59 protein-coding genes and 1 tRNA gene (2 of these 60 only partly in view) are annotated in these 55377 nt (G+C 68.7%); 36 read left to right on the plus strand and 24 right to left on the minus strand.

Features of this window, described 5'->3' with window-relative positions; translation table 11 throughout:
• Nucleotides 1-604, plus strand: partial view of an SDR family oxidoreductase gene (locus tag ACV530_RS12305; RefSeq protein ID WP_494332411.1) — the 3' portion only. 152 nt of this gene lie to the left of the window's left edge; 604 of the gene's 756 nt are visible here — the last part of the coding sequence; its start codon lies beyond the left edge, outside the window; the stop codon is at nt 602-604.
• 72 nt (nt 605-676) lie between these two features.
• Entirely contained in the window at nt 677-1219 is a 543-nt protein-coding gene (locus ACV530_RS12310; protein WP_494332412.1) for a Uma2 family endonuclease, read from the plus strand.
• On the opposite strand, the gene ACV530_RS12315 is transcribed toward ACV530_RS12310, so the two are convergent.
• Nucleotides 1188-1739 carry a helix-turn-helix domain-containing protein gene (locus tag ACV530_RS12315; protein ID WP_494332413.1) on the minus strand — a complete coding sequence of 184 codons (552 nt, stop codon included), beginning with the start codon at nt 1737-1739 and terminating at the stop codon, nt 1188-1190. The two genes, ACV530_RS12310 and ACV530_RS12315, sit on opposite strands and share 32 nt — an antisense overlap.
• A 108-nt stretch (nt 1740-1847) precedes the next feature.
• Between ACV530_RS12315 and ACV530_RS12320 the strand changes: the two genes are divergently transcribed.
• The 4 genes from ACV530_RS12320 (at nt 1848) to ACV530_RS12335 (ending at nt 4586) form a co-directional block, all read left to right on the plus strand.
• Nucleotides 1848-2339 carry a YbaK/EbsC family protein gene (locus ACV530_RS12320; RefSeq protein ID WP_494332414.1) on the plus strand — a complete coding sequence of 164 codons (492 nt, stop codon included), beginning with the start codon at nt 1848-1850 and terminating at the stop codon, nt 2337-2339.
• A gap of 37 nt (nt 2340-2376) precedes the next feature.
• Nucleotides 2377-2796, plus strand: a complete 420-nt coding sequence (locus tag ACV530_RS12325; RefSeq protein ID WP_494332415.1) for a DUF2000 domain-containing protein — start codon at nt 2377-2379, stop codon at nt 2794-2796.
• A 194-nt stretch (nt 2797-2990) separates the two neighbouring features.
• The gene (locus ACV530_RS12330; protein WP_494332416.1) at nt 2991-3713 is read left to right on the plus strand and encodes a 3-keto-5-aminohexanoate cleavage protein; all 723 of its coding nucleotides are present in this window, start codon (nt 2991-2993) and stop codon (nt 3711-3713) included.
• 93 nt (nt 3714-3806) lie between these two features.
• Nucleotides 3807-4586, plus strand: coding sequence for a DUF4097 family beta strand repeat-containing protein (locus ACV530_RS12335; RefSeq protein ID WP_494332417.1), 780 nt, complete (start codon nt 3807-3809; stop codon nt 4584-4586).
• 9 nt (nt 4587-4595) lie between these two features.
• On the opposite strand, the gene ACV530_RS12340 is transcribed toward ACV530_RS12335, so the two are convergent.
• Nucleotides 4596-5327, minus strand: a complete 732-nt coding sequence (locus ACV530_RS12340; protein WP_494332418.1) for a tyrosine-protein phosphatase — start codon at nt 5325-5327, stop codon at nt 4596-4598.
• 120 nt (nt 5328-5447) lie between these two features.
• Between ACV530_RS12340 and ACV530_RS12345 the strand changes: the two genes are divergently transcribed.
• The 7 genes from ACV530_RS12345 (at nt 5448) to ACV530_RS12375 (ending at nt 11942) form a co-directional block, all read left to right on the plus strand.
• Nucleotides 5448-6518 carry a questin oxidase family protein gene (locus ACV530_RS12345; protein WP_494332419.1) on the plus strand — a complete coding sequence of 357 codons (1071 nt, stop codon included), beginning with the start codon at nt 5448-5450 and terminating at the stop codon, nt 6516-6518.
• 69 nt (nt 6519-6587) lie between these two features.
• Complete coding sequence (locus tag ACV530_RS12350; protein WP_494332420.1) at nt 6588-6941, plus strand: hypothetical protein; 354 nt, start codon at nt 6588-6590, stop codon at nt 6939-6941.
• Nucleotides 6942-7026: 85 nt separating this feature from the next.
• Nucleotides 7027-9180: an FUSC family protein gene (locus ACV530_RS12355; protein ID WP_494332421.1), complete on the plus strand. Its 2154-nt coding sequence runs from the start codon at nt 7027-7029 to the stop codon at nt 9178-9180.
• A gap of 19 nt (nt 9181-9199) precedes the next feature.
• Nucleotides 9200-9337, plus strand: a complete 138-nt coding sequence (locus ACV530_RS12360; RefSeq protein WP_494332422.1) for a hypothetical protein — start codon at nt 9200-9202, stop codon at nt 9335-9337.
• A 320-nt stretch (nt 9338-9657) separates the two neighbouring features.
• Entirely contained in the window at nt 9658-9780 is a 123-nt protein-coding gene (locus ACV530_RS12365; protein ID WP_494332423.1) for a hypothetical protein, read from the plus strand.
• Nucleotides 9781-10012: 232 nt separating this feature from the next.
• Nucleotides 10013-11197 (plus strand): glycosyltransferase family 4 protein, encoded by a 1185-nt coding sequence (locus tag ACV530_RS12370; RefSeq protein ID WP_494332424.1) that lies wholly within the window; start codon nt 10013-10015, stop codon nt 11195-11197.
• 16 nt (nt 11198-11213) lie between these two features.
• Nucleotides 11214-11942: a hypothetical protein gene (locus ACV530_RS12375; RefSeq protein ID WP_494332425.1), complete on the plus strand. Its 729-nt coding sequence runs from the start codon at nt 11214-11216 to the stop codon at nt 11940-11942.
• A gap of 375 nt (nt 11943-12317) precedes the next feature.
• Here ACV530_RS12375 and ACV530_RS12380 read toward each other — a convergent pair whose 3' ends face one another.
• Nucleotides 12318-12890, minus strand: a complete 573-nt coding sequence (locus ACV530_RS12380) for a class I SAM-dependent methyltransferase (protein WP_494332426.1) — start codon at nt 12888-12890, stop codon at nt 12318-12320.
• Between the two features lie 55 nt (nt 12891-12945).
• On the opposite strand from ACV530_RS12380, the gene ACV530_RS12385 reads away from it, so the two are divergent.
• The gene (locus ACV530_RS12385) at nt 12946-13761 is read left to right on the plus strand and encodes an AraC family transcriptional regulator (RefSeq protein ID WP_494332427.1); all 816 of its coding nucleotides are present in this window, start codon (nt 12946-12948) and stop codon (nt 13759-13761) included.
• A gap of 330 nt (nt 13762-14091) precedes the next feature.
• Here the strand turns inward: ACV530_RS12385 and ACV530_RS12390 are convergent, their stop codons facing one another.
• Entirely contained in the window at nt 14092-14937 is an 846-nt protein-coding gene (locus tag ACV530_RS12390; protein ID WP_494332428.1) for an NAD(P)-dependent oxidoreductase, read from the minus strand.
• Nucleotides 14934-16301 carry an NsdA family TPR-like regulatory protein gene (locus ACV530_RS12395; RefSeq protein WP_494332429.1) on the minus strand — a complete coding sequence of 456 codons (1368 nt, stop codon included), beginning with the start codon at nt 16299-16301 and terminating at the stop codon, nt 14934-14936. Before ACV530_RS12395 ends, ACV530_RS12390 begins: the two co-directional genes overlap by 4 nt.
• A gap of 315 nt (nt 16302-16616) precedes the next feature.
• Between ACV530_RS12395 and ACV530_RS12400 the strand changes: the two genes are divergently transcribed.
• The 3 genes from ACV530_RS12400 (at nt 16617) to ACV530_RS12410 (ending at nt 17870) form a co-directional block, all read left to right on the plus strand.
• Nucleotides 16617-16775: a hypothetical protein gene (locus tag ACV530_RS12400; protein WP_494332430.1), complete on the plus strand. Its 159-nt coding sequence runs from the start codon at nt 16617-16619 to the stop codon at nt 16773-16775.
• 77 nt (nt 16776-16852) lie between these two features.
• Complete coding sequence (locus ACV530_RS12405; RefSeq protein ID WP_494332431.1) at nt 16853-17347, plus strand: hypothetical protein; 495 nt, start codon at nt 16853-16855, stop codon at nt 17345-17347.
• The gene (locus ACV530_RS12410; RefSeq protein WP_494332432.1) at nt 17340-17870 is read left to right on the plus strand and encodes a hypothetical protein; all 531 of its coding nucleotides are present in this window, start codon (nt 17340-17342) and stop codon (nt 17868-17870) included. The genes ACV530_RS12405 and ACV530_RS12410 overlap by 8 nt, the downstream gene beginning before the upstream one ends.
• Before the next feature lie 466 nt (nt 17871-18336).
• Here the strand turns inward: ACV530_RS12410 and ACV530_RS12415 are convergent.
• Nucleotides 18337-18408, minus strand: a tRNA-Val gene (locus ACV530_RS12415).
• A 182-nt stretch (nt 18409-18590) separates the two neighbouring features.
• Between ACV530_RS12415 and ACV530_RS12420 the strand changes: the two genes are divergently transcribed.
• The 3 genes from ACV530_RS12420 to ACV530_RS12430 are packed head-to-tail and all read left to right on the plus strand — an operon-like array spanning nt 18591 to nt 21017.
• Nucleotides 18591-19349 (plus strand): DUF4097 family beta strand repeat-containing protein, encoded by a 759-nt coding sequence (locus tag ACV530_RS12420; protein ID WP_494332433.1) that lies wholly within the window; start codon nt 18591-18593, stop codon nt 19347-19349.
• Between the two features lie 35 nt (nt 19350-19384).
• A complete protein-coding gene (locus tag ACV530_RS12425) occupies nt 19385-20791 on the plus strand; it encodes a hypothetical protein (RefSeq protein WP_494332434.1) in 1407 nt (468 codons plus the stop codon).
• Nucleotides 20792-20813: 22 nt separating this feature from the next.
• Nucleotides 20814-21017, plus strand: coding sequence for an FmdB family zinc ribbon protein (locus tag ACV530_RS12430; protein WP_494332435.1), 204 nt, complete (start codon nt 20814-20816; stop codon nt 21015-21017).
• Nucleotides 21018-21150: 133 nt separating this feature from the next.
• Here the strand turns inward: ACV530_RS12430 and ACV530_RS12435 are convergent, their stop codons facing one another.
• The 4 genes from ACV530_RS12435 to ACV530_RS12450 are packed head-to-tail and all read right to left on the minus strand — an operon-like array spanning nt 21151 to nt 26437.
• The gene (locus ACV530_RS12435) at nt 21151-21810 is read right to left on the minus strand and encodes an O-methyltransferase (protein ID WP_494332436.1); all 660 of its coding nucleotides are present in this window, start codon (nt 21808-21810) and stop codon (nt 21151-21153) included.
• A gap of 39 nt (nt 21811-21849) precedes the next feature.
• Nucleotides 21850-22671, minus strand: a complete 822-nt coding sequence (locus ACV530_RS12440) for an HAD family hydrolase (RefSeq protein WP_494332437.1) — start codon at nt 22669-22671, stop codon at nt 21850-21852.
• Nucleotides 22668-25262 (minus strand): phosphoribosyltransferase, encoded by a 2595-nt coding sequence (locus ACV530_RS12445; RefSeq protein WP_494332610.1) that lies wholly within the window; start codon nt 25260-25262, stop codon nt 22668-22670. Before ACV530_RS12445 ends, ACV530_RS12440 begins: the two co-directional genes overlap by 4 nt.
• On the minus strand, nt 25262-26437 hold the full coding sequence (locus ACV530_RS12450) for an HpcH/HpaI aldolase/citrate lyase family protein (protein ID WP_494332438.1): 1176 nt from the start codon (nt 26435-26437) through the stop codon (nt 25262-25264). Before ACV530_RS12450 ends, ACV530_RS12445 begins: the two co-directional genes overlap by 1 nt.
• 172 nt (nt 26438-26609) lie before the next feature.
• Here ACV530_RS12450 and ACV530_RS12455 point away from each other — a divergent pair, with 172 nt between their 5' ends.
• The gene (locus ACV530_RS12455; RefSeq protein WP_494332439.1) at nt 26610-27530 is read left to right on the plus strand and encodes a TerD family protein; all 921 of its coding nucleotides are present in this window, start codon (nt 26610-26612) and stop codon (nt 27528-27530) included.
• A 16-nt stretch (nt 27531-27546) separates the two neighbouring features.
• Here the strand turns inward: ACV530_RS12455 and ACV530_RS12460 are convergent, their stop codons facing one another.
• From ACV530_RS12460 to ACV530_RS12485, 6 genes are all read right to left on the minus strand, one after another.
• On the minus strand, nt 27547-28287 hold the full coding sequence (locus ACV530_RS12460; protein ID WP_494332440.1) for a TerD family protein: 741 nt from the start codon (nt 28285-28287) through the stop codon (nt 27547-27549).
• A gap of 100 nt (nt 28288-28387) precedes the next feature.
• Entirely contained in the window at nt 28388-29524 is a 1137-nt protein-coding gene (locus tag ACV530_RS12465) for a DUF475 domain-containing protein (RefSeq protein ID WP_494332441.1), read from the minus strand.
• Between the two features lie 48 nt (nt 29525-29572).
• The gene (locus tag ACV530_RS12470; protein ID WP_494332442.1) at nt 29573-30148 is read right to left on the minus strand and encodes a TerD family protein; all 576 of its coding nucleotides are present in this window, start codon (nt 30146-30148) and stop codon (nt 29573-29575) included.
• Between the two features lie 133 nt (nt 30149-30281).
• On the minus strand, nt 30282-30857 hold the full coding sequence (locus tag ACV530_RS12475; protein WP_494332443.1) for a TerD family protein: 576 nt from the start codon (nt 30855-30857) through the stop codon (nt 30282-30284).
• A gap of 168 nt (nt 30858-31025) precedes the next feature.
• Entirely contained in the window at nt 31026-31484 is a 459-nt protein-coding gene (locus ACV530_RS12480; RefSeq protein WP_494332444.1) for a peroxiredoxin, read from the minus strand.
• 130 nt (nt 31485-31614) lie between these two features.
• Nucleotides 31615-32043, minus strand: coding sequence for a DUF3052 domain-containing protein (locus ACV530_RS12485; protein WP_494332445.1), 429 nt, complete (start codon nt 32041-32043; stop codon nt 31615-31617).
• A 474-nt stretch (nt 32044-32517) separates the two neighbouring features.
• Here ACV530_RS12485 and aceE point away from each other — a divergent pair, with 474 nt between their 5' ends.
• Nucleotides 32518-35250, plus strand: a complete 2733-nt coding sequence (gene aceE / locus ACV530_RS12490; RefSeq protein ID WP_494332446.1) for a pyruvate dehydrogenase (acetyl-transferring), homodimeric type — start codon at nt 32518-32520, stop codon at nt 35248-35250.
• A gap of 57 nt (nt 35251-35307) precedes the next feature.
• On the opposite strand, the gene ACV530_RS12495 is transcribed toward aceE, so the two are convergent.
• Nucleotides 35308-36900, minus strand: coding sequence for an MFS transporter (locus tag ACV530_RS12495; protein WP_494332447.1), 1593 nt, complete (start codon nt 36898-36900; stop codon nt 35308-35310).
• 111 nt (nt 36901-37011) lie between these two features.
• On the opposite strand from ACV530_RS12495, the gene ACV530_RS12500 reads away from it, so the two are divergent.
• From ACV530_RS12500 to ACV530_RS12530, 7 genes are all read left to right on the plus strand, one after another.
• A complete protein-coding gene (locus ACV530_RS12500; RefSeq protein ID WP_494332448.1) occupies nt 37012-37710 on the plus strand; it encodes a TetR family transcriptional regulator in 699 nt (232 codons plus the stop codon).
• 117 nt (nt 37711-37827) lie between these two features.
• The gene (locus ACV530_RS12505; RefSeq protein WP_494332449.1) at nt 37828-39060 is read left to right on the plus strand and encodes an alpha/beta hydrolase; all 1233 of its coding nucleotides are present in this window, start codon (nt 37828-37830) and stop codon (nt 39058-39060) included.
• A 66-nt stretch (nt 39061-39126) separates the two neighbouring features.
• Nucleotides 39127-39981 (plus strand): DUF4429 domain-containing protein, encoded by an 855-nt coding sequence (locus ACV530_RS12510; RefSeq protein ID WP_494332450.1) that lies wholly within the window; start codon nt 39127-39129, stop codon nt 39979-39981.
• A 105-nt stretch (nt 39982-40086) separates the two neighbouring features.
• Entirely contained in the window at nt 40087-40425 is a 339-nt protein-coding gene (locus ACV530_RS12515; RefSeq protein ID WP_494332451.1) for a hypothetical protein, read from the plus strand.
• Nucleotides 40422-44717, plus strand: coding sequence for a DUF6531 domain-containing protein (locus tag ACV530_RS12520; protein WP_494332452.1), 4296 nt, complete (start codon nt 40422-40424; stop codon nt 44715-44717). The genes ACV530_RS12515 and ACV530_RS12520 overlap by 4 nt, the downstream gene beginning before the upstream one ends.
• Nucleotides 44714-45199 carry a barstar family protein gene (locus tag ACV530_RS12525; RefSeq protein WP_494332453.1) on the plus strand — a complete coding sequence of 162 codons (486 nt, stop codon included), beginning with the start codon at nt 44714-44716 and terminating at the stop codon, nt 45197-45199. The genes ACV530_RS12520 and ACV530_RS12525 overlap by 4 nt, the downstream gene beginning before the upstream one ends.
• 146 nt (nt 45200-45345) lie before the next feature.
• Entirely contained in the window at nt 45346-45786 is a 441-nt protein-coding gene (locus tag ACV530_RS12530; protein ID WP_494332454.1) for an SMI1/KNR4 family protein, read from the plus strand.
• 190 nt (nt 45787-45976) lie between these two features.
• Here ACV530_RS12530 and ACV530_RS12535 read toward each other — a convergent pair whose 3' ends face one another.
• From ACV530_RS12535 to ACV530_RS12545, 3 genes are all read right to left on the minus strand, one after another.
• The gene (locus tag ACV530_RS12535) at nt 45977-46339 is read right to left on the minus strand and encodes a hypothetical protein (protein ID WP_494332455.1); all 363 of its coding nucleotides are present in this window, start codon (nt 46337-46339) and stop codon (nt 45977-45979) included.
• A 166-nt stretch (nt 46340-46505) separates the two neighbouring features.
• Complete coding sequence (locus ACV530_RS12540; RefSeq protein ID WP_494332611.1) at nt 46506-46715, minus strand: DUF397 domain-containing protein; 210 nt, start codon at nt 46713-46715, stop codon at nt 46506-46508.
• Nucleotides 46716-46741: 26 nt separating this feature from the next.
• A complete protein-coding gene (locus ACV530_RS12545; RefSeq protein WP_494332456.1) occupies nt 46742-47587 on the minus strand; it encodes a helix-turn-helix domain-containing protein in 846 nt (281 codons plus the stop codon).
• 517 nt (nt 47588-48104) lie between these two features.
• On the opposite strand from ACV530_RS12545, the gene ACV530_RS12550 reads away from it, so the two are divergent.
• Both ACV530_RS12550 and ACV530_RS12555 read left to right on the plus strand, forming a co-directional pair.
• On the plus strand, nt 48105-48341 hold the full coding sequence (locus ACV530_RS12550) for a hypothetical protein (RefSeq protein WP_494332457.1): 237 nt from the start codon (nt 48105-48107) through the stop codon (nt 48339-48341).
• The gene (locus ACV530_RS12555) at nt 48338-48574 is read left to right on the plus strand and encodes a DUF7848 domain-containing protein (protein WP_494332458.1); all 237 of its coding nucleotides are present in this window, start codon (nt 48338-48340) and stop codon (nt 48572-48574) included. The genes ACV530_RS12550 and ACV530_RS12555 overlap by 4 nt, the downstream gene beginning before the upstream one ends.
• A 344-nt stretch (nt 48575-48918) precedes the next feature.
• Here ACV530_RS12555 and ACV530_RS12560 read toward each other — a convergent pair whose 3' ends face one another.
• Together ACV530_RS12560 and ACV530_RS12565 are read right to left on the minus strand one after the other, a co-directional pair.
• A complete protein-coding gene (locus tag ACV530_RS12560; protein WP_494332459.1) occupies nt 48919-49356 on the minus strand; it encodes a VOC family protein in 438 nt (145 codons plus the stop codon).
• Nucleotides 49357-49715: 359 nt separating this feature from the next.
• Entirely contained in the window at nt 49716-50351 is a 636-nt protein-coding gene (locus ACV530_RS12565; RefSeq protein ID WP_494332460.1) for a hypothetical protein, read from the minus strand.
• A gap of 202 nt (nt 50352-50553) precedes the next feature.
• Here ACV530_RS12565 and ACV530_RS12570 point away from each other — a divergent pair, with 202 nt between their 5' ends.
• The 4 genes from ACV530_RS12570 to ACV530_RS12585 are packed head-to-tail and all read left to right on the plus strand — an operon-like array spanning nt 50554 to nt 53505.
• Nucleotides 50554-51078, plus strand: coding sequence for a MepB family protein (locus ACV530_RS12570; RefSeq protein WP_494332461.1), 525 nt, complete (start codon nt 50554-50556; stop codon nt 51076-51078).
• A 12-nt stretch (nt 51079-51090) separates the two neighbouring features.
• Nucleotides 51091-51546: a hypothetical protein gene (locus tag ACV530_RS12575; RefSeq protein ID WP_494332462.1), complete on the plus strand. Its 456-nt coding sequence runs from the start codon at nt 51091-51093 to the stop codon at nt 51544-51546.
• A gap of 7 nt (nt 51547-51553) precedes the next feature.
• Complete coding sequence (locus ACV530_RS12580; RefSeq protein ID WP_494332463.1) at nt 51554-52831, plus strand: sensor histidine kinase; 1278 nt, start codon at nt 51554-51556, stop codon at nt 52829-52831.
• A complete protein-coding gene (locus tag ACV530_RS12585; protein ID WP_494332464.1) occupies nt 52828-53505 on the plus strand; it encodes a response regulator in 678 nt (225 codons plus the stop codon). Before ACV530_RS12580 ends, ACV530_RS12585 begins: the two co-directional genes overlap by 4 nt.
• A 27-nt stretch (nt 53506-53532) precedes the next feature.
• Here ACV530_RS12585 and ACV530_RS12590 read toward each other — a convergent pair whose 3' ends face one another.
• Nucleotides 53533-54309 carry an SDR family oxidoreductase gene (locus tag ACV530_RS12590; protein ID WP_494332465.1) on the minus strand — a complete coding sequence of 259 codons (777 nt, stop codon included), beginning with the start codon at nt 54307-54309 and terminating at the stop codon, nt 53533-53535.
• Between the two features lie 111 nt (nt 54310-54420).
• Here ACV530_RS12590 and sigJ point away from each other — a divergent pair, with 111 nt between their 5' ends.
• Complete coding sequence (gene sigJ / locus ACV530_RS12595; RefSeq protein WP_494332612.1) at nt 54421-55371, plus strand: RNA polymerase sigma factor SigJ; 951 nt, start codon at nt 54421-54423, stop codon at nt 55369-55371.
• Here sigJ and ACV530_RS12600 read toward each other — a convergent pair.
• A protein-coding gene (locus ACV530_RS12600; protein ID WP_494332466.1) for an aldo/keto reductase crosses the window boundary here: on the minus strand, nt 55332-55377 show its end. It continues 974 nt past the right edge of the window; the window shows 46 of its 1020 coding nt (coding positions 975-1020); its start codon lies off the right edge, out of view; it ends in the stop codon at nt 55332-55334. The genes sigJ and ACV530_RS12600 overlap by 40 nt on opposite strands.

Raw genomic sequence — 55377 nt, forward strand, 5'->3', positions numbered from 1 at the left:
CGCCGCCGACGTCAAGAAGCTCGGCGGGGACGCCATCACCCACCAGGGCGACCTGACGCGCGTCGCCGAGGTGGAGAAGCTCTTCGACGCCGCCGTCACGGCGTTCGGCAAGGTCGACTGCATGGTCAACACGGCGGGCATGGTCATCAAGAAGCCGATGGCCGAGACCTCCGAGGAGGAGTTCGACAAGATGTTCGCCGTCAACACCAAGGCGGCGTACTTCATGATGCGCGAGGCCGCCAAGCGCCTCGAGGACGACGGCGGGATCGTCACCATCGTGACCTCGCTCCTCGCCGCCTACACCGGCCTCTACTCCGTCTACGCCGGCAGCAAGGCCCCGGTCGAACACTTCACCCGCGCTCTGTCCAAGGAGCTGTTCGGCCGCCGCATCTCCGTCAACAACATCGCCCCGGGCCCGATGGACACCTCGTTCTTCTACCCTGCCGAGACGGACGACTCCGTCACGTACCACAAGTCGTCATCGATGAACGGCGAGTTGACGAAGATCGAGGACATCGCGCCGTACGTGAAGTTCCTCCTCACGGACGGCTGGTGGCTCAACGGCCAGACCGTCTTCATCAACGGCGGCTACACGACGCGCTGAGAGATGGGGGGCGGCGCTCCGACTAACGTGGCCTACGTGTCAACTGCCTCACAAGCACACGCATTCCACTACATGCTGATGCGAGACGCCGTCGAACGTGTACGGGGGGTCGTGCCCGGCAAACTGGAGATCACGAAAGAGGGGATCATCCACGACATGACGTGGCCGGGGGGCCTTCACGAGCTGACGGCGGCACGCATCAGGCGCCGCCTCGAGACGGCGATACCGGGCGACGTGCTGGCTCACACCGGAACGCCCGACGTGGAGGGCATGACCGAAGGTGTGATGCGGCACCCGGACATCATGGTGATCCCGGAAGAGGACATGGAAGTCGAGGGGAGCTTCGATCCGCGTACGCTCATCGCCGCGATCGAAGTCGTGTCCCGCTCCAATCCGGACAACGGCTGGGTGGGCAAGGTGCGGGACTACCCGCTGCTCGGGATCCCCGTCTACGCGATCTTCGACCCCCGCAAGGGCGAGGGCACCGTCCTGTCAGACATCCACCCGACCCCGTCCGGCCCCCAGTACGCGACCCGGAAGAACTTCGTCTACGGCGAGGACGTCACGATCGCCGATTGGACGATCACGACGGAGAACCTCCCGCGTTATCCGTAGCGCGGCCGTACCGCACGAACAGCAGCGCCTCGACGTCACCGTCACCCACCGCCTCGTACACGTGTGGGACATCGGACACCCAACTGGCGTGCCCGCCAGGTCCGATCACGACCGGATCGGACAGCGCGCCGACCCGTACCGTGCCACCGAGGACGACAAGGTGCTCGGTCGTGCCGGGCGTATGCGCGGCGGACTCCTGCAACGCTCCGGCGTGGATGCGCACCCGGTACGTCTCCGTGACGGCCTCGGCGTCCTCGAACCGCTCGGTGAGGACGGCATCCACGGCGCGGCCGGAGATCTCCGCGAAGACGGCGGGCGAGTGCAGCGCGGCACTCAACGGCACCTCGAGCACAGTCGTGAGCGCGTACAGCGTCTCCAGCGTCGGATTGCGCCGTCCGCTCTCGAGCTCGGAGAGCGTCCCCTTCCCCACCTTGGACCTGCGCGCCAGCTCGGACAGCGACAGCCCGCGCTCCACACGCAGCTCCCGCAGACGACTGCCCACGCGCGCGGCCAGCTCCACGTTCGTCCACCCTCCTCCGCCACTTGATCATCAGCCCTCGACGGACCTATCGTTCCACATACGGAACGTTCCGTTTACAGAACGACGGAGAGCTGGACGGAGAACTGCATGGAGACGTCCGAGAGCACACCCCTGCCCGCCCGCAGCCGACAGGTCGCCGACGCCCTGGCCGCGGCCGGCATCCCGGGACAGGTCCGCGTACTGCCGGATTCGGCGCGCACGGCCGCAGAAGCCGCCTCCGCACTGGGCTGCGACGTCGGCGCCATCGCCAACAGCCTCGTCTTCGTCTCGGACGGCGAGCCCGTCCTGGTCCTGACCAGCGGACGCCACAGAGTCGACACGGCCGCACTCGCGGCCCGTTGGGACCGCGGCGTCCTCGAGCGCGCCACAGCGGCGCAGGTGCGCGAGGCCACGGGCCAGGCCATCGGCGGCGTGGCCCCGACCGGCCACCCCCGCCCCCTCCCGACCGTCGTGGACGAGGCCCTCGCCGACTACTCACGCATCTGGGCCGCAGCCGGCACCCCCCACACGGTCTTCCCGACGACCGCAGCCGAACTCGTCCGGCTCACCGGGGGACTTGTCCTCCCCGTCGGCCCGTAACACCTCTCGACTCTCAACCCATCTCACGGAAAGCGTCATGGAGCACGATCTGCGCACCGTCGTGGTGCTGAACAAGAAACTGGACGCAGGGCGCATGCTCAACGTCACCGGCCACCTGGTGCTCGCCCTGGCCTCCGGCATGCCGGACACCAACCGCCTCTGCCCGCAGACATACACGGACGCCGACGGCGGCATCCACCCGGCCATCTCCCATCACCCGCTCATCGTCCTGCAGGCCAAGAACTCGAACCAGCTCCGCCTCCTGCGCAACGGACTGCGCGAACAGGGCATCTTCTGCACGGACTTCACCCACACCATGGCCGACGGCGGCTCCGAGGCCCAGCAGGAAGCGACGCGCAAGGTTCCGGAGGCCGAGCTGGAGTACTACGGCGTGTGCGCGTTCGCCAGCCGCGCAGAACTGGACCCGCTGACGCGGAGGTTCAGCCTGGTGCGATGAGAATGCGGTGAGAAGCGGTCTTCGCCGCTGCGCGGCTCATGCGGCAAGGTGGCGGTCGGCGAGTCGGGTACCGGTTTCCGCGCGAAAACTGCCCTCGGGGGTGGGGGAAACCGGTACCCGGTTCGCTGTTCGGCATCCGGGCCCGGGCCGGGCACCCACCAGCCACTGTCAGACCCCCCTGGCACGATCGACCCATGCTGCAGGTATGTCTGAACGGCGCCCGGACCCGGGCCGAGTGCGACCGTCTCCCCGTCACCCCGGAAGAGCTCGCGGCGGCTGCCCGCGAGGCCGTCGCGGCCGGGGCCGAGGACGTCCACCTCCACCCCAAGGACGCGGACGGCGCGGACACTCTCGAGCCCGCCGACGTCGCCGCCGCGGTAACAGCCGTACGGGCCGCGATCCCGGGGATCCCCGTCGGGGTGACCACGGGCGCATGGACACAACCCGACGCCGCGAAACGCGCCGAACTCATACGCCGCTGGCCGGTGTTGCCGGACCACGCCTCCGTGAACTGGCACGAGGACGGCGCCGAGGTTGTCGCCGCGGCGCTGCTGGAGCGGGGCGTCGGCATCGAGGCCGGGATCTACTCGGGCACGGATGCCGCCTGCCGCTTCCTCGCATGGCCGGAGGCACACCGCGTGCTGCGTGTCCTGGCGGAGGTCACCGACACCGACCCGCGCACCGCGCCGACAGCCGCGGCCGCGCTCCTCGACGAACTCGGCGCAGGCACAAGGCTGCCGGTCCTCCTCCACGGGGAGGACGCCGCGGCCTGGCCCGTCCTGCGCATGGCGGCCGCCCGTGGCCTGGACACGCGCATCGGCCTCGAGGACGTGCTCCATCTGCCGGACGGCACCCCTGCCACGCGCAACGCCGACCTGATACGGGCCGCGCGACCCGGGGGTTATCCCCACCCCTGATCCGGTAGAGGGCAGGATCCCCGACTGCCCTCCCGTCTTCCTAGAGTGAGGATCACCGAGAACCGAGAACGACCGCTACCGACGGAGATCGCCATGCCTCGCCTCACCCGCGCCATCCGCATACCGCTGCTGCTCGGCGGAGTTGCGATTGCCGGTGCCGCCCTCACGGGGTGCGGTACGGCCAACGCGGACGACGCGACGCCGGAGCACAAGACGTTCTCGTTCAGCGGGCAGACGCTCACCATCGACTCGGACAACTCGCAACTCGAGCTGGTCCCGGTGGACAGCAAGGGCGGCAAGGACGTCAAGGTCACCCGCTGGTTCGACGGATGGTCGCTGGGCGGCGACACGAAATCGTCGTGGGAGATGAACGGCAGCACGCTGAAGCTGCGGCAGCACTGCACCGGCATCAGCAATCACTGCGAGTCCAAGCACCGGATCGAGGTGCCACGCGATGTCGCCGTCACGGTGAAGGACGACAACGGCGCCGTGAGGGCCAACGGCTTCACCGAGGCCTTGCGGATCACCTCGGACAACGGCTCGATCGACGTCAAGGACACCAACGTCAAGGGCCGCCTCGACCTGAAGACCTCCAACGGTGAGATCACCGCCACCGGCGTCTCCGCGCCCCAGATCTCCGCGCACACCGACAACGGAGAGATCCGCCTCGACCTCGCCAAGGCACCGGACCTCACCGACACCCGCACCGACAACGGCGGCATCCACATCACGCTGCCGCACTCGGCGTACAAGGTCGACGCCCGCACCAGCCTCGGCGCCGAGCACATCGAGGTCCCGCGCGATGACGCCAGCCGCCACGTGGTGTCGGCCCACAGCGACACCGGCGAGATCAAGGTGACCACGCGCGACTGACCTGCGGCATCACGCCACGGTGAGCAGCCGGTCGCGCAGTCTGCCGACCAGGGCGTCGTCGACGCCGAGTTGAGCGGCGACATAGCCGCGCACGGATCCGTGGCGGGCCTCCAGGTCCGCCAGGAACAGCCGGATGACCTCGGCCGGAGCCCGCCCGTATCCGGGCCACCGCAGCGTGCGGCCGGGCTGGGCGGCATGCCAGTTGGCGACCAGCCGGTCCGTGACGAGCTCGGTCAGGGCGAAGTCGTCGGCGATGTCGTCCTCGCCGACGCCCAGCAGGGACAGCAGAAGGGCGGCCAGCAGCCCGGTGCGGTCCTTGCCCGAGGTGCAGTGGAAGACGAGCGGCCCGTCGGCGGAGGCGATGACGTCCAGTGCCTGCCGCAACTCCTCGACACCGTCATGGGCGACTTCCGCATACCGGTCGGCGAGGAAGCGCCACGGGTCGAGCTCCGGGTCGGTCGCCGCCTGATCGTAAGGCCGGTGCTCGACGCTGAGGTTGACGTACGTCAGCCCGTCCTGGTGCGGCACCCGTCCGTCCCTCTCGATCTCCCACGGATACCGCAGATCGATCACCGTACGCACGCCGAGTGCGCGGAAGCGGTCCAGGTCCTCGCCCGCGAGCTTGGCGAGCAAGGCGGATCGGTAGAGCAGACCCCACCGCACCGTACCGCCCGCATGGGCGGAATATCCGCCCAAGTCACGGAAGTTCAACACCTGTTCGAACGCGATGTGTCGTGTCACACCGCGCCACTCTAGCCCTACGCCCAACGCCCTAGCACTCATGCCGGACCTACTCCCGTCCGCACGACGTACGCCCAAGGACCGTTACCCCCACGTGCACTCCGCACCTACCGTTCCCTCATGAGCGAAACCAAGGCCTCCGCGACAGCCAACAGCACGCTCGACGAAGCCCTGACCCGACTCCACCGCACCGGCCCCGAACACCTTGGCTGGCTCTCCAACCACGCCCCCATGGCCGTCGAATCACTCGTGCACCACGGGCACGCGCCTGTCGTCCACGACTGGATCGACGGCTACCGGGACAAGCTCGAGGAAATGCCCGCACGCACCGACCTCAGGCTGACCGAGCAGAATTGGCACGATGCCTTGGGGGACCCGCACCACCTCGCCGACTGGATCGCCTATTTCACCGACCAGTTGGCAGACCAGCCCTGGCGGGACGTACTCGCCGCCTGGTGGCCGCGCCTCCTGCCCGGCATCCTGGCAGGAGCCACGCACCCGGCGATCCGGGTGGGCCACGCGGTACGGGCCCTCCTCGCGGACGACGGCAACGCATCGCGCGCCGCCGAACTCGGGCACGCACTCGGCTACTGGGCGGCACGCCACCTGCCACTGGCCACGGCCGTCGTCCCCGCCGGCACCGTACGCGCCGCCGAGGCGCTGGCAGCCGTACCGAGGGTGCCCGACCAGGAGGGCGGCGTCCTGGAACGCGTCACCCAACTCCCCTACACCGCAGGCTGGTCCACGGCATCAGTGGCCCTCCAGGCACCAACCGGCCCGGACAACGCCCGCGAACTCCTCGCCGAGCTGGTACGGGAGTCGACCTACCGGTACGCGGACCACGCCCACGGCAACGCCATCATGCTCGTCCACGCGGCCACCGCCCCCAACGCCGTCCTGCGCACGCTCCCCGCGCTCCCCCGCGACCTGTGGGTGCCCAGCTACGCGGCGGCCTGGCAGGCCACCGCCGTGGTCACGGCCGCGTACGCCCCCGCCTCCCCGCTCACGCCCACCGCATCCGCACCACCCACGGCCGAGGAAGCCTTCGAACGCGCCGCGGCACACGGCAACGAGCACGTCATCAAGTTCGCGGACACCGCGATGGACGTCGTGGCCGCCGATCCCGACCGCGCCGCCGAGGCCCTGGCCGCCGTGGGCCGCGCCTGCGAACTGATCGACACGGAGGACTGAGTCCCCTGAGGCGGTGGTGTCCGCTACCGTCATGCAGAACCACGGCCGTACAAGGCAGGGAGGACCACCATGGCCGACCCGGTGTGGAAACACGACCCCGAGGACCACGACTTCCCGGCGGCAGCCGACTACCTCGACCTGCTCCTGCCGGCCGACGAGGTCGAGGGCCTCATCAAGCGGTTGAAGCACGCCAAGACGACGGTGAAGAAGGCCAAGGACATCCTCCGGGCCTCGGAGCTGCCCCTGCTGGCCCCGGACAACATCCACGTACGCCGCGACCTCGACAAGGTCGACGCCGGGGAGAAGCTGTCACCGGTCCTGCTGATCCGCGGCCGACCGCTGATCATCGCGGACGGTTACCACCGGGTCTGTGCCATTCACTTCCTGAGCGAGGACCTGGAAGTCCCCTGCCGCCTGGCCTGAGCGTCTCACCCGGACGGCCCCGCGCAATTGCCCGGCACCTCCGGAGGCGGGACCCTGAAGATCGCCTCTGAGCTCCGGAGGAGACATGCGACTGGGCCGGCTGCTGCGGCACGAGGGGGGAGCGGACGCCCTGCGTCGCGCCGTCTGGCTGGTCCTTGCCGGATGTACCGGCTTCTACGCCCTGGCCTACGGCTTCCACCAGCCCGTGATGGCCCTGTACGCCATCTTCGGTGCGCTGCCCCTGATCCTGTTCAGCAAACTGCCCGGTCCGGCGCGGAGCCGGGCCGGGACGCTGCTGCTGGTCCTGCCGGCGGCGTGGATCCTGGTCACGGCGGGCACCCTGCTCGCCGTCGACGACTGGGCTGCCGCGCTGGGGCTGCTGGTGGTGGGGTTCGTCATCTCTTTCATGGGAGCCGGGGGCCTGCGGCCCTCCGTGCTGGCCGCCGCGCTCCAGCTGTACTACGTGCTGCCGTGCTTCCCCCCGTACGAGCCGGCCCAACTTCCGTACCGGCTGGGCGGAATCACGGTCGGCATCCTGCTCACCGTCGTGGTGGACCTGCTGCTGTGGCACGATCCACCGCCGGTTCCCTACCGGCTCCGGCTGGCCGAAGCATTCGAGGCGCTGGCCGCGTACTGCGCCGCGGCCGGACGGATGCTCGCCGACCCGAGGGGTTCCGCGGACGCCGATGCCGAACGGCGGCACGCCGGAGAGGCGTTGAGGACAACGCTGCTCTCCCAGGTTCCCCCGGCGTCGAGGCCCACCTCGGTCTCATTGCACGACCGCGGCCTCAACCACACGCGCATCGCGGCCGCATACCTCCGAGGACGCCTCGACGACGTCCTGGAAGACACCCGCACACCCGATGCGGACGCGGCCCGGCTACTCGAAGGCGGGGCGGCGCGCCTGGAACAGACCGCACACAACCTGAGCTCTGGAGCGCTCGCCCCCGCACCCGCCGAACAGGCCGCGGAACTCCGCGCTTTCGACAACCGGCGCATGCGCGCCCTGGAGCACGGATCATCGCCGGACGACCTGCGGCAGTCCGCTGTGGTGCGGGCAGCGGCCGAGGCGGTGCTGGTGGCCGACCAGGCCGCGCAGATCGCACTCGGCGCCCGCCCCGGCCCCCGGTGGGACCCGCGCTCCGGCCCGTTCGCCTACGCCACCGTCTCCGCCCCCGCCTGGTGGTGCCGCCGGCTCCGGCTGCACCTGAGCACCCACTCGGTGCTGCTGCAGAACGCCATCCGCATCTCCGTCGCCCTCGCCGCCGCCCGGGTGATCGCGGGAGCCCTGAGCCTGCCCCACGGGTTCTGGGTCCTGCTGACCGTCCTCGGCCTGATGCGCACCTCCGCGGCCGACACCCGGACCGCCCTCGTGCCGGCCTTCACCGGCACGGTCGTCGGCGCCGCGTTCTCCACCGCGCTGCTCATCGCCGTGGGAGACCGCCCTGTGTTCTACGCGGCCGTGACCCCTGTGGCGTTTCTGATCGGCTTCACCATCTGCCCGCTCCTCAAGCCCTGGTGGTCGCAGGCCATGGTGACCCTCGCCATGGTGCTGCTGTTCGGCCAGATCACCGCCACCTCCTGGGGACTTCCCGCGCTGCGCGTCGTCAATGTGATCGTGGGCGGCATGATCGGTGCGGTCGCCGCCCTGCTGGCTTGGCCCCGTGGAGCGCACGGCCAACTCCAGCACACCGTCGCCGACTTCCTCGACCGCAGCGGCGATGCCTGCCGCATCGTGACGGACCAGCTGTGCCGTCTCGCCGACCACAGCCAAGATCCCCTGCGCCCGGCCCGGAGCGCCCTGCTCCTCGCCCAGACGACCCATCTCCAGTACCGCACCGAGCGGGCCTCCCAGCACCTGGGAGACCCGCCGTGGGGCGCCTATATGCTCGCCGGCTACGACGCCATCACCGGAGGCTCACTGCTGCTGGCCCGACAGGAGCGCGACCGCCACTCCCCTCCTCCGCCGGCCGCCATCGGTGAACTGGCCGCACTGGCCGCCGCGGTACGGGAAGCGTGCCGGCGCGCCGCGGAGACCCTGCGCAGCACCGGCACCTCGGGAGCCTCAGCACTGGTGCGGTACGCCCAACTGCCCACAGGGTCACTGCTCTTCGCCGAACAGACAGCCGGGGAGGTTCCGGCAGCCGACACCCTGCTGATCGCCGACACCGAGGCCTGGCTCACCGCGGTGGCCCGCGACACGGCACGCGCCGAACTCATCGGGCGAGCCGCGGAGTGAGTCACATAGGCTCAAACGCATGCACAACACCCTGACGGAGCAGGCCCGGTGCCTGTTCGGCGACGCCGCGCCGACGGCCACGGCCTCGGCGGCCACCGAGAACTCGTTGACGCGGTGGGCGATTTCGACGTCAGATGCCAGTCCTCGCCCCATGTGAGTGAACTCGTCTCGGTCGTTCCGGGCGGCTTCGGGCGGAAAGTCGCACAGACGGGAGAGGCGCCCGGCGTTGGACGGGGCCGGCGGGAGGATGATGTCGGCCGTCGATGTGCATGTCGGCGTCAAGTGCCTTCAGTTGATGCGTAGGCGGAGAAGCGTTCCGACGGCGCGAAAACGCCTTCCGGCCACCGTGCACACATGGGACATCTTCCCCAAACGTATGGACACCCCTCAGGATGAGACAGTCCGGAACCTGCGCTGTATATGCCTCGGTCCTACGAACGGGCATTGTCGTCGCCAATGCGGTGCTGCGGGACGCGAGTGGGGAGGAGCCCGTGGTTCGTCACCGAGGGCAGTTGCCAGTACCAACTGGCCGTCGAAAGCACAGGGAAGAAGTACATCGGCATTTTGTCGGGCGACGAGACCCTCACGTTCCGGGAGTGACCCGGGACCGGGGAGAGGCCGTGGCACCGCGACGCGAGGACGGGCGGGCGGGGCGCGAGGTGTCCACCCCATGCCACGTCGTCCACTGCCTCCACCGAGCAGGCGCGCACTACCCGGCCCCTCGCCCCATCGGGATCTTCACGCGCCTGGGGGGCTGATGGGGACGCGGGGCATCTCTCTGGCAGCCAGGGTGTACGGGTACCCGCCGGAGCACAACGCGGGATCGGAGTGGATGCTGCACTCGATGCTGCGCCCCTTGGCCGAGCGCGGCCATCGGGTGACAGTGTGGCTGTCCCATCCGGGGAAAGTGAGGGAGAGCTACGACATCGACGGGGTGCGGGTCATCCCGTTCCAGCGGGGCATCAGCTTCGCGGCCGAAGTCCGGCAGGCGGACGTGCTGCTGTCCCATTTCGAGAATGTCCCCATCATGTCGGGCCTGTCCAATGCCTATCGGAAACCAGTGATCGTGATCTGCCACGACAACTTCGCCACAAGCTTCCACAACGCGGCGGGAGCGGACCTTGTCGTGTACAACAGCGAATGGATCCGGCGGGACGCTGAGATCTTCTACGCGAAGTACCCGGATGAGTTCCTGCCCAGGCACAGCATCGTGGTCCGTCCTCCTGTGATCGCGGAGCACTACCGCACCCGGCCAGGCGCCTGCGTGACCTTGGTCAATCTGAACTCCGACAAGGGCGGCGACCTCTTCTGGCAACTCGCGGCATGGACACCGCAGTGGAGGTTCCTGGGTGTGCGCGGTGCCTACGGAGAGCAGCGCACACCACCGGCGCACCTGTCCAACTGCGAGGTGATCGACAGCATTGCCGGAGACCAGATGCGCACCCACGTCTACGCCCGTTCCCGCGTCATCCTCATGCCCAGCCTCTACGAATCCTGGGGACGCGTGGCAGTGGAAGCGTTCGCCTCCGGCATCCCCGTCATCGCCCACCCCACGCCCGGCCTGGTCGAAGCCCTCGGCGGAGCGGGAATCTTCGCCTACCGCGACGACCCGAAAGCATGGCTCCACACCCTGGACTCACTGCGGGACCCGATGAACTGGGAACGGGCCTCCCGCCGGGCACGGCAACGTTCCGACGAGCTCAGCGCGAACACCGCCCTTGGTCTCTGGTGCGACACCGTGGAATCGCTGCCCGACGGACGGCGGCGGACCAGCACATACCGCCGCCTCAACGCACTGAACCTCAGCCTGCCCACAGCCTGGCCGGGCCCCATCCCTGCGGGTCCGGCGCACCCGGCGCCCGGTCATGCGGGTCCGCGAACGGACAAGGCATTCAAAACGGCAGTCGACGCACCGCTCAACCGTGTGGAGTTGCTCGTACGCAAACCGAGTCACCCGCCCGAGAGGGAAGAGCGCGCCGGAGTTGCCACTGGCGCCGACCCCTGCGGCGAAGCATGAAGAGCGCCGCTGTCCAATGAAGGTCATCGTTACCATCCCCTGGCGACCCGGGCCCGGCCGCGAGTACGCCCACCGCATCACGGTCGCCCACTGGCATCGCCTGCTCCCCGGCATCGACGTGGTCGACATCGATACAGGCGACGAGCCATTCGGCACTGCATCCTGCCGCAACGCCGGCGTCCGTCTCGCCGAGCGGGTCGGAGCCGATGTCGTGGTCGTGGCAGACGCAGACACCCTCGCCGAGGAGACGCCGGTACGGGCCGCGGTCAAGGGCGCCGCAACGAGCGGCAGAGTCCACCTGCCCTACACCGAATGCCGCTCCCTGTGGACCGAAGGCAGCGCGCAGTTCCTCGCGGGAGTGCCACTGCCCGCCTGCAACGCCTTCATCATCGACGCGGCATGCGGGGGCGTCTACGTGACCGCACCTGCCACCTGGTGGACTCACGGAGGGCAGGACGAGCGCTTCCGCGGATGGGGCTTCGAGGACGCGTCGTGGGAGATCGCCTACGGCACGCTCATGGGCGCACCGCCGGTCCGCCATGAAGGCCGCATCTACATCCTGTATCACCCCCAGGCGCTCAAGAAGGGGGCGCAGTACGAAGCGAATCTGGCCCTGTGCGGGCGCTACCACCAGGCCGCGGGCAACCGTGGAGCGATGCAGGCCCTCATTGATGAACACGCGGGCGGGCGCTGGTCACCGCCCGCCCCCTGGCCACATCCGGACGACGCCGATCCGTCCTTATGACGGACCCATGACCGCCGACCTGCCGTCGTACTCCAGGAGCAAGGCCCGTAGGCGAAATTGGATCGCGGGGTGCTGGTGGGATGTGGGCTCTGATCATGAACGAGCCCCCAAGCCTTGATCGCGCTGGGGGGCCGAAGCCGCTGTCTGCCTGCGGCTGTTCAGATGTGGGCACAGCTGGGATCGAACCAGCGGCATCTGCTTTGTAAGCACGTTCAAGGTGCTGCTGCCACCAGCGAGAACGGTGGCAGCAGCTTCCTCATCACCCTTTTCCGACGGTCCGGATCCATAAGGCCATCGAGGCCGTACGAGAGACGCGCCCCGGCCGCCGTACTCCATGGCTACCCGGCCGTGGAGCCCGTAAAGGCGAGAGTGCCGTCAGTCGGCCGCCCTGTGCGCCACGAAGCGGAAGCTGCCCTCTCCGACGGTGACGGTGCAGTCCTCGAAACCGGCCATGCGCAGGCGCGCCTCCAGGGTCTCGGGCGGTACGGGCACACACGTGTCGCCGAGGTGGATGAGGCGGAAGCCCCAGTTGTCCAGGGCGTCGCAGCCGGCGAAGAGGCCGCCGGGGCGGAGGACGCGGTGGGCCTCGGCGAAGAGGCGGTCCTGGGCGGCGATCGACGGCACGTGGTGGAGCATCGTGAAGCAGACGACGGAGTCGAACCTCCCGTCGGGCAGCGGGAGATCGGCCCCGTCCCCGTGGACGACGTCGACGCGGTCGCCGAAGAGCAGGCGCAGCCGGACGGTGGAGGAGGGGTCGGCCTCGACGGCGGTGAGCCGCTCGGTCCGGCGCACCAGCACGCTGGTGGTGGCGCCGTAACCTGGCCCGATCTCCAGGGTGTCGGGGCCGAGCGGGACGTCCTCCAGGGCCCAGGGCAGGAGCTGGTCGCGCATCGCGCGGGCCCAGCGGTCGGAGGAGCAGATACGGCGGTGAAGGAGGTTCATCGGCATGCTCCGAGGCTAGGAATGGGGGGGCGGTGTCGTATACGGCCCAGGAGGTCAACCCATGTCGTCAAACGGACAGCCGCGGCGGCTTCGCACGCCGGCGCCCCGGCTGGTCAACCCGCCCGGCGGCGCCGTCGCTGTCGCGAGCTTCCCGCTGGACCGGGGCGAGTGGTTCGGGCGCCACGAGCACGGCGCGCACCAACTGGCGTGGGCGCCGGAGGGGGTGCTGGCCGTACGGACCCGCGGCCGTACGTGGGTGCTGCCGTCGACCGTCGCCCTGTGGATCCCGGCGGGCGTCCCGCACTCCACCGGGTCGTCGGGGCCGGCCCTGCTGCGGAGCCTGTACTTCTGGCCGGACAGCTGTCCGGTGGACTGGTCCGAGCCCCAAGTCGTGCCCGTCTCCGGGCTGTTGCGCGAGCTGATCGGGCACCTAGCCCAGGGCGAGAAGGAACTCGGCCCAGCGGAGCGGGAGCGCGCGGAGCGCGTCGTCCTCGACCTGCTGCGGCCGGTCGAGGTGACGACCGTACGGGCCCCGATGCCGGCGGACCCGCGGGCCCGTCGGGTCGCGGAGGCGCTCCGCGCCGACCCGACGGACGACCGGACCCTCGCGGAGTGGGGCACAGTGGTGGGCGCGAGCGCGCGGACCCTGGCGCGCGCCTTCGTCGCGGACACGGGCATGTCGTACGGGCGCTGGCGGACCCAGCTGCGGCTGCAGGCGGCGATGCCGCTGCTCGCAGCGGGCTCGACGGTCTCCTCGGTGGCACGGCGGGTCGGCTACGGATCGCCGAGCGCGTTCGTGGCGGCATTCCGGCGCGGGGTGGGCGTGCCGCCGGGCGCGTACTTCACGCCACGCGCCCGCGAGGCGAGCCGTACCTAGCAGGAGCGGTGCTGTCTCGTTACATGAGGGGCAGGCCAGGGTCTGGCCCAGTTCCGTCGTGAGCTCGTCTGACGGTCAAGTTTTCTACCACCAGCTGCACTACTCCGGACACGTTCACCGACTCCCTGATCGTTACCGTTGGCAGGGTCATCCCACCTCTGGGAAGCGCTGGTTGTCACTACCCCATGGGCTACCGTGCCCCGAAGTTGGTGTGATTCACACGGCTGTTCACCTCGCTTTCCTGCTCGGGAAGCAGCATCAGCATCGACGCAGCGGGCCAGCATGGGGCCAGCCGGACAACGTCGTCTCCAGAACCTGCTGGAACTGGTCCTAACCTCGCCTCTTAATGTCCGTGTCCTTCAGATGCTGGAGAACGTCAGCAAGCGGTAGGTCAAACTGGTCCTTGTCACCATCCCACTGCCTCATCACGGAAGCGGCGGCATGGGCCAACTCCGTTGGCAGGCCAGCCTCGCGCAGCGATTCGGCGACCTCGGTCATCTCAGGCGCCCACCGCCAGGCGCGTGCTGCGACACTGGGCAGGTAGCCCGGGTTGGAGAGGAAGTCCGACGCCATGCTGCTCGCTTCGGCCGCGAGGAGATCAGCCACGCCGTGGTCATCAGCGAGGGCATGGGCAACTCCGGCAAGGGTGCGGGCTGCCTTCTGGAAGCTAACGAACGCCATTTTCAGGGCGGAGGCCGATCCAATGGAGCCGCCCGTGTTGCGCACGTGGACAGAGGTGCCCTTGAAGAGGGCATTGAGCTGTTCGACGGCAGGATCGTCGCCTGCGGTGTAGAGGCGAACTGTCTTCTCGGCGTTCGGTGGTGGCCCGAAGAGCGCGCCGTCGAGCGTGATGCGTCCCGGTGAGTCTGCTGCGATGCGTTCCATCCGCTGAGGGCTGATCGCGTTGGCATCCACATAGAGGCCGTTGAATCGGTAGGGAGCGACGGCGTTCGCCACGTCTTCGGCGATGTGGGGCGGGCAGATCGAGAGCACGATGTCACTGGCTTCCAGCGCTTCGCTCAGCGACATGCACGGAGTCAGCCCGGCCGCTTCAGCACGGTTGCGGGTCGCTGAGCTTCGGCCTTCGGGCAGCCAGAGGACCTGATGCCCTGCTGCCACGGCTTGCGCGGCGACGGCTGCACCCATGGTGCCTGGGTGCAGGACAGTCACGATCACAGAGGTTCTCCTGGGGGCAGTTCGGTTCGGGTGTGTCCCTGATGGGCGGCGATCGCCATCGTGAGCCCGATGGCAACGGGTGTGCCAGCAGCGGGGTGGCGCGTAAGGCTGTTGCTGAACTGGTTGATACGCCGTCGGACGCTTTCTGTGCGGCGGCGGGCATTGTCGCCGATCACCGCATAGACCTGATCGGCAGCCCCGTCGACTTCGCCGCGGGCCAGCCGGGCTGTCGCCAGGTCCATGCGCGCCAGAGCCAGCTCCCCGAGACGCCGGTGCTCGGGTGCGGCCTGCTCGAACAGCTCGACGGCTTCCTGCGCACGGGCCTCGGCGTCGGGTAGGTGCCGGCCTCCTACGAGCCAGAGGTGCGTACTGCTGGCATAGAAGAGTTGTTTCTCGAGAGGGAAGGCCATCATGCCCCCGGGAAGATCGTCGTCGCCGGTCAGGTTCTCGCGCATGGCGTCTGCGGCATGCAGCTCGGCGAGGGCCTCGCTCGAGCAGTTGAGTTGGCCAAGTGCGCGCGCCTTGATGCTGGCCAGCCGGATGTCTGCGGTGCCGCGGTGTGGCGTGAATCGGCTCCCCGAGTCGGCCAAGTGCACGGCGTCGCCGGGGCGCCCGTCCCAGTATGCGATCAGGGCCTGGAGGCCGCGGACCCAGGCGCGCAGCCCGTTGTGCCCGGCGAGTTCGCCGCACAGGAAGGCAGTGCGCGCCTGAGTTTCGGCGGCGTCGTACTGCCCGAGATCGAAGGAGGCATTCGCCAGGACTCCGCACAGCACACCCGCGGCTGTGTACAGGTCGCGGGTGAAGTCGGGGGGCTGGCGCCCCTCGAGCAGGCTGAACGCCTGGTTCCGCAGGGCACGCACCTCGTAGAACATCGCCTTTACGGGGCGGTTGGGGTACGTGCGCACTATGCGCCGGATGTCGGCGGCCAGTTGATCTAGCGTGTGAGGGCCGACGTTGCTGGTCTCCGCGCGGGCAGCAAACCGCGCGGATTCATGAGCCGCTGCCATGACCTCATCCTCGACAACGTGTTCAAACTTCCCCGCCGAGTGTTGACCATCCAAGGTTAGGTTAGCCTCGGCACCGCTGACCCCATGAGAAGGGACAAAAAGCTGCTCGACCGTGTACCCCGGAAACATGGCACCCAGGATCTGGCGCGCCTCGACCGAGCGAGGCGCCGTCACCCCGCCGGCACTCCATCGCCGAAACGTACGCACCAGGATCGTTGCTGACGCGAGCGAGGGACTTCGTTGCTCGCGGGCCAGCCGCCGTGCTGTCTCCTCGTACTGCTTCTTGAAGACCGGGTATTCCTTCCATCCCAATCGCACGATGAGGATCCGGAAGAGCGGCGGACGCGACTGTTCCATGCTCACTTCCCCTACCCAAGCGCTGCTTCTGATTCCACGCTAGGGCATCAACTCCCCCGCCACGCACCCCGTTTGAACAGGTGAGACTCTTCGCGGGCGATGCGGCACCGTCGTGTCCGCGAGTGGCACCTAGTGGCACTCATGTGACACTCGCTATGGCCTGCCCAGGGGGCCAGGCTACGGCCCGTGCGTAACAGGGCTGACTCAAAACGATCGCAGGCCATCGCAGTTGACTTTGGCGACCACGCTCCTGCGCCCGCCAGTGACGGCCCGGTACCTCCTTGGCTGAGGCTGTGGATTCAGGTTCTCGACACCGTGTGCGGCGAGATCGGGGTGGTGACCGGCATCGGCAAGCCGTACGGCATGGACGAGGAACCCACGGTGGTCTACCTGCGGCCGGTGCGCGGCGGCACCGAGTGGCAGTGCGACATCGCCGACTTGCAGCCCGCACCGCCTACTCAGCGCCAGGGCTGACAAACCGCCCTCGTGCTGCCCACCAGTGGCAACTCCGCCAGCCCATCGCGCCACCGGCCCACGACGAAAGTAATCACATGACCTACTCGTCCGTCCCTGAAGCCCTCACGCGGCTCGGAGCAACAGCCTGGCTCGTGTCACGGGAACTACGCCCGATGGACGCCTACGAGGCGTGGGCACGAGGAACGACCGCCACGCTCCGCGTAGGCATCCACTTCGACGCCATCCACCTACCTGCCACCCTCGTGGAACGCGGCATCCAAGGCATCAAAGACAGGACCGCCATCAAGCGCCACTTCCGCAAGGCCGGCATCACCAGCGCGGTCATCGTCTCCCGTGCTCAGGACCGGTACAGCGTGCTCGTACCGCATGACACGGCCTGGAACTGGGCCGTACCGGGGACCGAGTACATCGGCAGTGATCACCGCATCAACTACCTGGCGGTTCCCCTCATCGTGCGCACAGAGCCACCAGGTGCCTTCTGGCTGCTCCCGGCACCGAGCAACAGGGGCGAGCTGGCCCAGCCTGACGACGTGCGGGCCCTGCTTGCCCAGGGTTCTCCCGGTGCGTAGCGAAAGTGCCTGGCAGCGAGACCAGGAGGCCATCCGCTCCTTCCTGCGGGAATCACCTGCTGCCGAATGGCTCGTCGCAGGCCTGACGCATCCCAAGTTCGCCGTGTACGAGTGGATGCGCTGGGATAAGGCGGAACTCGAGGTAGGAACGCGCTTCTCGGTCGTGCAAGTGCCGGCAGCGCTCGTCGAGTACGGAATCCCGCATCCCGGCGATCGGGCCTCGGTCCATGCCCGCTTCCGTGCTGTCGGCATCACCAGCGCGGTCTTTCACTCGCCCCACATGGATCGGTACACCGCACTCGTGTCCGTCGCCGCTGGCAAAGACTGGGAGGAGCCGGGCACCGAAAGCCGCCCCAGGCACTGCCGCACGATCTCCTTGACGGTCCCGTCCCCGTACCGGCGCCTTCCTCAGGCCTCCCATTGGCTGCTGCCGGCGCCGGACAGTGAGCGCATGCTCTGCGACCCGGCACAGTTGCGGCTGTTGCTCGGCAAAGCCCGACATCACAAAGGCTTCACACGGTGAATATCTGGCACGGATAGAGGGAATGGTGAGCGCCGGTGCTGCGCCTTCCTCGGCGTGCATACGGCACATCAGCGTCCGGGCGTTCACGTGCCCGCCCGGATCGCTGGCGACGCCGGCTCAAGGCGTCCCGCCCCGTACCCGCAAGGGTGCAGGGCGGTCTACTTTGGGTGTGCAGGAAACCCCTGTCGACAAGCGCGGCAGGGGCTTCCTCCTGTGGGCCGGCCTCCCCGCCGGGGGCCACAGGATGGGGAGGGCACGTGCCGGTGTGTGTGGGGAGCCGCACCGTCCCCCTCCGTGCGCGGCACTCCACGCCAGCACGACGCAGGATCAAGGGCTTTTACGATCACCCTGCACATGCCACTCCGTGGGGATGTGGACTCTATGTGGACTCTGATCATGAAAGAGCCCCCCGGCCCTGATCGGACTGGGGGGCAAATACCGCCTCTGATCTGGCGGTTACTTGTTGTGGGCACAGCTGGGATCGAACCAGCGACATCTGCTTTGTAAGAGCAGCGCTCTACCGCTGAGCTATGCACCCGAATGAAACGACAGCCTACATCCCCCGGCCCGCCTCCCCGCAAACGCGGACCCCGATGCGGTAGCTGGCTACACCCCCGAATCGGTAGCAAGAGGGATACCGCCCGGCGTGATCGTCTCCGTAGAGTCTGTTCCGGCCCCAGGCCCGTACCGAGCACACACCCGACCGACACGGAGATCACCATGCCCCGCCCCGCCCGCGCCGTCCGCATACCGCTCATGCTCGGCGGGATCGTGATCGCCGGCGTGACGCTGGCGGGGTGTGCCAGTGCCGATGACGCGACGCCCGAGCACAAGACGTTCTCGCTCGGCGGGCGGACCGCGCTCACCGTGGATGCGGACGACTCGGCGCTCGAGCTGGTGCCGGTGGACGGGAAGGACGTGAAGGTCACCCGGTGGTTCGACGGATGGTCGGTGGGCGGCGACACGAGCACGTCGTGGGAGATGGAAGGGGGCACGCTCAAGCTGCGGCAGAAGTGCAGCGGGATGAGCGAATGCGAGTCCAAGCACCGGATCGAGGTGCCGCGCGGGGTGGCCGTGACGGTCGAGACCGCGAACGGGGCCGTGAAGGCGAACGGGTTCGACCACGGTCTGCGGGTGAGCTCCGACAACGGCGCGATCGACGTCAAGGACGTCAAGGGCCGGCTCGATCTCAAGACGTCGAACGGTGCCATCACCGCCACCGGGGTCGACGCACCGCAGGTGTCCGCGCACTCCAGCAACGGGGAGATCCGGCTCACCCTCGACAAGGCACCGGACCTGACGAAGGCGGTGTCCGGGAACGGGGCGGTCAAGGTCGTCCTGCCGCAGGGGAAGTACAAGGTCGAAGCCGACAGTGCCAATGGCGGCCAGACCATCGAGGTCCCGCGTGACGACGACAGCCGGCACGTGGTGTCGGTGCACAGCGGCAACGGGGAGATCAAGGTGCTCACTCGCGACTGACCGTCCTCGGGGGCCCGGCCGGGGCGGATGGGAGAATGGTCGTCCGGCCTGGGGAAAGCCTGGGGCGATCGACGGGGAGAGGGCACGTGAGCGTAAGAGCCGCACGAGCAGCGGTCCGGGACACCCTCGCGCTCGTTCTGCTGCCGCTGCCCCTGCTGGCTCCGCTGGTGGCGGCCGCTCCGGCCGCCTTCGCGGGCGGGGGCACCCGCCGCTGGGGGTGGGGGCGCGGCGAGGGGCAGCGGGCCGAGGCGCAGGCGGCCAAGGACGCGGCAGCGGCGGCGTTCTACGAGCTGGACACGGCGCAGCGCGATCTGCGGATCTCCGTCGAGACGATCACGGCGGCCGATGCGTCGCCCGCCGCGCGCAAGGCGGCGGCGGACTTCGCGGCGTTCGGGCAGCGGGTCGACGAGGTGTCGACCGCGTACATCACAGCTGTGGATGCGCATGATCTTGATCGGGAGGATCTTGACGCGTCGGCGGCCTCGCGGGCTCGGGCGGATCTGTCCCGGGCCAGGGACGAGCTGATACGGGTCAAGGGAGAGCTCGAGCGGTTCGGGCAGGGGCTGGCTCCGCTGCTGGCCGCGGCGGAGCAGGAGGTCGCGCGGCTGGCGCCGGTCGTGGAGCGGGCCCGGCAGGGGCTGCTCGCGGCGAGTGGTGCGCTGGATGCTGCTCGCTCCCAAGGGCTGCGGGCCGACGACCTGGCGGCGCGGCTTGCCGCGCTGGGGCCCGAGCTGACCAGGCTCAACCAGGGCGCGGCACAGCACGGGGTGCGCGAGACGCTCGCCCGCGCCGAGCAGATGCTGCGCGAGGCCGAGGCGATCCGCGGCGAGGCGGAGCAACTGCCTCAGAAGGCCGCGGAGATCGACAAGCGGCTCGTCTCTCTGCGTACGCGCGCGCAGGCGATCACCACGCGGGCGGCCGGGGTGGAGCCGGTGCTCAGCGAGCTGCGGCGGCGGTACAGCGCCGCGTGCTGGCAGGACCTCCAGCAGGTGCCCGAGCAGGCGGCGCGCGCCGTCGGGCAGGCGGAGGCGAAGCTGCGCGAGGCGCGTACGGCGCGGGACGAGCAGCGGTGGCCCGATGCGACGTCCCTGCTGGCGACGGCGCGGGCGCTGCTGACCTCGACGGACGAGGCGGTGTCGGCGGCCGGTGACCGGCTGCGGCGGCTGGACGCGGTGTCGGCGGACCGGCAGCAGGAGGTCGAGCGGACGCGGTTCGCGATCCGTGATGCGCAGCGGCTGGCGATGGCGGGGCGCAGCACGCCGGATCCGCGCCATGCGGGTCCGCTCGACGAGGCGGTGGGGCGGCTCGACCGGGCGGTCGCGGGGCTGGAGGGGCGGCATCCCGACTGGTGGCGGTTCCTGACCGAGCTGGAGGCGGTGCGGGAGTCGGTCGCCGCGGTGGTGCGGGGGATTCGTGAGGAGCGCGGCAGCGGCAACCGGTAGGTCCGCTCGTTATGCTGCGCGCATGCCCCGTTACGAGTATCGCTGCAAGGCGTGTGGTGACACGTTCGAGCTGAACCGGCCGATGGCGGAGTCCTCGGCACCCGCGACGTGCCCCGAAGGGCACGCGGACACCGTGAAGTTGCTGTCGACGGTCGCGGTGACCGGCACAACGGCCGCTCCCCGCAGCAGTGGTGGCGGGTGCTGCGGGGGCGGCTGCTGCGGCTGAGCGGACTTGTCGAAGTCCGGTGCGGTCCCGCGCCCCCAAGGGGCGCGGGACGGCTGCGTTGTGCGGCTCCGCCGCGCGGGCGCGACCGGCCACGGACGGCCCGCGGTGGCATGCCCTCGCTTTCAGCGGAGCGCTAGCGCTTCCGCGCGAGGGTCAGTCCGTCGGCGACGGTCAGCATGACGGACTCCACGCGTGCGTCGGCGCGTGCGTGCGCGTTGAACGCCCTGATGTCCGCGCCGGCCCCGCTGGTGACGGTGGGGTCGGCGGGCTGGCCGGAGAAGAGGACGTTGTCCACGGCGATCAGCCCGCCGGGGCGCATCCGGGGCACGAGCTCCTCCCAGTAGCCGATGTAGCCGTCCTTGTTCGCGTCGATGAACGCGAAGTCGATGTGCGGCTCGTCGGGAAGGACGCGCAGGGAGTCGAGGGCGGGCGCGATGCGCAGGTCGATACGGTCGGCGACCCCGGCCTTGGCCCAGGCCTCGTGGGCGGGGGCGGTCCACTCCTCCGAGATGTCCAGGGTGATCAACGTGCCGTCGGCGGGCAGCGCCTGGGCCATGGACAGGGCGGACAGCCCGGTGAAGGTGCCGACCTCGACGATGTGCCGGGCGCCGGTGAGGCGTACGAGGAAGGCCAGCAACGGGCCTTGTTCCGCGGGTATCTGCTTGCCGGCGACGTCCGGCAGCAGGGCGCGGGTGGTGTCGACCAGGGCGCGCTGCACCGGGTCGAGCGGCGGGTTGTGGGCCAGCACGTAGGCGTAGAGCTCGGGGGTCAGCCAGTGGCTCTTGGGGGACATGCGCCCTCCTCGGTCATTGAGGTTGTCAATGAGGTCGTGTCATACGGAGGTTACGGAGATGAGGGCCTCCCGTGTGAACGCCTCCAGGATTTCCTGGCCCGCCATGACGCCCTTCGTGGTCAGTGCGGTGACGTGCGGTGCGCTCCACCGCGTCTCGGCCAGCTCGCCGTGCCCGGGCCGCCAGGCCCGGTCGGCGGCGAGGAGCAGGTCGGCGTCGAGGAGGGAGTCGCCCGCGGCGAGTACGCGGCCGGCGCCGGTACGGCGGACGATCTCGGCCACGGCGGCGCTCTTGGTGAGCGGCCGGGGCACGGCGTAGATCTTGCGGCCCTGGAAGGACACCGTCCAGCCGCGCTCCCCCGCCCAGTCGGCCAGGTCCTCGGTCCACGCGCCGGGTACCTTCTCGCGGTCGACGACCAGATAGGCGAAAAGGCCGTCCGCAGTGCGCTCCTTGAGCAGCCAGGCGGGGTCGGCGGTGCGCAGGAGGTGGGCGCGTACGTCCGCCAGCGGGGCGCACTCGGCGTCCAGTGCGCGGCGTACGTGCGCCCGCCAGCCGAGGTCGGGCTCGCCGCGGACGAGGATCTCCCCGCCGTTGGCGCAGACCGCGAACTCCGGTGCGGGACCGGGCAGTCGGATGCGGCCGTACTGGGCACGGGTGCGGGTGGTGGTGGGGACGAGCACGGCGGTACGGGCCAGGCCGGCCAGTACCGCGGCGGCGTCCTCGGTCAGGTAGGAGAGCGGCTTGTGCTCGTACGTCTCGACGCAGAGCAGGCGGGGCGCCTGCGGGTCGGGCATCGTCAGCCCGAGCGCGGCAGCCGAGTAGATGAGGGTGCGGTCGAGGTCGCTGGCAACGAGAACGCTCACCGGGACCGCACCGCCGTCCTGCCGTCGGCGCCGGTCGCGCCCCGGGTGTAGCGGGGGTGGATCAGGCCGACGCAGCTGTACGGGAGGCCGTCGGCCTCCTCGACCGGCACACCGCGCTGTTCGGCGAGGAGGCGTACGTGGTCGAGATCGACGCCCGCGCCGCGCCGGGCGAGGATCCGCCAGGGGACGCGGCGCAGCAGGACCCGGGTGGTCTCGCCGACGCCGGGCTTGACGAGGTTGGTGTCGTGGATGCCGTACTCCTCGCTGATCCGCTCGACGGCGCACCGGCCCTGCCAGGTGGGGGTGCGGTCGGCGGCGGCCAGTTCCTTGGCGTCGCGGAGGGCGTCGTCCCAGGCCTCGGTGAAGCGGGACTCGACGGTGTCGAGGAAGGAGCGGGAGACGTCGGCGCCGGCGAGCTCGCGGTAGTACTTCGCGCCGTGGAAGTCGCCGGGCCCGACGAGGTCGGGCCGCAGGACGGTACGCGAAATCAGGCCGGAGACGGTGGAGTTGAGGCAGGCGGAGGGGATGAGGAAGTCGTCGCGCGTGCCGTAGGTCTCCACGCAGGAGCCGGGGTCGGCGAGCACGGCGAGGCGCGGGTCGAACGGTGTGTCCCGTACGGCGGCGGCCAGTTCGCGGGTGATGGCGCCCTTGCCCGTCCAGCCGTCGACGAAGACGACGTCGGCCGGGTCGTGATGCTCGGCGAGCCAGCGCAGGGCGGCGGTGTCGATGCCCTTGCCGCGGACGATGGACACGGCGTAGTGCGGCAGGTCCAGCCCGTGCGCGTGCCGGGCCCAGCGGCGCATCAGGACGCCGACGGGGGTGCCGGCGCGGGCGAGCGAGACGAGGACGGGGCGTGGGGACCTCTCCGCGAGCACGGTCTCCGTGACCGCGCCGACGGCGCGCGCGATGCGGGTGGCGGAGGCGTCGAGGGCGGTGCGGTAGAGCACCTGGTAGCGCTCGCTGGGCTGGTACTCGACGGGCAGCGACTCGGCGTAGTGCGCGCCGCCGCTCTGGACCGCCTCCTCGCGCTCCTCCGTGGGCGCCTCGAGGGCCACGGAGGAGAGGTCCTGGAGGAGCCAGCCGACGTCCTCGGGGTCGTAGGACGAGAACGCCGGGCCGCGCAAGGGCTCGCCCGGGGCGCGGTGCGAGGGGATCACTGCCGGCAGCACCTTTCGGGTGTGTGCGGCGAGCCGGTCCAGCAGGCCGCCGGGGGCGTGCAGTTCGGGGGTGTCGCCGGTCGAGTCGACGACGGCGACGATGGCGTCGAAGCGGTTGTTCGCGATGTTGTACGCGAACCGGTCGCCGGGGCCGTCGGCCGGGTTGCCGTCCGCCGGGTTGTCGTCCGCCGGGTTGTCGTGCGCGGGGAAGCGGATGCGGGTGCGGATGGCGTAGCCGGGGTCGTCGACGGGGAGGACGGGGGAACGGGTGGTGGTGGAGAAGCGGATGTCCCTGTCGGGGAGGTGGTGCTCCAGTGCGGTGGCGATCCGGAGCGGGGCGTACATCAACTCCTCGTTGCCGAGGACGAGTACGCGCTTCGCAGTCGGCGGCAGGGCTGCCGCGATGCGCTCGGCGAGGCCCGGCAGGGCGGCTTCGAGGCGTGCGCGGTGCGCGGGGGTGAAGCCGTGGCGGCCGCCGTCGGGGAGGCCGGTGGGCCAGCTGAGGTTCAGACGGGTGTATTCCCCCACCCCGCCCCTTCCCGAAACCGGGGGCAAGCCCCCGGACCCCAGCAACGCGGCGGAGCCGCGTTGGTCCTCAATCGCCGGCCGGGCTGGATTTTCGCCCGGCCCGGCACAATCCAGCCCGGCCGGCGTTTGAGGCCGAGCGGCGAAGCCGCGACAAGCGGGGTCTGGGGCGGAGCCCCAGGAGACGGGGAGAGGGTGGGACCGGGGCTCCTCCTGCTCGTGCGCGGCCACCAGCTCCCGCCCCCGCTCCAACACCCCATCCGGCAGCACCACTTCACCCGCCGCCAGCGCGACGACGTCAACCGTCACCCCCAGCGACACCGCGAACTCCTCCAGAGCGGCGCGGTCACCCGCACCCCGCACGTCAACAAGCGCCACAATCACATACCGCTCGCGCGGATGACGGCTATGGAGCGCCGCAATCGTGTTCAGAACCGTGCGCCCCGTCGAGAGCTCGTCATCGACAAGGACCAACGGACCCCCGCCCCCCAGCAGCGCCGGATCCTCCGGCAACAGCAGATGCGACGTCGCATGACTGTGCTCCTCCTCGAAGCCGCCGACCGGCGACACACCCCGCACCGGCCGCCGCGTGGAGTGGAGGTACGGCGCGAGGGCGAGGCCGTCGGCGACGGAATGGCCGAGGCCCGTGGCGGTCTCGGCGTAGCCGAGGACGACCGCGCGGGCCGCCGCCTCGTCGCCGAGCAACTCCCTGACGCGGCGGCCGAGATCGACCCCCGCCCCGTACACCACGCGCGGCGAAGCCGGAACGTGCTTGCCCAGCACATGCGAGACGAGGAGATGCGCCCGCTTGGGATTGCGCCGCAGGGCGAGGCCCAGCAGCTCCGGCAGACGGGCGTCGCCCTCCAGCCGTACCCCGAGCCGGTCCGCGACCCACTGACCCGACCACATCAACGCGCCACTCCCTCGCACACACTCGCCGCCAGCAGGTCCACGAAGCCGACTTCCTCCCGTGCCACGCCGAACACCTCGGCGCGCAGCAGGGTGCGTTCGGCCCAGGCCCGGTGCGGCTTGGCCTCGTTCATCTTGTTCGTGTAGGCGGAACGCGACACTCCGCCGCCGTCGCGCATCGAGCGCAGGATGTCCCGGGCATCGCTGAACTCCTCGTGGCTGACGACCGAGAGCGCGTGCACGGGCGCGACGTGCGAAGGATGGATGCAGGTCTTGCCCATCAGGCCGTTCGCACGGTCGAGTTCGATCTCCCGCAGGAGGCCGTCCATGTCGTGGGCGATCAGCGCGGTGCGCAGTTCCTCCGCCGGGCCGGCGAACGGAGTGCGGCGCAGCTGCGGCTTGAACATCCGCTCGTGCTGGCGGAAGTACTCCCACACCGGGCCGGTGACGGTAAAGCCGCTGCCGTCGGCGCGGCCGAGGACGTTGACGACGTCGGCGATGACGGAGGCGACGATCCGGACGTCGTACGCGGTCATGTCGGGCGCCCGGCGCAGCCCGTAGGCGGAGCAGAAGTCGGTGACGCCGAGCCGCAGGGCGAGCACGCGGTCACGGTATTTCGCCACCGTGCGGGCGATTCCGGCGAGGGCCTCGGCGCGGGTCTCGAGGTGGAGCAGTTCGGGGGACTCGAGTACGGGCATGGCGAACAGCCGCTGCCCGTGGGCCTCCTCGGCCTCGGTGAGGGCCTCGAGGAACGGCAGGCCGCGGTCCTCGGTGAACTTCGGCAGGACGAATCCGGACACCAGCGCACGAGCGGGGCCGAGCCGGTGCATGAGTCCGGGGATCTGGCCGGGTTCCCGGACCCGTACGAACAACAACGGCACAAGCGGCACGGAGGCGCCGCTCAACTCCGTGAGGTGGCGGACGAGGTTGTCCTCCGCGGCCCGCACCTCGCCGTCACCGATGGAGTCCTCGAGGCACAGCACCATGGACACGACACCGCGACCGGCCTGCCGGACGATGTCGCGGGCGAGCGTGGGCCGGGTGGCGGGGCTGTAGAGCGTGGCACCGAGGGCGATCGCGAGCGTACGGGCCGGGGAACCGGCGTCGAACTCACCCGGCTCCCGGTGGAACAGTCCGTTCCGCACCTCGGGCGCAAGGTGTCCAAAATGTCGCATCGTTCTCCCCGTCTGCCGCACGTGGCCGATCATCGTACGCTCGACATGGGGTCAAGAGTTCCCCAACTCCTCGAAAAACTCCTCTCACCACAGCAGTACTTCCTGTATTCAGCAGTCCCGATGACCTTCCCCGCGTTGTCCATGGCCCGCGCGAGAGGGCAGGATTGCGGGCATGACGCACGCGATGTCCAAGGGGTCGAACATCCCGCTGGAGGCCCGGGCCGTACGGGCCGTACTGCGCTGGGCCCCGGGACCGGGCGTCCCGGACGTGGATGTCTCCGCACTCCTCCTGGGCGACGACGGACGCGTGCGCTCCGACGAGGACTTCGTCTTCTACAACCAGCCGCGCCACCCCTCGGGGCTGGTCCGTCATCTGTCCAAGCAGCGGCTGTCCGAGGGCATGGCGGACTCGGTCGAGGCCGAACTGACCGCGCTGGACCCCTCGGTGCAGCGCATCGTGCTCGCCGCGTCGGCGGACGGCGGCGCCTTCGGGCGCGTCGAAGGCCTGTGCGTCGTACTGCACGACAGCGCGCACGGCACCCTCGCCGCCGAACCCATAGCGCGCTTCGACATGCAGCCGGAGACCGGCGAGGAGACCGCCATGATCTGCGGCGAGCTCTACCGGCGGGGCGAGGGCTGGAAGTTCCGCGCGCTCGGGCAGGGTTACGCCTCGGGGCTGGTGGGCCTGGCCACGGAGTTCGGCATCTCGGTGGACGACTCCGAGGCCCAAGCCGAGACCGGAGCCGGACCCGAGACCCGAGCCAAGTCCGAAACCGAAACCAAGCCCGAAACCGAGGCCAAGGCCGAGACCGCCCCGCCGCCGATACCGGCGCCCGCCGCACCGGAAGCGGCGAACGGCACGGCCTATCCCCCGCCCCCGTCCGTACCGCCGGTGATCCCGCCGCAGCCGCAGACGGCTCCGGCAGCCGCCTACGGCTACCCGCAGTTCCCGGCGGCACGGCCCTCCTACGGCTATCCCCAGCAGCCGCAGCCCGCGCAGCCGTCGTACGGCTACCCGCAGCAGCGGGCCGCGGCCGCCGACCCGGCCTTCCGGCTGCCGCCGCAGGGCCCGCAGTTCCAGCCGGGCGGCTAGCCACTCACCAGTCGGGTCAGACCTTGGACTTGTAGCCCCGCCCCCACTGGAGTCCCCAGCCGTAGAGCCGGTCCAGCTCCGCCTGGAAGCCGTACACGTACTTCATCTCGCGCCGGACGATGATCTCCTTCTTGTTGTTCTCGATCATCACCACCGCGCACGACCGCGCCTCCCGCGCCCTCTCGTGGAGCTCGATCTCCAGGCGCGGACCGTTGCCCGGGTAGAGCGTCACGGTCGCGTGGGTACGGTCGAAGGCGGGGGTGCCGTCGTAGATGTAGACGAAGATCAGCAGTCGCTTGATCTCGTCGCGGTGGTCGAGGTTGATGTAGATGTCCTCACCCGCGCCGGAGCCGAACCGGTCGTCCCCGCTGAGCTTGACGTACGGCGGGGCGTTGATGCTGCCCAGTATGTTCCCGAGGGGCTGCACTACGCCTTTGGACCCGTCCCAGAGCTCGTACATGCAGGCGAGGTCGAGGTCCACGGAGACCATGGCGGTGCCCTGGGCCTGCACCACGTCCGGGGTGAACTTGCGGAACTTGTTCCGCTTACCGCCGCCGCGGTGCATCTCGTCGAAGTCGGAACTCCGCATCCGCCATGACAGGTTCACCCTCATGTTGCCGACCGCCGCCCCCTGCTTGGTCAGCGAATACAGCGGGTTTCGCTTGGTCAGCTCCACGGCGCCCGTCCCGTGATGGACGTTGTCGAACTGCCGCGCCGCGCTCCCCCAGTTGCCGAAGAGCTTGTCCCATACGGTCATGGTGTGACCCCCCTCTGGTCATGGCCCGAACTGCCACGGGGCGGTGGCAAGGTGAGCCTCACCACCGCCCCGATCAGAGGGTTCCGCAAATGTGCCGGGGTCACACCCCGGAGGTGACCTCTTGCTTGGCCGACGCGTCGCCCGCGCCCGCCGCCGCCTCCCTCCGGTTGCGGCGCACCGAGGACATGAACGACAGGCCGATCAGCACCACGCCGACGAGGCCGGTGACGACCTCGTTGACCTCGTACTTGATGGTGACGAGCAGGATGACGGCGAGCGCACCGATGGCGTAGTGCGCGCCGTGCTCGAGGTAGACGTAGTCGTCAAGGGTGCCCTTGCGGACGAGGAAGACCGTCAGCGAGCGGATGTACATCGCGCCGATACCCAGGCCCAGGGCCATGACAAAGATGTCGTTGGTGATCGCGAACGCGCCGATGACACCGTCGAAGGAGAACGAGGCGTCGATCACCTCGAGGTAGAGGAACATGAAGAAGGCGGCCTTGCCCGCGAGGCCAATGGCCGAGCCGGCACCCTTCTTCGCGGGCTCCTCACGCTCTTCGTCCTCCTCGTCGTCCTCGAGGCGGTCCTCGAAGAAGCCGGAGATGCCGCCGACGATCAGATAGGTGACCAGTCCGGCGATGCCCGCCAGCAGCACCGTCGCGGCCTTGTCGACCGTGCCGTCACCGCCGTGCACCGGCACCGCGGTGGCGACGGTGGTGGCGGCGACGAGCAGCAGCACCAGCGAGACGACCACGGAGAGGCTCTCGACCCTGCCGAGCCTGGCCAGCGGGCGCTCCAGCCGGCCGAGCCACTGTATTTCCCGCTCCTCGAAGAGGAAGTCGAGGAAGATCATGAGCAGGAACATGCCACCGAATGCGGCGATGGCCGGGTGAGCGCTGGTGACCAACTGCTCGTACTGATCATGGTGGTTGATCGCGACCTTGACCGCCTCGATCGGCCCCAGTTTGGCGGTGATGGCCACGATGACCACCGGGAACACCAGCCTCATGCCGAAGACGGCGATGAGGATGCCCAGGGTCAGGAACATCTTCTGCCAGAAGGGGTTCATCTTCCGCAGGATTCCCGCGTTGATGACCGCATTGTCGAACGAGAGCGAGATCTCGAGGACGGACAGGATCGCGACGATCGCCAGGCCCTGCCATCCCCAGAGCAGACCGGCCGCGGCCAGGCCGGCCGCGGTCACGGCGAACGACCAACCAAAGGTTTTCAGGAGCACTGGCCACCCATTCCTTCTGTCGGGTATTACCCCGCGCAGTACACGGCTTTACGAAACGTTGACCCCGAAGTCTAGAGCGATGCCGCGCAGGCCGGACGCATACCCCTGGCCGACGGCCCGGAACTTCCATTCGCCGCCATAGCGGTAGACCTCGCCGAAGATCATCGCGGTTTCGCCCGACGCGTCCTCGCTCAGGTCGTAACGGGCCAGCTCGGAGCCGTCCGCCTGGTTCACCACGCGGATGTACGCATTGCGCACCTGGCCGAAGTTCTGGCCGCGGATGTCGGCCTCGTGAATCGAGACCGGGAAGACGATTTTGTCGCAGACGGCCGGCACCTTTGTGAGGTCGATCAAGATCGTCTCGTCGTCGCCCTCGCCCTCGCCCGTGAGGTTGTCTCCCGTGTGCTCCACGGAACCCTCAGGGCTCTTGAGGTTGTTGTAGAAGACGAAGTACTGGTCGCCCATCACCCGGCCCGAGGCGCACAGCAGCGCGCTCGCGTCCAGGTCGTAATCGGCGCCGGTCGTGGTGCGCGCGTCCCAGCCGAGACCGACGACGATCGCGGTCAGATTCGGCGCGGACTTGGAGAGGGAGACATTGCCCCCCTTGGCGAGCGTGACACCCATGATCCTGTTTCCTCCCCGGAGTTGAACAAGTGCCGCGTTGAACAAGTGCCGCAGCGCGCGTCCGGCGCCGCACATGGGTGTACGGCGCCGGACGCGGGCTGCTGCGGGCCGAAGGAAGCGACCCGCAGTTCTGTCAGACGTTGACGCCGAAGTCCTGCGCGATGCCGCGCAGGCCCGAGGCGTAACCCTGGCCGATGGCGCGGAACTTCCACTCGCCACCGTTGCGGTAGAGCTCGCCGAAGACCATGGCGGTCTCGGTCGAGGCGTCCTCGCTGAGGTCGTAGCGCGCCAGCTCGGAGCCGTCCGCCTGGTTCACCACGCGGATGTAGGCGTTGCGCACCTGGCCGAAGTTCTGCTGGCGGGTCTCCGCGTCGTAGATCGAGACCGGGAAGACGATCTTCGCGACCTCGGCCGGGACCGCGGCCAGGTTGACCTTGATGACCTCGTCGTCGCCCTCACCGTCGCCGGTGAGGTTGTCACCGGTGTGCTCGACGGAGCCCTCGGGGCTCTTGAGGTTGTTGAAGAAGACGAAGTGCTGGTCGGAGACGACCTTGCCCTGATCACTCGTCAGCAGAGCGCTGGCGTCCAGGTCGAAGTCCGCACCGGTCGTGGTGCGGGCGTCCCAGCCGAGAGCGACTATGACGGCGGTCAGGTTCGGGGCGCTCTTGGTCAGCGAGACGTTGCCGCCCTTGCTGAGGCTGACTCCCACAGGTCCTCCACTGGTTCGAAGAGGGCGGACGGGAACCGTGCCCCCTGTTGTTGCGATGGCACCCGATCAACGTCTGGATCCTAGGGACCGGTTCCCGTCCGTGGACAGAGTCCTGCTTCCGGGGAACACCGGATCGCCTCCGGTGCCCCGGACCGCTCCGGCGCGCGCTCAGAGCGCGGCGAGCGCCTTGACGTAGTCCTCGAGGTCACGTGCGTCCGGCAGGCCGTTGACGACCGTCCAGCGCACGACGCCGTCCTTGTCGATGATGAAGGTGCCGCGCACCGCGCAGCCCTTCTCCTCGTCGAAGACGCCGTAGGCGCGGCTGACGTCGCCGTGCGGCCAGAAGTCCGACAGCAGCGGGTACTCGAGGTTCTCCTGCTCGGCGAAGACGCGCAGCGAGAAAGGCGCGTCGTTGGAGACGGCGAGCAGCTGGACGTCGTCGTTGACGAACTTCGGCAGCTCGTCGCGCAGCGCGCACAGCTCGCCGGTGCAGACACCGGTGAAGGCGAAGGGGTAGAAGAGCAGCACGACGGCCTTCTCCCCGCGGAAGTCGGACAGCCGGACGGTCTCGCCGTGCTGGTTCTTCAGCGCGAAGTCCGGAGCCTTGGTGCCGACGTCGATCGCCATGGTTCGCTTCCCTCTTCCTGGCCGGTTACGGGTCGTAGGCGGCCAGTGTGTCACTGCGCCCCGGGCGCGACGCACGGCGCCCCCGGCAGCGGAAGGCTGCCGGGGGCGCCGCGGTGCTCGGGGGCGGGCCCTAGCGCTTGGACTTGGGCGCGCTCAGGCGCGTGCCGCTCCAGTCCTTGGCCACGCTGATGCTCTTGGTCTGGGAGAGCCCGGCGGTCTGGGAGGCGTCCTGGATGTCACTCGGCTCGATGTAGCCGTCCCGGCCGGTCTTGGGCGTCAGCAACCAGATGTCGCCGCCCTCGTCGAGCAGGCCGATGGCATCCACCAGCGCGTCCGTGAGGTCGCCGTCCTCGTCCCGGAACCACAGCAGGACGACGTCGGCCACGTCGTCGTAGTCCTCGTCGACCAGTTCCTGGCCGATGAGCGACTCGATACCTTCACGGAGATCCTGGTCGACGTCGTCGTCGTAACCGATCTCCTGGACCACCTGTCCGGGCTCGAACCCCAGCCGTGTGGCGGGATTGGTCCGCTCCTCCGCGTGGTCCGCGGTCGCGCTCACTGAGTGCCTCCTGTCATTTTTCGAGAAATCGTCGATCCATGCTCGCGTACGCGAAGCATTGGGCGTAGTCCACACGTGACGGACGGATCGCGCAAGTACCCGCTCAGCGATCCCTCCCAAACGTTGACGTCTCGTGGCAACTCCAACCATGAGACCGGGTCTATCCGTGATTCGCGACACAGCGTTTGCCGGGTTTGTGAAGTTACTCCCTGCGATTACCGGACCCGAGGCCGAACGGCCGTACGCAAGGGACCCCCATAGGGGGCGTAAGGTTGCGATTTGGCCGCCGCGAGACGGCCGACCTCCGACACTTCATCTCAGGGTGGCGGTTACCGCCCAGTAGAGATGACGTTTGCGTCGCCGCGGTCCACGATGGGAGCCGAGCGACCATCGCGGAGACCAGTATTTGACCGCGTCGCGCTCAGCATCCATCGCGTGCCGAGCACGACACGACCCGAACAGCGAAGGAACAGCGTGGCTTCCGGATCCGATCGCAACCCGATCATCATTGGCGGCCTTCCCAGCCAGGTCCCGGACTTCGATCCCGAAGAGACCCGGGAATGGCTCGACTCGCTCGACGCAGCCGTCGACGAGCGAGGCCGGGAACGCGCCCGCTACCTCATGCTTCGCCTGATCGAGCGGGCCCGCGAGAAGAACGTGGCCGTGCCCGAGATGCGCAGCACGGACTACGTCAACACCATCGCGACCAAGGACGAGCCGTTCTTCCCCGGCAACGAGGAGATCGAGCGCAAGGTCCTCAACGCGACCCGGTGGAACGCGGCCGTGATGGTTTCGCGCGCGCAGCGCCCGGGCATCGGCGTCGGCGGCCACATCGCCACCTTCGCATCCTCCGCCTCGCTGTACGACGTGGGCTTCAACCACTTCTTCCGTGGCAAGGACGGCGGCGACGGCGGCGACCAGATCTTCTTCCAGGGCCACGCCTCGCCGGGCGTCTACGCCCGTGCCTTCCTGCTGGACCGACTGTCCGAGCAGCAGCTCGACGCGTTCCGCCAGGAGAAGTCGAAGGCTCCGTACGGTCTGTCCAGCTACCCGCACCCGCGGCTGATGCCGGACTTCTGGGAGTTCCCGACCGTCTCGATGGGCCTCGGCCCCCTCGGCGCGATCTACCAGGCGCGGATGAACCGCTACATGGAGGCGCGCGGCATCGCCGACACCTCCAAGTCCCACGTGTGGGCGTTCCTGGGCGACGGCGAGATGGACGAGCCGGAGTCGCTCGGCCAGCTGTCCCTGGCCGCCCGTGAGGGCCTGGACAACCTGACCTTCGTCGTCAACTGCAACCTGCAGCGCCTCGACGGTCCGGTGCGTGGCAACGGCAAGATCATGCAGGAGCTGGAGTCGCAGTTCCGCGGCGCCGGCTGGAACGTGATCAAGCTGGTGTGGGACCGCTCCTGGGACCCGCTGCTGGCCCAGGACACCGACGGCATCCTGGTCAACAAGCTCAACAGCACCCCGGACGGCCAGTTCCAGACGTACGCCACCGAGACCGGTGCGTACATCCGTCAGCACTTCTTCGGCGACGACCACCGTCTCCGCAAGATGGTCGACGGCATGACCGACGACCAGATCCTGCACCTGGGCCGTGGCGGTCACGACCACAAGAAGATCTTCGCGGCGTACGCGGCGGCCAAGTCCCACAAGGGCCAGCCGACCGTGATCCTGGCGCAGACGGTCAAGGGCTGGACGCTCGGCCCGAACTTCGAGGGCCGCAACGCGACCCACCAGATGAAGAAGCTGACGGTCGAGGACCTCAAGCGCTTCCGTGACCGTCTGCACATCCCGGTCTCGGACAAGGAGCTGGAGTCCGGCCTGCCGCCGTACTACCACCCGGGCAAGGACTCGGAAGAGATCCAGTACATGCACGACCGGCGCACCGCGCTGGGCGGCTACGTACCGACTCGTGTGGACCGCTCGAAGCCGCTCGTCCTGCCGGGTGACAAGGCCTACGCCCCCACCAGGAAGGGCTCCGGCCAGCAGTCGATCGCCACCACCATGGCGTTCGTCCGCCTGCTCAAGGACCTCATGCGGGACAAGGAGATCGGCAAGCGCTTCGTGCCGATCGCGCCCGACGAGTACCGCACCTTCGGCATGGACTCGCTGTTCCCGTCGGCGAAGATCTACAACCCGCTGGGCCAGCAGTACGAGGCCGTGGACCGCGAGCTGCTGCTCGCGTACAAGGAGTCCCCGACCGGCCAGATGCTGCACGACGGCATCTCGGAGGCGGGCTGCACCGCCTCGCTGATCGCCGCGGGCTCCGCCTACGCGACGCACGGCGAGCCGCTGATCCCGATCTACGTCTTCTACTCGATGTTCGGGTTCCAGCGCACCGGTGACCAGTTCTGGCAGATGGCCGACCAGCTGGCGCGCGGTTTCGTCCTGGGCGCGACCGCCGGCCGTACGACCCTGACGGGCGAGGGCCTGCAGCACGCGGACGGCCACTCGCACCTGCTGGCCTCGACCAACCCGGGTGTCGTCGCGTACGACCCGGCGTTCGGCTTCGAGATCGCGCACATCGTCAAGGACGGTCTGCGGCGGATGTACGGCGAGAACGCCGAGAACGTCTTCTACTACATGACCGTCTACAACGAGCCGATCCAGCACCCGGCCGAGCCGGAGAACGTGGACGCCGAGGGCATCCTCAAGGGTCTGTACCGGTTCAAGTCGGGCGAGAAGGGCGCCATCCCGGCGCAGATCCTCGCCTCCGGTGTGGCGGTGCCGTGGGCGATCGAGGCCCAGCGCATCCTCGCCGAGGAGTGGAACGTCAAGGCGGACGTCTGGTCGGCGACCTCCTGGAACGAGCTGCGCAACGAGGCCATCAAGGTGGAGGAGCACAACCTCCTGCACCCGGAGGAGGAGCAGCGCGTCCCGTACGTGACGCAGAAGCTCGCCGGCGCCGAGGGCCCGAAGGTGGCCGTGTCCGACTGGATGCGGGCGGTTCCGGACCAGATCTCGCGCTGGGTGCCCGGCACGTACCAGTCGCTGGGTGCGGACGGCTTCGGCTTCGCGGACACCCGCGGTGCGGCCCGTCGCTTCTTCCACATCGACGCGCAGTCGATCGTCCTCGGCGTGCTCACCGAGCTCGCCAAGGAGGGCAAGATCGACCGCTCGGCGCTGAAGCAGGCGATCGACCGCTACGAGCTGCTCGACGTGGCGGCTGCCCACCCGGGCGCCGCGGGCGGCGACGCGTAAGCGGCAAGAGCTAAGACTTGGGCCCGGACGGCAACTGCCGTCCGGGCCCAAGTGTTTTCAGATGTGCATTCCACACTGTGAGGAGTCCGCGTTCGCGCCGCGCTTGGTGAAGAGTGCGGCGACGGCCGCCACCGCGGCGACGCAGCCGGAGACGACGAACGCCGTGCTCATGCCCGACACGAACGTGCCGTGGACGACGTCGCCGACCTTCGCGGCGATCTCCGGCGGGGTCTTCGGCGGCGCCCGGAAGACACCGAGCTCGGCCCCGCGGGCCACCAGGTCCATCTGTTCCTTCGGGCTCGGCGGCAGCCCGGCCCCGGACCACCGCCCGGGCAGCAGGTGGTGGACGCGGGAGGCCACGATCGCGCCGAGCACGGCCGTACCGAGCGATCCGCCCACCTGCATGGCGCTCTGCTGGAGGCCGCCGGCCAGGCCCGCGTGCTCCAGCGGGGCATTGCCGACGATCACATCGGTCGCGCCGACCATGACCGGTGCCAGGCCCAGGCCGAGCAGGGCGAACCAGAGCGACATCAGGCCGGTGCCGGTGTCCGTCTTGAGCGCGGCCATGCCGAAGCAGGCGACGCATGTGCAGACCATGCCGACGACCAGGGGTATCCGCGGTCCGAACCGGGTGATCGCGGCGCCGGCGGCGGGTGCGCTGAAGATCATCATCCCGGTGAGCGGCAGCAGATGGAGCCCCGCGTTCACCGGTGTCATCCCGTGTACGTTCTGCAGATAGAAGGTGACGTAGAACAGTCCGCCCATGAACGCGAAGGCCATCAGGACCATCAGGATCGTGGCGGCGGACAGCGGTACGGAGCGGAACAGGCGCAGGGGCAGCAGCGGTTCGCGGACCCTGGTCTGCCACACGGCGAAGAGGACGAAGCCCACCAGTGCCGCCGCGAGGAAGCCCAGCGTCCGGGCGTCACCCCAGCTCCAGTCCGTCACCTTGATGAGTGACCAGATGAGGCAGAACATCGCGCCGGACAGCAGGACGATGCCGAGGATGTCGAACGACCTCGGCGCGTTCTCGGCGCGGTGGTCCTTGAGGGTGATCAGGCCGAGGACGAGCGCGAGCGCGCCCACCGGCACATTGATGAAGAAGACGGACTGCCAGTTGACGTGCTCGACGAGCAGTCCGCCGAGGATCGGGCCGGCGGCGGTCGAGGCGCCGATGACCATGCCCCATACGCCGATGGCCATGTTGAGCTTCGCGGCCGGGAAGGCCGCGCGCAGCAGGCCGAGCGCGGATGGCATCAGCAGCGCACCGCACAGCCCCTGGACCGCCCGGAGGGTGACGACCATCGACACGCTGCCGGACAGCGCGATGAGTCCCGAGGAGGCGGCGAAACCGGTGGTACCGATAAGGAAGATCAGACGGTGCCCGAAGCGGTCGCCCAGTTTGCCCGCGGTGATCAGGGCGACGGCGAGGGCGAGGAGATAGGCGTTGGTGATCCATTGGACGTCGGCGAGCGAGGCTCCCAGATCGTCCCGGATGGCGGGGTTGGCGATGGCGACGATCGTGCCGTCCAGCGCGACCATCATCACGCCCACCGCGACGGAGAAGAGTGTCAGCCAGGGATGGCCCCGGAGGCCGCTCCGGGGCGCCGTGTCCGTAGTCGCCTCGGCGACGGTGGTCTCAGGCGTCATGGCCCGAGATTATTGGCAGCGGCTGACAACTGACAATCAAAATCATGCGGCATCTGCTGACAGCTCGCTCACAACTATTCTGAGCAGCGGAAACACATCGAGAAGAGGCACATGATCATGGCGATCGGCGATACGGCGGAGCCCGGCGCGCTCCCCGGACTGCGCGAGCGCAAGAAGCTGCGCACCCGGAACGCCCTCATCCGCTCGGCCCTGGAGCTGTTCGCGAGCAAGGGGTACGAGGGGACCACCGTCGACGAGATCGCCGCCGCGGCCGATGTCTCGCAGCGCACCTTCTTCCGCTACTTCGCGAACAAGGAGGAGGCCGCCCTCGCCCTCCAGGAGGTGGAGGAGACGTACGCCTTCGCCTCCCTGGCCGCCCGCCCGGCCGACGAGCCGCCGCTCACCGCGATCCGCAACGCGGCCATGTCCTCGTGGGGCGACATCTGCGAGGCCATCGCCGTCGTCGTCCCGCTGCCGCTGCACCTGCGCACCCAGCGGATGGTCGTGTCGACCCCGCAGCTGCTCGCCGCCCGGCTGCGCCGCCTCGCCGCCATGGAGGACCGGCTGGCCACCGAGATCGCCCGCCGCGAGGGCCTGGATCCGGCGGCCGACCCCCGGCCCCGGGTCCTGGTCGCGGCGTGCAGCGGGGTGATGCAGGCCGCGTCCCGGGTCTGGAGCGAGGACGAGGACGCGGGCCTCGACGAGCTCCTGGAGATCGTCGCCCGCTACCTGGACCAGATCGGACCGGCGCTGGCGGCGACGTGGAGTGCGTCACGCCCGGATATCCCAAAGGCCGATAAAAGCCTATAACACCCAATAAAACCCGGCCACATGGGGCGCACTGGTGTACAGCGCGGCCTTCCTTCAAACGTGATGTGGGTCACCGACTTGGCAGACGCGCCCGGATTTCTCCTAGGGTGTTCGGCGGTGACTTCCTTCCCGGAGCTCGGCTCCCCCTCCCCCCTGCCGTGGTCGAACACGGCCGCGGTATGGCGCGCACTGCTCGCGCTCTCCGTGGTCTTCGTCATGCTCGCCACGACCGGCTGGACGGCCGTACGGGGGCACAAGGGCGCCCCCGACCCACGGGCCGCCGCGGTCAGCGCCTGGATGCACGGCAGCATCGCCGGCCACCCGCTGCCCCCGCTGCACTCGGGCTCCGGCGTCTTCAAGAGCTTCTTCTCCTCCCTGTCCGATGCCGGGCGGAGAGAGCTGGCGCAGCGCTACCCGCTGGTCGTCGGCAACCTCAACGGCGCCCCCGCCGATCTGCGCTACCGCGCCAACCGGATCGCCCTCGTCCAGGCCCGGACGACCGAGGAGCGCCGCACCCACGACAACGGGCTCACCCCTGCGGGCCGCTACGACGCGAGCCGCCGTATGCACCGCTTCGACTCGCTGCTCGCCGACGACCGGCAGATCCTCGCCTTCGACCCCTCCGGGGACGGGCGGGTCGCCGAGGTCTTCGGCGACCTCGACCGGGCGAGCCGGGTCTCCGTCGTGGTGCCGGGCGTCGACACCAACGTCCTCACGTTCGAGAAGACCAGCCGCGCCTACAGCGCTCCGGTGGGCATGGCGGAGTCGCTCTACGACGCCGAACGGAAGGCGAAGCCCGACGGCCGCACGGCCGTCATCGCCTGGGCCGACTACACCTCGCCGGCCGGCGTCGGCCTCGACGCGGCCACCGGCAAGCTCGCCGCCGAGGGTGCGCTGCGGCTGCGCGCCCTGGTGCGGGCGCTGCCCGGCGACTCGTCCGTCGCGCTGTTCTGCCACAGCTACGGCTCGGTGGTGTGCGGCGTCGCCGCCCGCGAGCTCGATCCGCGCGTCACCGACATCGCCGTGGCCGGCAGCCCCGGCATGCGGGCCGACAGCGTCTCCGACCTGCACACCACCGCCCGGATATGGGCGATGCGCGATCCCGGCGACTGGATCCACACCGTGCCGCACCTGGAGCTCGGCGGCCTCGGCCACGGCGCCGACCCGGTCTCGTCGGGCTTCGGGGCGCGGGTGCTGTCCGCCGCCGGGGCCGACGGTCACGCCGGCTACTTCCAGCCCGGCACCACCAGCCTCGCCAACTTCGCGGGCATCGGGGCCGGTGACATCTCGGGGATCCGCTGCGCCGAGGCCGACAGCGCCTGCGCGGACAACACGACCCCGGTCGCTTGAAGCCGTTGACGCGCGTAGCGCCCCGAGGGGGGACGTGCGGGCAGACCGCCGCATACGATGAACCGCATGGGTGATGTGCTGGCCGGTTATCACGCCGTCTGGGAGTTCGACACCGACTCCGTGCTCATCCGCTTCGAACGGGGGATCCGCACACCGAAGCTCCTTCAGGCGCTCGGTGAACGGCGCATCCCCTACGAGGCGCTGGCAGCCGTCGAACACGTCCCGGGCAGGCGAGGCACGGTGGTGCTGCGCGTCGTGCCCAGACCCGGCGCCGACCCCCTGGCGGACGCGGCGGACGGACAACTGCGGCCCGGCCTCGACCCGTACCGGCTGGTCCTGCCCGCCGAGCGCGAGGCCCTCGCCGAGTACTACGCCGAGCAGATACGCGCGTCGCTGGGCCCCCGGGCCACGGAGCCGGCCGAACGCCATCTGGTCGCGGCCCCCGAACCCCCGCTGTCCTTCAAGGCCTATGACGGCAAGGCCTCGTTCGACGGCACGACCGTTTCCTTCCGCTGGTTCTGGACCGGCGCCTCCTCCGCCAAGTGGAAGGCCGGCGACCAACGTTTCCCCATCGCTGACCTGGCGGGCGTCGAGTGGCGCTCCCCGGAGATCGCCGGCGGCTACCTGCGGCTCGTCCCCCGCGGCGACCTGCCCCGCCCGGGCGAGGTCGACCAGGACCCGGCCGCGGTCGTCTTCGGCATGGGCTACGGCCTCGTCCACGAGTCCCTGCCCTTCGCGGCGGCGGTCCTCGCGGCCGTACGCACCGCCTCGCCTGCCGTGCCGGCGGCCTCGGCCGCCGTACGCCCGGACCCCGGTGCGGTTGCCGACCGCATCCGCCACCTCGGCGACCTGCACTCCGCGGGGCTGCTCACGGACGACGAGTTCAGCGCGAAGAAGGCGGAGTTGCTGGCGGAGTTGTAGCTTCCTGGTTGCTTTGCCGGGAGATTACCTTCTGCGGGCGTGTTGTGACCGTCAAGTGCCTAGTCTTGACCGCTGCGTTACTTGACGTGTCCGGGGAGGCAGAGGGTGGGCGGCAGCGGCGACCAGGTGCTGGGGATCAACACGGCCGACATCAAGTCGGTGGCCCCGGTGTTCGGCAAGCAGAGCAAGAAGCTGAGTGATGCGCTGACCACCTTGGTCAAGACCCTTGACGGCCTTGGCAAGCCATGGGGTCATGACGCGCCGGGCAAGGATTTCGAGGGCAAGTACAGCCCGCAGCAGAAGGCGATCGAAAGCGCCACCGGCACTCTGGTACTGGGTCTGGTCAGCATCCACGAGGCGATGGACGACATGGCCGACGGCCATGTAGACAACGACCAGCTGATAGCCGGGATGTTCACCAAGACCGCGCGGGACGCCCGTTGAGCATCAAGGACGAGGCCAAGAAGATCCTGCTCGATCTGGGCATGTGGTGGCCTGATGCGAATTCCGGCACGCTGCGTCATGCGGCCGATGCCTGGCGGAAGTTCGCCGAGTCGGTCAAGGACGTCCACTCGGCCACCGGCAAGGCGGCCGGTTCGCTGATCCACAACAACAAGGGCGAGGCCATCGAGGCCTTCGACGCCTTCTGGGGCCGCTACTCCAAGGGCGAGGACGCGGGCTGGCTGCACGACATCGCCAAGGCGGCCGAGAACATGGCCAAGGCGCTGGACCAGTTCGCCGACAAGGTCGACGACGCGATCGACGACCTGTGGGAGAAGATCACCGTGAACGCGGCGGTCATCACGGTCGGCGTGCTGCTGACTCCTTTCACCGGCGGCGGGTCCGACGGGATCGCCGCGGAGATCGTCGCCACGTCGGCCGGCCTCGGTATCGCCGTCTCCGAGGAAGTGGCGGCCATTGCCGCGGAGATGCTGGCCGGTGCGGTCTTCGCGAGCGTCACCTCGGTGACCGTCGACGCGGCCGTGGCCCAGCCGCTGAAGATCGCACTGGGGCAGCAGAAGAGCTTCAGCCTCGACGAGGTCGCCAAAGCCGCCGACGAGGGGATGATCTGGGGCGCGGTCACCGGCGGCGCGAACATGTTCGTGAAACAGGGCGTCCAGGCAGACGGTCTGGGAAACCTGCTCAAGGGCGCCCGCCCCAACCTGATCGAGCTGCCGGCTGCCTCCCGCGCCGCTGACGACCTGAAGTGCGTGCAGGACCCGATCGACGTCGTCACCGGCGCGATGCTGCTGCCGCAGACGGACATCACGCTGCCCGGCGCACTCCCCCTGGTCTTCGAGCGCACGCATGTCTCCTCCTACCACGCGGGGTGCTGGTTCGGCCCGACGTGGGCGTCCACGCTGGACGAGCGAGTCCAACTCGACGCCGAGGGCGCGGTGTTCGTCGCGGCAGACGGCATGCGCCTGTGCTACCCGATACCCAGGCCTGGAGAGCCGGTGCTGCCGCTCAAGGGCCCGCGCTGGCCCCTGTCCTGGGACGGCACGCCGGATGGCGCCATCACCGTCACCAACCCGTACACGGGGGTCGTGAAAACCTTCGGCCACCCGCTACCGACCGACACCCCCGGAGCCGTCCAACTCCCGCTCGAAAGCTCGCAGGACCGCAACGGCATACGCATCGACATCGACCGCACGGCGAACGGCACGCCAACCGCGATCCGGCACTCAGGCGGCTACTACCTGGTGGTCGACACCGAGGGCTCGCGCGTCACCGCCCTGCGCCTGCTGGACAAGGCCCCCTCGGTCTACGACTCCCCGCAAACCACCCGAGGCGGCACGGTCATCATCCGCTACGGCTACGACAAGGCGGGCAACCTCACCGAGGTCACCAACTCCAGCGGCAAGCCACTGCGCTTCACCTACGACGCCGAGCACCGCATCACGTCCTGGGCCGACCGCAACGGCACCTCGTACCACTACACCTACGACCCGCGCGGACGCGTCATCCGCACGGATGGCAGCGACGGCTTCCTCTCCGGCACCCTCACGTACGACGACACGACCTGCACCACGACACTCGTCGACTCGCTCGGCCAGCGCAGCACGTATCGCTATAACGCCAACAGCCAGGTAATCGAGCAAACCGACCCACTGGGCAGCACCACCCTGACGGAGTGGAACGCCAGGGGCGACAAACGCCTCTCGGTCACCGAGCCGCTGGGCCGCACCACGTGCTACGTCTATGACGAGACCGGCAACCTGACGCAGATCACCTTGCCGGACGGCACCACGAGGACGGCCGAATACAACGCCCTGTGCCAGCCGGTCCAGGTGACGGAGCCGGACGGCACGATATGGCGGCACGCCTACGACGATGCGGGCAACCTCCTCACCACCACGGACCCCGCCGGGGCCGAAATCCACTACACCTACGATGAGTCGGGGCGTCTGACAGCCATAACGGACGCCCTCGGCCACACAAGCCGCATCACCTGCAATGCCGCCGGTCTGCCAGTCTCGGTCAACGACCCGCTCGGGCGCGAGACGGTCGTACGCCGTGACAGTTTCGGCCGCATCACCGAGGCCAACGATCCGCTGGGCCACACCACCCGCATGTCCTGGACGATCGAGGGGAGGCCAGCTCGGCGCGAACACCCCGACGGCACGGCCGAAACCTGGACCTGGGACGGCGAAGGCAACCTTCTCTCCCACATCGACCAGGCCGGCAACACCACCCGCCACACGGCCACGCACTTCGACCTCCCCGCCTCCCGAACCGACCCCGATGGGACGACGTACGCCTTCGTGTACGACACCCAACTCCGGCTGACAGGCGTCACCAACCCACAGGGCCTTACGTGGACATACACCTACGACGGTGCCGGTCGCCTCACCTCCGAGACCGACTTCAACGGCCGGACGCTGGCGTACACCCATGACGCGGCGGGCGATCTCGCTTCCCGCACGAACGGGGCAGGAGAGACCCTCCACTTCACCCGCGACACGCTCGGCCGCATCACCGAGCAGCGGACGGACACCGGCGACGTCACCACGTTCTCCTATGACCCCCGGGGCCGCCTGACCCGGACAGCCAACGCGGACGCCAAGGTGGTTTACGAACGTGACGCTCTGGGCCGCCCGCTGTCGGAAACCGTCAACGGCCGCACGATGCAGTACGCGTACGACGAGGTGGGCCGCTGCCTCCAGCGCACGACCCCATCAGGCCTGGCCTCCACCTGGACCTACGACGCCGCCGGCCAGCCCACCGAACTCCGCACCGATGCAGGCTCGCTCTCCTTCGCCTATGACGCGGCGGGCCGGCAGACCGAGCGCAGGCTCGGTGAAGGCACCACCCTCACCCAGACCTGGGACACGGTGGATCGCCTCACGTCCCAGACCATCACCCGGCAAGGCACACGCGCTGAGGCAGACCGCCTCCTCCAACACCGCACCTACGCCTACCGCGCGGACGGCTACCTCACCGAGATCCGTGAACTCACCTCCGGAACAAGCCGCTTCGACCTCAACCCCACGGGCCGTGTCACCGCCGTCAACGCCTACGGCTGGACAGAAACCTACGCCTACGATTCCACAGGCAGCCTCACCCACGCCAGCGCCCCGGCCCTCGAATCACCGGGCAACCGCGACTTCGAGGGCACGCTGATCTGCCGTGCGGGCCGGACGACGTACGAGCACGACGCGCAGGGACGCCTCATACGCAAGACTCGCAAACTGCTCAACGGTCAGACGCGGACATGGACGTTCACTTGGAACGCCGAGGACCGCCTGATCCAGGCGGTCACCCCGGAGGGCGAGCGCTGGGGCTACGCGTACGATCCACTCGGCCGCCGAATATCCAAGCAGCGCCTTGCTGATGATGGTTCGGCGGCAGAGGAGACTCGCTTCTCTTGGGACGGCACACACCTCGCGGAACAGACCACGCTGGATGAGAGGGTCACGACTTGGGATTATGCACCGGGTACGCATCGCCCGATTGCTCAACTTGAGCACCGGCCGCAGAGGCGTGCCGAGGGCGAGTCTCTGATCTCGAGGTTCGCCCAAGATGACCAGCTGGCCCGGACCCGGTTCTACAGCATCGTCACAGACCTGGTCGGCGCTCCCATGGAGTTGGTATCGCCTGACGGTAACTTGGTCTGGCAGTGCCGAAGCACACTATGGGGCATCCGACTCCCCGCTCCAACGGGTACAGAGGTCGACTGTCCACTGCGTTTTCCGGGTCAGTACCACGACTCGGAGACAGGGCTCAGCTACAACTATTTCCGGTATTACGCCCCGGAGGTTGCAAGGTATTGCTCCCAGGACCCTCTGGGGCTTGCCCCCGCGCCTCACCCGAACGCTTACATCCATGCTCCGCTGACGTGGTGTGATCCTCTGGGATTGGGGCCGTGCAAGCCAGGCGAAGTCTTGGGTGACACATCTCGACTAAAGGGGTGGATTCCCAAGGAGGTCCCTGCAGAGTCCCGTCTGGTACTGAAGGACATAAGAGAAGTCGGCTTCGAGGCCCAAGGGGCGGGCCCTCAAAAAATGGGACCCTCACTCCCCCAGCGTTTCGAAAACAGCGGGAAGGGTGGCGCATACCAGCTTCCAACGCACGACAGCACCGGGAAGCCGATCAAGTATCTCGAATGGGGAACTGTACAGTCTGTCGAGAATCCGAAATGGGGTGGCGAGAGAATCGTCACCGGCTCGGATGGATCCGCATATTACACACCAACCCACTATCAAACATATATAGTTATGGAGCCGGGGCGATGAGTGAAGATCCTCAACTGTGGGGCACCGAAGAGGCATGGCTGCACGTCCTAGCCAAAACGGAATCCAGAGCGATCCTGGACGTCATCCCTCCGTCAGGGATTACCCATGTAGCTCGAATGAACGCGCTCAATATGGCAGATTCAGATGGCGTGTTCGAGCAATTTTGGGATAAGTTCAAGTTCCCCGACTACTTCGGCTGGAATTGGCCAGCTCTATTTGATTGCCTTCGCGATCTCCACTGGCTGTCGGCCGATCGGTACGTGGTCGTCATCGAAAATTCGAGTGCGCTGCTCTCCGGGGTCCCAGAGGAGCTGGAGTTGTTCTTTCGCACCTTGGCCAGGACGGCGAAGGAATGGGCAAACCCTCACAAAAATCCGGGAGGGACTGGAGCGCCTTTCAAAGTTCTGCTCTTCTGCGAGCCGGATGAGGTAGAAGGAGTCCTTGCCGACGTTTCAGCTTCCCAAATGGGGCTCGAGAGCTGAGAGGATTTTCCAAATCCGGTTCCTCAGGCATGGCCCCCTGTGTCACCGCAGCATGTGCTCTTACACCATCGGACACAGCCAAGATCATGAACCATCCTTGCTCCCTCAACAGGGTTGCAGATCAAATCTCTTCTTGGAGGAGAGGCATGTGGCGCGAGCTGGTCGTGGGCTTGGGGGTGGATGTTGAGCTCACGAATCCCGCGCTCGAGGCTCACGTGAAGGTCGTTGCCGAACGTCTGGGGCAATCTGTTCCTGCAACCTTGAAAGCCCTGCTGCTGGAGACAGACGGATTGGTCGATCAGTACGGAACGGATGTTGTCTGGTCTGTTCAACGGATCCTCAAGGGCAATGAGGCACTCCGCAGCAACTCCGACCTTGCCGGCCTCTACGAGCCGTTCTCGTCCCTGATGTTCTTCGGCGACAACGGAGGTGGGGACCAATTTGCCTTCGTATGCGATCCCGGCAACACCACCTCAGCAGTGTCCGTCTGGGACCACGAGACGGATGAACGTCGTGTAGTCGCTGAGTCGCTTGAACAGTATCTGATCAGAACTCTGGAGAGTGACGGCGAGGACTGGTACCGATAGATGAGTCTTCGGGCTCAGTACGGCACCGAAGCTGTCCGGCTCGCAAGGGATTTGACCATGTCTTCTCCACCCGGAGCATGCCGCACTCGGCGAGCTTCAACGGTGCGCCGGACACTGAACTCGAACTCGTTGTGTCGGTCGGATCGTTATGGCGTGCAGGTTGGAGACGCCGGACGCCAGCTGTTTGGGATCAAGAGCATATCTGCAGCCAGTGACGCGCGGCGGCCAACGTCACCTCGATGTCGTCGCTCCATGAACAGACTTCCAGCCATGACAGGTAGCCGCCCTGCGCGAAAACCAGGACCTCACCAGGGAACTCGCCAGCCTCGGTCACGAGTCGCGCTTCGGCCGCCACGACAGTTCTGGGGCCGGTGGGCGCGGGCTCGACCTCGCTGGTATCGAGTTCGAAGTAGGCGGTACCGCACCCGCATGTGCAGCGCGCTCGCACGCTGAGGTGGGGAACCTGCCTTCGAAGTGCGACATGAACCGGATCGTCCGCGTTCAGGACTGCCGCAAGCACACCGGCTACGTCGGCAGGCAGGCTCTCGGTCATCCTGTCACCGTATCTGACCAGTGTCTTTGGACTCCGACCGCGCCCTAACTATCACTGTTCGGCCGACCAGCTCACGCGTCCACGGCGAAGAGGGTTCCGACGGCCCCAGGGTACGAGTCAGCCCCGACGCGGGAACCGGGCCGGGACTGACGTGGTTCCGCCAAGGCTAAGCGGCAGCCGAGAAGAGTTCGGCCTTTATGCCTGATATGAACTCGCTCCATGCTCTTGTGGCGATGTACAGGGACAGGCCATGCGGGTCTTTCGAGTCGTGGACCGGTACCACGCCGGGAAAGCCATCAGCTACCTCGATGCAATCCCCTGTGTCACCACAGTATGTGCTTTTACGCCATCGGACGCAGTCAAGATCGTGAACCATCCTTGCTCCCTCAACGGTGTTACAGATCAAAGCTCTTCCTTGATGCGGGTGATCAGGTCGAGACTCCCGGAGGGGCTCAAGGCGGCTGACCGGAGTGAGTCGAACGTGAGCGTGTACACGTCTGTCTCCTCCGGGGTCTCCATATACAGGGTCCCCGTGCGGTGCTCGACGCACACGACGTCTGAAAACGCGGGAGTGGGGAAGCTGAACAGGACGAACGAGCCCATCACACCTGCATGGGCGCCCGCGCTGAACGGGAGTACCTGGAGTTCGACGATCTCCGACATCCTCTGCAGATGTTCCAGCTGTGCCCGCATGACCTTGGGCCCGCCCACTTGACCACGTAGGGCACCCTCGCCCTCGATCACGCACACCCGAGGGGCGTTTTCGCCGGTTAGCACTTCCTGTCGCTGCATGCGAACGGTCACAAGCTCATCAACTCGATGAGGTGGCATCCTCACTGGGGAGGCGCGAAAGAGTTCGCGCGCATAGTCGGCAGTCTGCAAGAGCCCGGCAACCAGCATGGGTTGGTAAGAACGGATGTAGTTGGCCGTCTGCTCGTAGTCGATGTAATCGGCGTAGGACGGGAGGGCGAGGCCCAAGCGTTGCACCCATCCCCGTTCGGCCCCACGCCGCACCAGGCCGGCCACTTCCTCCACGTAGTAAGGATCGTCGATCCCGTAGAAGGCCAGGAGGTCTCGGAGCTCCCCGAGCGAGACACCCAGTCGCGCGTTCTCCATGCGACTGATCTTGGAGCGACTGCAGCCGATACGGTCAGCCGCCTCCTCCGGCGTCTTACCCGCGTCCTCCCGCAGTCGTACAAGGAGCGCGGCGAGCCTGCGGCGGCGGACAGACGGGCGTGGTTCGGGCACGAGTTCAACTCCCTATGCCAGCAAGCAAACTGGCCCTCAGGCTACAGCCGCCCCCGAACCCGAACATGTTCCGGAACAGTTGCGAGTGATCTAGGACTCAGAGCACACTACGCGGAGCGTTCCGCTCTGATTGCTTTCGGTGATCTCGGCGGGACCTACAGGGCGCCCGTGTGCCCGAATCCCTGCTGCGACAAAACCCCGGCGACCGTCCGACCGGTCCCGGGGCGTGGCCAACCTGAAGGGACAGGTCGACAATGGTCAACCTTATCGTCCACTGCCTCGAATGGATGAGGGCGTTGCTCACGCCCAAGGCTCCTGGTACGGAGCCCGGTGGCTACCACCCCACTCATGTGCTCCCCGCTCCACACCCTGTGGTGCCCGCACCCCCAATGAGGAGGATCCCCCGTATCCCCAACTGGCCCATGGACAGCGGCCACGAGCCCGAGTACATGCTGTGGGTGACAGCGCACGGGATCGACATCCGTCGTCGTCAGCATCGCGCTGGGGAGGCGTGTCGATGAGCGCCGACCGCAACGCGCTGCCCGAGACGGGATCGTTCGTAGTAGATGTGACCCGGGACGCGATCGGGCAAGTGATGGACTACGACCCGCGCACCAAGGCTATCCAACTCCGGTCATCCAAGGGTGGGTTGGACTGGGAAGCCTGCTCGGAAGACGTGCGTCCCGCAACCGTCAGGGAGCAGCTGAGCGCCAAGGTCGAGGCGATCAACCACCGCCCGGGGTGGGCACGGTGAGCGCACACACCGTGATCCGGTTCGCCAACTGGGCGATCGGCCCCGAGACGGCGCCGGAGGCTCCGCCGATCCTCCACGAGTTGGAGTGCACGACGTGCAACGCCGCGTCGGAGGCGTCGGAGGATTTCGAGGACGCCCGCAACTGGGCCTTCGGGCACTCCGGCCGTAACCCGTCCCACACCGGTTACCGGGAGACCGTCACCCGGTTCTGGCGCGCTACCCTCCTGGGCTGATCGCGCCCCGGCCGCTCTCGTGACAAGTGAGGGCGGTCGGCGGCCGGTGCAGACACCCAACCCCTTCGCCGGGCCGCGTCCATGCCGCATAACTGCGGGCGGCCGGGGCCCGGTTACCCTCGCATTCACCCCATCGTCGCGTACGGATTATGTCGCGCAGTCCAGCACAGGCCCCGCTCGAAGGCGAGACCGCCGTTCCCGCTCTGCCGACAACTTCAAGTGGGACGCAAGGTTCCGGTGTCTCACTTGAAGTTGTCTCTCCGCAGATCAGGGCATCCTCCCGGCAGCAAGATCGCATGAGACGTGACAACAGGGGTTGTTGTTGATCGGTAGCGGGCCGGTCGTCAGCTGATCTGTTCCGCCAGCTCGACGATGATTCCCTCCGGACCCCGGACATAGCAGAGTCGGTAGCTGTCCTTGTAGCGCTCCAGCTCGCCGACAAGCTCTGTGCCGCGAGCTCGCAGACCGGCGACGACGGTGTCAATGTCTTCGACGGCGAATGCGACATGGCGCATGCCCGGTGTGTTCGCCGGGACATTCCGGTCACCACTCTGGCCTGCCGGCATGTGGTACTTCGTCAGCTCGAGCCGTCCGTAGCCGTCCGGGGTCTGCACGACCGCGAACTCTGCCCTGACACCCTCGAGCCCCACGACGCGGTCCACCCAGCGGCCCTCGACCGACCCCTCGCGCTGCAGCTCCAGTCCGAGCTCGATGAAGAACGCCGTCACGGCCGCGAGGTCCTCGACGACGATGCCCACGTGGTCCATCCGTTGGATTGTCATTTCCGCGATGCTAGGACCAAGCTGTCCGACTCTGCTATACGCGCGCCATAAGGGTCTGAGCAGTCTTGGTGATTTGTGGTGCGGCTTGGGCAAGTGCCTTGGCAAGAAGGGGCTGCCATGGTGATGGAACCGCTGCTTGTGGAGTTATCGCCAGCGCAAATTGCCGAGTTGTGGGGCCGGTTGGGGGATCGGGATCTCGTACCCCCTGAGCCTCTCGGCTCAGGGCCGGATGGCGCCCGAGGTCGCGTCGATCGGCGCGAAGCGCGTGGTGGGGCCCCGGCGAATGCGCCGCCGTCGACCGCGCGCTCACACGACGGGCCGAGGTGACAGTGCTGGTGGCATCCCCCGTACCGGATTGCTCAGCTGTATGAGATGCGCTCGACTTCCATGAGCTGGGCAGCACCAATGCGGCCGTCCTCCAAGGACAGGAGCCAGGGCAGCAGTTCCGGCGTGGCGTGCACCTCGCTGTAGAAGCCGAGGTGGAGGTCGGCGAGTTTGTCCTCGATGAGCCACCAGTCGAGTGCGTCGCTGAGGTGGAGGTCCGCCACCTCGGTGCGGGTTTCGGACCAGATGGCCAGCCAGGGGGCAAGGGTACCCGTGGTGACCGCAAGCGTCTCCAGTACGTCGGTGACGCTTCCGGTACTCGGGTGCGTGCTCAGGAATGACCGCCACCAGGCGTGCCAGACATTCTCCAGTGCTGCGCGCTCCGGTGCTGTCCAGTCGCGCCAGTCGGCGGCGAGCAGACGCGAGGCGACCATGTCATGGATGAGCCCGCCTGCAACGAGGCGCCGGACGATTCGGGGCGTCAACTTGCGGTACAGGCCCGGGAAGTCGTCCCAGTGGTCGGGTACCTCGTGCGCGACGTGGGAGATCAGTTCTTCCGGTATCTCGCGCACGGGGCCGACCAGAGCTTCGAGATCGGATTCGCCGTAGCAGTAGGTGCAGCCGCCCACGACAACAGGTAGTTCGGCGCGTGATGCGAAGGCAGCGTCCAAGACGTCGAGTGCATCGTGGAGCAGTTGGTGCGGGTCAGCCATGAGGTGCCTGACGGGACTCCATCCGGGACCGCCGGAGAAGAGAGCGACGCTACCACAGGCATGGCGCCACCAACCTCCCCGATGGTTGCCGTCCAAGCAGCACAACAAGCGAACGCGATCACTCGGCCGCGGGTGGTGGGCGTGATGGCAGGATGTGAGGATGGCGGCGAATCAGCCTTGGGCAGGGCTTCACAGTGGCCTGCTGGCGGCGAAGACATTGGTGTACGACCCGAGTGGCTTTGCTTGCTCACAACCGGAGCCCGAACCGGAGAGTGCGGAGTACGCGGCTCACGGGTTCACGATCAACGGGTTGTCGGTCAGGTTCCGCGTGGCCAAGACCACCCCGACGAAGGTCGGCCAGTTCGTCACCGTGTGGCAGCGGTCCGCAGAAGGCCCGATCCGGCCTTTCGACGCTGTGGACGGGGTTGATCTCTTCGTTGTCAGCAGCCGTGACAGCGGCCACTTCGGACAGTTCGTGTTCCCGCGAGAGGTGCTGTGCGAGCGCGGCATCGTGTCCAGGAACGGCTCCGGCGGGAAGCGAGGTTTCCGCGTCTACCCGCCGTGGGTGACCACGACCAGTCGTCAGGCACGCAACACTCAGGCGTGGCAGGTGAACTACTTCTTGTATCTCGGGGATGACCGGCCTGTCGACGTGGAGCGCGCCAAAGCCCTCTACCACCCGTAGGCCCTCGGTTCCGTGCCCCGCCATCCGAAGAAGCCCCGACGGCTGGTCACCGACGGGCAGGCGTACCTGTGGACGCTCCGCCACAGCCACCGTGTGTTGGACAGCGGCCAGTCCGCGTACTGCCGCGAGACCCTCACGCTGTACCCGCAGCCGGCCGGCACCGGCGGCCCGCTGCGCATCGTCTTCGCCGAGGGACCGGGCCGGTACGTCCCGGGCGGGTTTCCCATGGGCTCCGGGGATGTGGGGTACGTCCGGGGCGGCTCCCTGAACCTGCGCGAACCGGGCGTCGTCCGGGCTCTGCTCGACGCGGCGTCGGCCCACGGGTGGCAGCCGGGGGAACGGCGGGCGGTGGAAGTCGACGGCTGGCCCTTGCTGGAGGCGGTGGCCGTAGCGCGAGCCGAGGAGGTCGGCGCGGACCGCGTGATACCGGGGTATGACGCCCGTACGCACCCCGCGCCCGTACGCTGAACAGGCCATGCTCACGCACGTACGCGAACTGTTCACCCCCGCCGGACCGCCCGTCCCGCTGCTCGCCCAGGCCAAGCGGCCCTTCGTACGGCGGCTGCCGTATCTGGTGGCCTTCCTCTTCACCGCCATCCTGGTGCCCGTCGCCGGCGCCAACCTCGGCCACGTCTACGGCCTCAACGGCGGCCTGGCCGCCGTGCTGGGCGTTGCCCAGGGGGCGCCACTGCTGCTCGCGGTGCGGAGGCCGTTGGTTGCCTGGGCCATCTCGTTCCCGGCTCACGTCGCGGCGGGCGTCGCCACGCTGTTCGTCACCCCGCCCCAGCCCAGCTACCCGTGGCCGTGGCTGCCGACGGGCGTCATCGGCATGCTGCTGCTGATGCTTGCGGTGGGGCTGCGGGAGAAGCGGAGCACGCTGTTCGCCGTCTGGCTGATGGCCGGGGGCGCCGGGTTGGTGTTCCACTACGTCTCCCCCTCCCGCAGCGATCCCTCCAGGGTGTGGATCACGCTGGCCGTGCTCAGCGGGGTGATCCTGCTGCTGACCGCCGCCCTGCGCGAACGCGGCGACGCGCAGCGGGCGTTGGCCGAGCAGGAGCACATCAGCGAGGCCGAGCGGGCGCGGCGTACGCTGCTCGAGGAGCGGGCCCGCATCGCGCGGGAGCTGCATGACGTCGTCGCGCATCACATGTCCGTGATCACGGTGCAGGCGGACAGTGCTCCGTACCGCATCGCGGATCTGCCGCCTGAGGCAAGCGAGGAGTTCGGGGCGATCGCCGCCGCGGCGCGCGAATCGCTGAGCGAGATGCGGCGGTTGCTGGGGGTCCTGCGCAGCGACGAGAACAACGGCGGCGAGCGGGTGCCCCAGCCCGGGGTCGACCGTATCGGGCAGCTGGTGGAGGCGACCGTACGGGCCGGGCTGCCGGTCGAGCTGACGATCGGTGAGGGCGTGACGGAGCGTCCGTTGCCGCAGGCCGTGGATCTGTCGGCGTACCGCATCGTGCAGGAGGCCCTCGCCAACGTGGTCCGGCATGCGCCCGGCGCGGACACCCGGGTGTCCGTGACGGCGGATGACACGGGGCTGATGGTGCTGGTCGTCAATGCGCCCGCCGACCGGCCGGACACGCCGCTGGAGAGCTCCGGCACCGGGCACGGCCTGGTCGGCATGCGCGAGCGCGTACGGCTCGTCGGCGGGACGCTCGACACCGGCCCACTGCCGGGCGGCGGCTTCCGGGTTGCTGCCCGGCTGCCGTTCTCCGAGTCATCACACAGTGAGGAAAACCCTGCCGCATGACCATCAAGGTGATCATCGTCGACGACCAGGCGATGGTGCGCGCGGGCTTCGCCGCGCTGCTCGCCGCCCAGGCCGACATCGACGTGATCGGCGACGCCCCCGACGGACGGCAGGGCGTGGAACTGAGCCGCCGTACGCACCCGGACGTGGTGCTGATGGACGTCCGCATGCCGGAGATGGACGGACTGGAGGCCGCGCGGCAGCTCCTCGATCCCCCGCGCGGCGTGGTCCACCGGCCGAAGGTGCTGATGCTCACCACCTTCGACGTCGACGACTACGTCTACGAGGCGCTGCGCGCGGGCGCCTCCGGCTTTCTGCTCAAGGACGCCCCGCCGGCCGATCTCATCTCCGCCGTACGGGTCGTGGCGGCGGGCGACGCCCTGCTCGCGCCCTCCGTCACGCGTCGTCTCATCGCGGACTTCGCCAAGCGGCCCGCCCCGCGCCGCAGGGACCCCGCCCTCCGTCTCAAGGGGCTGACGCCCCGGGAGACGGAGGTGCTCGAGCTGATCGCGCGGGGCCTGTCCAACCAGGAGATCGCGCAGTCGCTGGTGCTGGCCGAGCAGACGGTCAAGACCCACATCGGCCGGGTGCTGGCCAAGCTGGGGCTGCGGGACCGGGCCCAGGCGGTGATCTTCGCGTACGAGGCGGGGCTGGTGACCCCCGGGGACCGCTAGCCCCAGCCCCGGGCCCGGTTCCGGGCTCTAGGCTGCCGCCACCCGCTCGGCGAGGAAGTCCTCCCAGGTCCGCTGCCCGACCGAGGCGCCTTCCAGGGTCAGGTTCTCGCCCGCGCGGTAGGCGCGGCCGACTTTTCCCGGCATCCGGACGGGCAGCGCCATCCGGTGCTTGCCGCGCGCCTCCAGATAGCCGCGGCTCAGGTCGCCCAGGCCGTACACCTTCGGACCGGTGAGGTCGGGCACCAGGCCCGCCGGCCGGCCGAGGGCCAGTTCCACGAGGCGGGCGGCAACGTCGCGCGCATCGACCGGCTGCCAGCGGAGCCCGCCCGGGGCGGGCACCACCGGCAGCTTCGCCATCTTCTCCACGACCGTCAGGGCCAGGTCGTGGAACTGGGCGGCCCGCAGCGTCGTCCACGGAATCCCGGACTCCGAAATGGCCTGCTCCGCGCCCAGCTTGGCCCTGAAGTAGCCCAGCGGCAGCTTGTCCGCCCCGATGACCGAGATGTACACCAGGTGCCGCACGCCGACGGACTGCGCGGCCCGCACCAGGTGCCGCGTGGCTTCGTCATCGCCCTTGGGGCCGCCCGCGAGGTGCAGGACGGTCTCGACTCCGCTCAGCGCGGCGTCGATTCCCTCGCCCTTGAGCAGGTCGGCGGCCACATGCTCGATGCCGTCCGCGGACTCGCCGCCACGCCTGCTGAGCACCCGCACGGAGCAGCCCGCCTCCCGCAGGAGCGGCACGACGAGGCGGCCGAGCGTGCCCGTGCCACCGGTGACCAGAACGGGGGTGCTCGCCACGGCCATCTTCACCATCTCCAATGCGCCGCCCGGGAGATGATCTCCCAGGTCTCTGCCTCTATGACCCGCTGCGAAGAAGGAATGTGACAGGTGGACGAAAAAACTTCCGAAGCGCCCGTGACCGCGTCGCCGACCGCGCCGACCGCGCCGACCGTGCGCTTCGAGGAACACCGGCCCCGTCTGAGAGCGGTCGCCTACCGGATGCTCGGCTCCCTCGCCGAAGCCGACGACGCCGTCCAGGAGACCTGGCTGCGGCTGGACCGTACGGACGCCGCCGAGATCGACAACCTCGGCGGCTGGCTGACCACGGTCGTGGGACGCATCTGCCTGAACCTGCTGCGGTCGAGGGAACAACGGCGCGAGGACCCCCTGGAGATACGGATCCCCGACCCGGTCATCAGCCGCGAGGAAGGCGCCGCCGACCCGGAGCAGGAGGCACTGCTCGCCGACTCGGTCGGCCTGGCCATGCTCGTGGTCCTGCAGTCCCTGGCCCCCGCCGAACGGCTCGCCTTCGTCCTCCACGACATGTTCCACGTGCCCTTCGACGACATCGCTCCGCTCGTCGAGAAGACCCCGGCCGCGACACGCCAGCTCGCCAGCCGCGCCCGCCGCCGCGTGCAGGGCCAGGCCCCGGCGCCCGACCCCGACCTCTCGCGCCAGCGCGCCGCCGTCGACGCGTTCTTCGCCGCCGCGCGCGACGGCGACTTCGAGGCCCTCGTCTCCGTCCTCGACCCCGACGTCGTCCTGCGCTCCGACGGCGGCGGCGCCCGGGCCCGCCTCTCCGTCGTCTTCCAGGGTGCGAAGACGGTGGCCGCACAGGCGACCACCTGGGGCAAGCTGTCCCCGTTCGTCCGCCCGGCACTCATCAACGGCGCCGCCGGCGTCGTGGTCGTCCCCCGGAAGCAGCCGGTGTCCGTCATGGCCTTCACCGTCGTCGACGCCAGGATCGTCGCCATCGAGGTCCTGGCCGACCCGGAGCGGCTGAGGCGGCTGGACTTGTCGGTCCTGGATGCCCAGCCGGGGGTCGGCTACTCCCGGCCCACCGACGTGAACGTCATGTCGGAGTAGCGTCCG

This window comes from Streptomyces sp. SX-6 (assembly GCF_059089585.1).

Bases quoted from the DNA above. Each gene is read 5' to 3' on its own strand.
- ACV530_RS12445 (WP_494332610.1), bottom strand. From the start codon at position 25,262: ATGTGGTCGGGTCAGTGGGTCGCGGACCGGCTCGGGGTACGGCTGGAG.
- ACV530_RS12455 (WP_494332439.1), top strand. From the start codon at position 26,610: ATGACGCACGCGATGTCCAAGGGGTCGAACATCCCGCTGGAGGCCCGG.
- ACV530_RS12330 (WP_494332416.1), top strand. From the start codon at position 2,991: ATGCTGCAGGTATGTCTGAACGGCGCCCGGACCCGGGCCGAGTGCGAC.
- ACV530_RS12470 (WP_494332442.1), bottom strand. From the start codon at position 30,148: ATGGGTGTCACGCTCGCCAAGGGGGGCAATGTCTCCCTCTCCAAGTCC.
- ACV530_RS12405 (WP_494332431.1), top strand. From the start codon at position 16,853: ATGACCTACTCGTCCGTCCCTGAAGCCCTCACGCGGCTCGGAGCAACA.
- ACV530_RS12360 (WP_494332422.1), top strand. From the start codon at position 9,200: ATGCACAACACCCTGACGGAGCAGGCCCGGTGCCTGTTCGGCGACGCC.
- ACV530_RS12435 (WP_494332436.1), bottom strand. From the start codon at position 21,810: ATGTCCCCCAAGAGCCACTGGCTGACCCCCGAGCTCTACGCCTACGTG.
- ACV530_RS12530 (WP_494332454.1), top strand. From the start codon at position 45,346: ATGTGGCGCGAGCTGGTCGTGGGCTTGGGGGTGGATGTTGAGCTCACG.
- ACV530_RS12310 (WP_494332412.1), top strand. From the start codon at position 677: ATGCTGATGCGAGACGCCGTCGAACGTGTACGGGGGGTCGTGCCCGGC.
- ACV530_RS12590 (WP_494332465.1), bottom strand. From the start codon at position 54,309: ATGGCCGTGGCGAGCACCCCCGTTCTGGTCACCGGTGGCACGGGCACG.
- ACV530_RS12335 (WP_494332417.1), top strand. From the start codon at position 3,807: ATGCCTCGCCTCACCCGCGCCATCCGCATACCGCTGCTGCTCGGCGGA.
- ACV530_RS12480 (WP_494332444.1), bottom strand. From the start codon at position 31,484: ATGGCGATCGACGTCGGCACCAAGGCTCCGGACTTCGCGCTGAAGAAC.
- ACV530_RS12430 (WP_494332435.1), top strand. From the start codon at position 20,814: ATGCCCCGTTACGAGTATCGCTGCAAGGCGTGTGGTGACACGTTCGAG.
- ACV530_RS12325 (WP_494332415.1), top strand. From the start codon at position 2,377: ATGGAGCACGATCTGCGCACCGTCGTGGTGCTGAACAAGAAACTGGAC.
- ACV530_RS12345 (WP_494332419.1), top strand. From the start codon at position 5,448: ATGAGCGAAACCAAGGCCTCCGCGACAGCCAACAGCACGCTCGACGAA.
- ACV530_RS12570 (WP_494332461.1), top strand. From the start codon at position 50,554: ATGGCGGCGAATCAGCCTTGGGCAGGGCTTCACAGTGGCCTGCTGGCG.
- ACV530_RS12495 (WP_494332447.1), bottom strand. From the start codon at position 36,900: ATGACGCCTGAGACCACCGTCGCCGAGGCGACTACGGACACGGCGCCC.
- ACV530_RS12395 (WP_494332429.1), bottom strand. From the start codon at position 16,301: ATGGAACAGTCGCGTCCGCCGCTCTTCCGGATCCTCATCGTGCGATTG.
- ACV530_RS12550 (WP_494332457.1), top strand. From the start codon at position 48,105: ATGAGCGCCGACCGCAACGCGCTGCCCGAGACGGGATCGTTCGTAGTA.
- ACV530_RS12375 (WP_494332425.1), top strand. From the start codon at position 11,214: ATGAAGGTCATCGTTACCATCCCCTGGCGACCCGGGCCCGGCCGCGAG.
- ACV530_RS12525 (WP_494332453.1), top strand. From the start codon at position 44,714: ATGAGTGAAGATCCTCAACTGTGGGGCACCGAAGAGGCATGGCTGCAC.
- ACV530_RS12535 (WP_494332455.1), bottom strand. From the start codon at position 46,339: ATGACCGAGAGCCTGCCTGCCGACGTAGCCGGTGTGCTTGCGGCAGTC.
- ACV530_RS12355 (WP_494332421.1), top strand. From the start codon at position 7,027: ATGCGACTGGGCCGGCTGCTGCGGCACGAGGGGGGAGCGGACGCCCTG.
- ACV530_RS12510 (WP_494332450.1), top strand. From the start codon at position 39,127: ATGGGTGATGTGCTGGCCGGTTATCACGCCGTCTGGGAGTTCGACACC.
- ACV530_RS12585 (WP_494332464.1), top strand. From the start codon at position 52,828: ATGACCATCAAGGTGATCATCGTCGACGACCAGGCGATGGTGCGCGCG.
- ACV530_RS12460 (WP_494332440.1), bottom strand. From the start codon at position 28,287: ATGACCGTATGGGACAAGCTCTTCGGCAACTGGGGGAGCGCGGCGCGG.
- ACV530_RS12580 (WP_494332463.1), top strand. From the start codon at position 51,554: ATGCTCACGCACGTACGCGAACTGTTCACCCCCGCCGGACCGCCCGTC.
- ACV530_RS12385 (WP_494332427.1), top strand. From the start codon at position 12,946: ATGTCGTCAAACGGACAGCCGCGGCGGCTTCGCACGCCGGCGCCCCGG.
- ACV530_RS12370 (WP_494332424.1), top strand. From the start codon at position 10,013: ATGCTGCACTCGATGCTGCGCCCCTTGGCCGAGCGCGGCCATCGGGTG.
- ACV530_RS12450 (WP_494332438.1), bottom strand. From the start codon at position 26,437: ATGCGACATTTTGGACACCTTGCGCCCGAGGTGCGGAACGGACTGTTC.
- ACV530_RS12425 (WP_494332434.1), top strand. From the start codon at position 19,385: ATGGTCGTCCGGCCTGGGGAAAGCCTGGGGCGATCGACGGGGAGAGGG.
- ACV530_RS12540 (WP_494332611.1), bottom strand. From the start codon at position 46,715: ATGGTTCACGATCTTGACTGCGTCCGATGGCGTAAAAGCACATACTGT.
- ACV530_RS12320 (WP_494332414.1), top strand. From the start codon at position 1,848: ATGGAGACGTCCGAGAGCACACCCCTGCCCGCCCGCAGCCGACAGGTC.
- ACV530_RS12350 (WP_494332420.1), top strand. From the start codon at position 6,588: ATGGCCGACCCGGTGTGGAAACACGACCCCGAGGACCACGACTTCCCG.
- ACV530_RS12380 (WP_494332426.1), bottom strand. From the start codon at position 12,890: ATGCCGATGAACCTCCTTCACCGCCGTATCTGCTCCTCCGACCGCTGG.
- ACV530_RS12560 (WP_494332459.1), bottom strand. From the start codon at position 49,356: ATGACAATCCAACGGATGGACCACGTGGGCATCGTCGTCGAGGACCTC.
- ACV530_RS12420 (WP_494332433.1), top strand. From the start codon at position 18,591: ATGCCCCGCCCCGCCCGCGCCGTCCGCATACCGCTCATGCTCGGCGGG.
- ACV530_RS12500 (WP_494332448.1), top strand. From the start codon at position 37,012: ATGATCATGGCGATCGGCGATACGGCGGAGCCCGGCGCGCTCCCCGGA.